This is a genomic window from Ignavibacteria bacterium (genome assembly GCA_013177855.1).
GTDB lineage: Bacteria > Bacteroidota > Ignavibacteria > Ch128b > Ch128b > Ch128b.
This window is the reverse complement of the sequence record JABLYA010000006.1, coordinates 57,672-115,342: the sequence shown is the minus strand read 5'-3', so window position 1 is coordinate 115,342 and position 57,671 is coordinate 57,672. Positions and strand designations below refer to the sequence as shown.

At 25.9% G+C, this 57,671-nt stretch carries 64 protein-coding genes and 1 pseudogene (2 of these 65 cut by a window edge); 41 read left to right on the top strand and 24 right to left on the bottom strand.

Going from position 1 to position 57,671, the window contains the following annotated elements; all coding sequences use genetic code 11:
* Positions 1–709: the 3' portion of an IS1595 family transposase gene (locus HPY57_14340; GenBank protein NPV12947.1), read on the top strand. Its footprint begins 230 nt before the window's first position; only the last 709 of its 939 coding nucleotides appear in the window; its start codon lies off the left edge, out of view; its stop codon occupies positions 707–709.
* Positions 693–905, top strand: coding sequence for a hypothetical protein (locus HPY57_14335; protein NPV12946.1), 213 nt, complete (start codon positions 693–695; stop codon positions 903–905). Before HPY57_14340 ends, HPY57_14335 begins: the two co-directional genes overlap by 17 nt.
* Before the next feature lie 158 nt (positions 906–1,063).
* Here the strand turns inward: HPY57_14335 and HPY57_14330 are convergent, their stop codons facing one another.
* From HPY57_14330 to HPY57_14310, 5 genes are read right to left on the bottom strand one after another with little or no spacing between them, the layout of a single operon-like run.
* Positions 1,064–1,918 (bottom strand): hypothetical protein, encoded by an 855-nt coding sequence (locus tag HPY57_14330; GenBank protein ID NPV12945.1) that lies wholly within the window; start codon positions 1,916–1,918, stop codon positions 1,064–1,066.
* 11 nt (positions 1,919–1,929) lie between these two features.
* Complete coding sequence (locus HPY57_14325; GenBank protein NPV12944.1) at positions 1,930–2,772, bottom strand: hypothetical protein; 843 nt, start codon at positions 2,770–2,772, stop codon at positions 1,930–1,932.
* Positions 2,773–2,783: 11 nt separating this feature from the next.
* Positions 2,784–3,854, bottom strand: coding sequence for a DUF4209 domain-containing protein (locus HPY57_14320; protein ID NPV12943.1), 1,071 nt, complete (start codon positions 3,852–3,854; stop codon positions 2,784–2,786).
* 16 nt (positions 3,855–3,870) lie between these two features.
* Positions 3,871–4,191, bottom strand: a complete 321-nt coding sequence (locus HPY57_14315) for a hypothetical protein (GenBank protein ID NPV12942.1) — start codon at positions 4,189–4,191, stop codon at positions 3,871–3,873.
* 20 nt (positions 4,192–4,211) lie between these two features.
* Entirely contained in the window at positions 4,212–7,796 is a 3,585-nt protein-coding gene (locus HPY57_14310; GenBank protein NPV12941.1) for a DEAD/DEAH box helicase family protein, read from the bottom strand.
* A 193-nt stretch (positions 7,797–7,989) separates the two neighbouring features.
* Here HPY57_14310 and HPY57_14305 point away from each other — a divergent pair, with 193 nt between their 5' ends.
* From HPY57_14305 to HPY57_14285, 5 genes are all read left to right on the top strand, one after another.
* Complete coding sequence (locus HPY57_14305) at positions 7,990–8,694, top strand: hypothetical protein (GenBank protein NPV12940.1); 705 nt, start codon at positions 7,990–7,992, stop codon at positions 8,692–8,694.
* Between the two features lie 90 nt (positions 8,695–8,784).
* Positions 8,785–9,348, top strand: coding sequence for a hypothetical protein (locus HPY57_14300; GenBank protein NPV12939.1), 564 nt, complete (start codon positions 8,785–8,787; stop codon positions 9,346–9,348).
* Positions 9,349–9,426: 78 nt separating this feature from the next.
* On the top strand, positions 9,427–9,606 hold the full coding sequence (locus HPY57_14295) for a hypothetical protein (protein NPV12938.1): 180 nt from the start codon (positions 9,427–9,429) through the stop codon (positions 9,604–9,606).
* Between the two features lie 191 nt (positions 9,607–9,797).
* Positions 9,798–10,232 carry a hypothetical protein gene (locus HPY57_14290; GenBank protein NPV12937.1) on the top strand — a complete coding sequence of 145 codons (435 nt, stop codon included), beginning with the start codon at positions 9,798–9,800 and terminating at the stop codon, positions 10,230–10,232.
* A 3-nt stretch (positions 10,233–10,235) separates the two neighbouring features.
* The gene (locus HPY57_14285; protein NPV12936.1) at positions 10,236–10,574 is read left to right on the top strand and encodes a hypothetical protein; all 339 of its coding nucleotides are present in this window, start codon (positions 10,236–10,238) and stop codon (positions 10,572–10,574) included.
* Between the two features lie 60 nt (positions 10,575–10,634).
* Here the strand turns inward: HPY57_14285 and dnaJ are convergent, their stop codons facing one another.
* Positions 10,635–11,795 carry a molecular chaperone DnaJ gene (dnaJ, locus tag HPY57_14280; GenBank protein NPV12935.1) on the bottom strand — a complete coding sequence of 387 codons (1,161 nt, stop codon included), beginning with the start codon at positions 11,793–11,795 and terminating at the stop codon, positions 10,635–10,637.
* Between the two features lie 5 nt (positions 11,796–11,800).
* Positions 11,801–12,436, bottom strand: coding sequence for a nucleotide exchange factor GrpE (locus tag HPY57_14275; protein ID NPV12934.1), 636 nt, complete (start codon positions 12,434–12,436; stop codon positions 11,801–11,803).
* Between the two features lie 798 nt (positions 12,437–13,234).
* Between HPY57_14275 and HPY57_14270 the strand changes: the two genes are divergently transcribed.
* From HPY57_14270 to HPY57_14250, 5 genes are all read left to right on the top strand, one after another.
* Complete coding sequence (locus tag HPY57_14270; GenBank protein ID NPV12933.1) at positions 13,235–13,453, top strand: hypothetical protein; 219 nt, start codon at positions 13,235–13,237, stop codon at positions 13,451–13,453.
* A 37-nt stretch (positions 13,454–13,490) separates the two neighbouring features.
* Positions 13,491–13,715: a hypothetical protein gene (locus HPY57_14265; protein NPV12932.1), complete on the top strand. Its 225-nt coding sequence runs from the start codon at positions 13,491–13,493 to the stop codon at positions 13,713–13,715.
* Between the two features lie 178 nt (positions 13,716–13,893).
* Positions 13,894–14,511 (top strand): hypothetical protein, encoded by a 618-nt coding sequence (locus HPY57_14260; GenBank protein NPV12931.1) that lies wholly within the window; start codon positions 13,894–13,896, stop codon positions 14,509–14,511.
* Between the two features lie 223 nt (positions 14,512–14,734).
* Entirely contained in the window at positions 14,735–15,367 is a 633-nt protein-coding gene (locus tag HPY57_14255) for a hypothetical protein (protein NPV12930.1), read from the top strand.
* A gap of 343 nt (positions 15,368–15,710) precedes the next feature.
* Positions 15,711–16,028 (top strand): hypothetical protein, encoded by a 318-nt coding sequence (locus HPY57_14250; protein NPV12929.1) that lies wholly within the window; start codon positions 15,711–15,713, stop codon positions 16,026–16,028.
* Positions 16,029–16,341: 313 nt separating this feature from the next.
* Here the strand turns inward: HPY57_14250 and HPY57_14245 are convergent, their stop codons facing one another.
* Positions 16,342–16,596, bottom strand: coding sequence for a hypothetical protein (locus HPY57_14245; protein ID NPV12928.1), 255 nt, complete (start codon positions 16,594–16,596; stop codon positions 16,342–16,344).
* Positions 16,577–17,038 (bottom strand): hypothetical protein, encoded by a 462-nt coding sequence (locus HPY57_14240; protein ID NPV12927.1) that lies wholly within the window; start codon positions 17,036–17,038, stop codon positions 16,577–16,579. Before HPY57_14240 ends, HPY57_14245 begins: the two co-directional genes overlap by 20 nt.
* A gap of 384 nt (positions 17,039–17,422) precedes the next feature.
* On the opposite strand from HPY57_14240, the gene HPY57_14235 reads away from it, so the two are divergent.
* The 4 genes from HPY57_14235 (at position 17,423) to HPY57_14220 (ending at position 20,285) form a co-directional block, all read left to right on the top strand.
* Positions 17,423–17,968, top strand: a complete 546-nt coding sequence (locus HPY57_14235; protein ID NPV12926.1) for a bifunctional (p)ppGpp synthetase/guanosine-3',5'-bis(diphosphate) 3'-pyrophosphohydrolase — start codon at positions 17,423–17,425, stop codon at positions 17,966–17,968.
* A 305-nt stretch (positions 17,969–18,273) separates the two neighbouring features.
* A complete protein-coding gene (locus HPY57_14230; protein NPV12925.1) occupies positions 18,274–18,630 on the top strand; it encodes a hypothetical protein in 357 nt (118 codons plus the stop codon).
* A gap of 106 nt (positions 18,631–18,736) precedes the next feature.
* Positions 18,737–19,951 carry a nucleotidyltransferase gene (locus HPY57_14225; GenBank protein NPV12924.1) on the top strand — a complete coding sequence of 405 codons (1,215 nt, stop codon included), beginning with the start codon at positions 18,737–18,739 and terminating at the stop codon, positions 19,949–19,951.
* 97 nt (positions 19,952–20,048) lie between these two features.
* Complete coding sequence (locus HPY57_14220) at positions 20,049–20,285, top strand: hypothetical protein (GenBank protein NPV12923.1); 237 nt, start codon at positions 20,049–20,051, stop codon at positions 20,283–20,285.
* Here HPY57_14220 and HPY57_14215 read toward each other — a convergent pair.
* A complete protein-coding gene (locus tag HPY57_14215) occupies positions 20,270–20,464 on the bottom strand; it encodes a hypothetical protein (protein ID NPV12922.1) in 195 nt (64 codons plus the stop codon). The two genes, HPY57_14220 and HPY57_14215, sit on opposite strands and share 16 nt — an antisense overlap.
* A gap of 178 nt (positions 20,465–20,642) precedes the next feature.
* Here HPY57_14215 and HPY57_14210 point away from each other — a divergent pair, with 178 nt between their 5' ends.
* The 5 genes from HPY57_14210 to HPY57_14190 all read left to right on the top strand — a co-directional run bounded on the left by HPY57_14210 (position 20,643) and on the right by HPY57_14190 (position 23,695).
* Positions 20,643–20,942 (top strand): hypothetical protein, encoded by a 300-nt coding sequence (locus HPY57_14210; GenBank protein ID NPV12921.1) that lies wholly within the window; start codon positions 20,643–20,645, stop codon positions 20,940–20,942.
* A gap of 13 nt (positions 20,943–20,955) precedes the next feature.
* Entirely contained in the window at positions 20,956–21,813 is an 858-nt protein-coding gene (locus HPY57_14205) for a DUF932 domain-containing protein (GenBank protein ID NPV12920.1), read from the top strand.
* Positions 21,814–21,888: 75 nt separating this feature from the next.
* The gene (locus HPY57_14200; protein ID NPV12919.1) at positions 21,889–22,146 is read left to right on the top strand and encodes a hypothetical protein; all 258 of its coding nucleotides are present in this window, start codon (positions 21,889–21,891) and stop codon (positions 22,144–22,146) included.
* A gap of 288 nt (positions 22,147–22,434) precedes the next feature.
* Positions 22,435–23,034 (top strand): RNA polymerase sigma factor, encoded by a 600-nt coding sequence (locus HPY57_14195; GenBank protein ID NPV12918.1) that lies wholly within the window; start codon positions 22,435–22,437, stop codon positions 23,032–23,034.
* Between the two features lie 325 nt (positions 23,035–23,359).
* A complete protein-coding gene (locus tag HPY57_14190; GenBank protein NPV12917.1) occupies positions 23,360–23,695 on the top strand; it encodes a hypothetical protein in 336 nt (111 codons plus the stop codon).
* A gap of 1 nt (position 23,696) precedes the next feature.
* On the opposite strand, the gene HPY57_14185 is transcribed toward HPY57_14190, so the two are convergent.
* From HPY57_14185 to HPY57_14135, 11 genes are all read right to left on the bottom strand, one after another.
* Positions 23,697–24,323: a hypothetical protein gene (locus tag HPY57_14185; GenBank protein NPV12916.1), complete on the bottom strand. Its 627-nt coding sequence runs from the start codon at positions 24,321–24,323 to the stop codon at positions 23,697–23,699.
* Positions 24,324–24,541: 218 nt separating this feature from the next.
* The gene (locus HPY57_14180; GenBank protein NPV12915.1) at positions 24,542–24,925 is read right to left on the bottom strand and encodes a hypothetical protein; all 384 of its coding nucleotides are present in this window, start codon (positions 24,923–24,925) and stop codon (positions 24,542–24,544) included.
* Positions 24,926–25,136: 211 nt separating this feature from the next.
* A complete protein-coding gene (locus tag HPY57_14175) occupies positions 25,137–26,183 on the bottom strand; it encodes a DnaJ domain-containing protein (GenBank protein ID NPV12914.1) in 1,047 nt (348 codons plus the stop codon).
* A 498-nt stretch (positions 26,184–26,681) separates the two neighbouring features.
* The gene (locus HPY57_14170; protein NPV12913.1) at positions 26,682–27,125 is read right to left on the bottom strand and encodes a hypothetical protein; all 444 of its coding nucleotides are present in this window, start codon (positions 27,123–27,125) and stop codon (positions 26,682–26,684) included.
* An 80-nt stretch (positions 27,126–27,205) separates the two neighbouring features.
* Positions 27,206–27,352, bottom strand: a complete 147-nt coding sequence (locus tag HPY57_14165; protein ID NPV12912.1) for a hypothetical protein — start codon at positions 27,350–27,352, stop codon at positions 27,206–27,208.
* 41 nt (positions 27,353–27,393) lie between these two features.
* Positions 27,394–27,540 carry a hypothetical protein gene (locus HPY57_14160; protein NPV12911.1) on the bottom strand — a complete coding sequence of 49 codons (147 nt, stop codon included), beginning with the start codon at positions 27,538–27,540 and terminating at the stop codon, positions 27,394–27,396.
* Between the two features lie 19 nt (positions 27,541–27,559).
* Entirely contained in the window at positions 27,560–28,219 is a 660-nt protein-coding gene (locus HPY57_14155) for a hypothetical protein (protein NPV12910.1), read from the bottom strand.
* A 6-nt stretch (positions 28,220–28,225) separates the two neighbouring features.
* Entirely contained in the window at positions 28,226–28,372 is a 147-nt protein-coding gene (locus HPY57_14150; protein ID NPV12909.1) for a hypothetical protein, read from the bottom strand.
* A gap of 2 nt (positions 28,373–28,374) precedes the next feature.
* The gene (locus tag HPY57_14145; protein NPV12908.1) at positions 28,375–28,899 is read right to left on the bottom strand and encodes a hypothetical protein; all 525 of its coding nucleotides are present in this window, start codon (positions 28,897–28,899) and stop codon (positions 28,375–28,377) included.
* A 4-nt stretch (positions 28,900–28,903) separates the two neighbouring features.
* Positions 28,904–29,704, bottom strand: a complete 801-nt coding sequence (locus tag HPY57_14140; GenBank protein ID NPV12907.1) for a hypothetical protein — start codon at positions 29,702–29,704, stop codon at positions 28,904–28,906.
* A gap of 7 nt (positions 29,705–29,711) precedes the next feature.
* Complete coding sequence (locus HPY57_14135; protein NPV12906.1) at positions 29,712–30,437, bottom strand: hypothetical protein; 726 nt, start codon at positions 30,435–30,437, stop codon at positions 29,712–29,714.
* An 87-nt stretch (positions 30,438–30,524) separates the two neighbouring features.
* Here HPY57_14135 and HPY57_14130 point away from each other — a divergent pair, with 87 nt between their 5' ends.
* From HPY57_14130 to HPY57_14075, 12 genes are all read left to right on the top strand, one after another.
* Entirely contained in the window at positions 30,525–31,169 is a 645-nt protein-coding gene (locus tag HPY57_14130; GenBank protein NPV12905.1) for a hypothetical protein, read from the top strand.
* A gap of 23 nt (positions 31,170–31,192) precedes the next feature.
* Positions 31,193–31,450, top strand: a complete 258-nt coding sequence (locus HPY57_14125) for a hypothetical protein (GenBank protein ID NPV12904.1) — start codon at positions 31,193–31,195, stop codon at positions 31,448–31,450.
* A 28-nt stretch (positions 31,451–31,478) separates the two neighbouring features.
* Entirely contained in the window at positions 31,479–32,147 is a 669-nt protein-coding gene (locus HPY57_14120) for a hypothetical protein (protein NPV12903.1), read from the top strand.
* 1 nt (position 32,148) lies between these two features.
* Positions 32,149–32,664, top strand: a complete 516-nt coding sequence (locus HPY57_14115) for a hypothetical protein (GenBank protein ID NPV12902.1) — start codon at positions 32,149–32,151, stop codon at positions 32,662–32,664.
* Positions 32,664–34,277 (top strand): hypothetical protein, encoded by a 1,614-nt coding sequence (locus tag HPY57_14110; GenBank protein ID NPV12901.1) that lies wholly within the window; start codon positions 32,664–32,666, stop codon positions 34,275–34,277. Before HPY57_14115 ends, HPY57_14110 begins: the two co-directional genes overlap by 1 nt.
* An 18-nt stretch (positions 34,278–34,295) precedes the next feature.
* Positions 34,296–34,607 (top strand): hypothetical protein, encoded by a 312-nt coding sequence (locus HPY57_14105; protein NPV12900.1) that lies wholly within the window; start codon positions 34,296–34,298, stop codon positions 34,605–34,607.
* 16 nt (positions 34,608–34,623) lie between these two features.
* Positions 34,624–35,091 (top strand): peptidase M15, encoded by a 468-nt coding sequence (locus HPY57_14100; protein NPV12899.1) that lies wholly within the window; start codon positions 34,624–34,626, stop codon positions 35,089–35,091.
* A 492-nt stretch (positions 35,092–35,583) separates the two neighbouring features.
* A complete protein-coding gene (locus HPY57_14095; protein NPV12898.1) occupies positions 35,584–39,765 on the top strand; it encodes a T9SS type A sorting domain-containing protein in 4,182 nt (1,393 codons plus the stop codon).
* 226 nt (positions 39,766–39,991) lie between these two features.
* Positions 39,992–40,444 (top strand): hypothetical protein, encoded by a 453-nt coding sequence (locus HPY57_14090; GenBank protein ID NPV12897.1) that lies wholly within the window; start codon positions 39,992–39,994, stop codon positions 40,442–40,444.
* 279 nt (positions 40,445–40,723) lie between these two features.
* A complete protein-coding gene (locus tag HPY57_14085; protein ID NPV12896.1) occupies positions 40,724–41,095 on the top strand; it encodes a hypothetical protein in 372 nt (123 codons plus the stop codon).
* 69 nt (positions 41,096–41,164) lie between these two features.
* The gene (locus tag HPY57_14080; protein NPV12895.1) at positions 41,165–42,019 is read left to right on the top strand and encodes a universal stress protein; all 855 of its coding nucleotides are present in this window, start codon (positions 41,165–41,167) and stop codon (positions 42,017–42,019) included.
* 93 nt (positions 42,020–42,112) lie between these two features.
* Entirely contained in the window at positions 42,113–42,355 is a 243-nt protein-coding gene (locus HPY57_14075) for a hypothetical protein (GenBank protein NPV12894.1), read from the top strand.
* Between the two features lie 82 nt (positions 42,356–42,437).
* Here the strand turns inward: HPY57_14075 and HPY57_14070 are convergent, their stop codons facing one another.
* On the bottom strand, positions 42,438–43,847 hold the full coding sequence (locus tag HPY57_14070) for a hypothetical protein (GenBank protein ID NPV12893.1): 1,410 nt from the start codon (positions 43,845–43,847) through the stop codon (positions 42,438–42,440).
* 81 nt (positions 43,848–43,928) lie between these two features.
* On the opposite strand from HPY57_14070, the gene HPY57_14065 reads away from it, so the two are divergent.
* The 3 genes from HPY57_14065 to HPY57_14055 all read left to right on the top strand — a co-directional run bounded on the left by HPY57_14065 (position 43,929) and on the right by HPY57_14055 (position 45,450).
* Complete coding sequence (locus HPY57_14065) at positions 43,929–44,441, top strand: hypothetical protein (GenBank protein NPV12892.1); 513 nt, start codon at positions 43,929–43,931, stop codon at positions 44,439–44,441.
* An 11-nt stretch (positions 44,442–44,452) separates the two neighbouring features.
* Positions 44,453–45,070: a VWA domain-containing protein gene (locus HPY57_14060; GenBank protein ID NPV12891.1), complete on the top strand. Its 618-nt coding sequence runs from the start codon at positions 44,453–44,455 to the stop codon at positions 45,068–45,070.
* 230 nt (positions 45,071–45,300) lie between these two features.
* On the top strand, positions 45,301–45,450 hold the full coding sequence (locus HPY57_14055) for a hypothetical protein (GenBank protein ID NPV12890.1): 150 nt from the start codon (positions 45,301–45,303) through the stop codon (positions 45,448–45,450).
* A gap of 51 nt (positions 45,451–45,501) precedes the next feature.
* Here HPY57_14055 and HPY57_14050 read toward each other — a convergent pair whose 3' ends face one another.
* Positions 45,502–45,735, bottom strand: coding sequence for a hypothetical protein (locus HPY57_14050; protein ID NPV12889.1), 234 nt, complete (start codon positions 45,733–45,735; stop codon positions 45,502–45,504).
* A 57-nt stretch (positions 45,736–45,792) separates the two neighbouring features.
* Between HPY57_14050 and HPY57_14045 the strand changes: the two are divergent.
* Positions 45,793–47,277 (top strand): annotated as a pseudogene (locus tag HPY57_14045) (N-6 DNA methylase).
* A gap of 151 nt (positions 47,278–47,428) precedes the next feature.
* Here HPY57_14045 and HPY57_14040 read toward each other — a convergent pair.
* The gene (locus tag HPY57_14040; protein ID NPV12888.1) at positions 47,429–49,057 is read right to left on the bottom strand and encodes a DEAD/DEAH box helicase family protein; all 1,629 of its coding nucleotides are present in this window, start codon (positions 49,055–49,057) and stop codon (positions 47,429–47,431) included.
* A 315-nt stretch (positions 49,058–49,372) separates the two neighbouring features.
* On the opposite strand from HPY57_14040, the gene HPY57_14035 reads away from it, so the two are divergent.
* The 4 genes from HPY57_14035 to HPY57_14020 form a co-directional block, all read left to right on the top strand.
* The gene (locus tag HPY57_14035) at positions 49,373–49,870 is read left to right on the top strand and encodes a hypothetical protein (GenBank protein NPV12887.1); all 498 of its coding nucleotides are present in this window, start codon (positions 49,373–49,375) and stop codon (positions 49,868–49,870) included.
* A 36-nt stretch (positions 49,871–49,906) separates the two neighbouring features.
* Entirely contained in the window at positions 49,907–50,587 is a 681-nt protein-coding gene (locus tag HPY57_14030) for a hypothetical protein (GenBank protein ID NPV12886.1), read from the top strand.
* A gap of 116 nt (positions 50,588–50,703) precedes the next feature.
* Positions 50,704–53,829, top strand: a complete 3,126-nt coding sequence (locus HPY57_14025; protein ID NPV12885.1) for a hypothetical protein — start codon at positions 50,704–50,706, stop codon at positions 53,827–53,829.
* Positions 53,830–53,834: 5 nt separating this feature from the next.
* Positions 53,835–57,671, top strand: the 5' portion of a protein-coding gene (locus tag HPY57_14020; GenBank protein NPV12884.1) for a hypothetical protein. 390 nt of this gene lie beyond the right edge of the window; the window shows 3,837 of its 4,227 coding nt (coding positions 1–3,837); it begins with the start codon at positions 53,835–53,837; its stop codon lies off the right edge, out of view.

The window sequence follows — 57,671 nt, the reverse complement described above, 5'->3', positions numbered from 1 at the left end:
ATCTCTACAAAAATGGTTCGCAGCTATTTATCTCATAACTTCTCATAAGAAAGGTATATCATCTTTACAATTACACAAATATTTAGGAATTACTCAAAAAACAGCTTGGTTTATGCTTCATAGAGTTAGACATAGTTTAGGATTAAATAATCAACCAACTGATAAGTTAGAAGGAACTTGTGAAGCGGATGAAACTTATATTGGTGGCCAAGAAAAGAATAAACATCAAAGTAAGAAAACAAAAGGAACACAAGGTAGAAGTTTGAAAACTAAAACTCCTGTTGTTGGTATCATCCAAAGAGGTGGTGAATTGAGAGCTAATGTTGTAGATGGAACATCAGGAGAAATCTTGAAGAAGTTTATACATGAAAACTTGAAATCAGGAAATCCATTAAATACGGATGAATGGTTAGGATATAAAGGATTATCTAAAATCTTTGATCATAATGTTGTAAAACACAATAGTAAAGAATATGTTAAAGGTGATATTCACACTAATACAATTGAAGGATTTTGGGCAATTTTGAAAAGAGGAATAATGGGAATTTATCATTCAATGAGTAGAAAACATCTACAAAGATATGTTGATGAATTTGTATTCAGATATAACACTCGTGGATTTTCTGAGAGTTATAGATTTGATTATGTCCTAAATAATATTAACAATCGTTTAACCTATAAAGAATTAAAAAATGTTGGAAGTAATTAAAAAATGGAAATTGAACCAAACTTTACTGGCTCAAAAAATGGGTATGTCAAAAGTTGTTTTTGGAAATAAATTGAATGATGGTTTGTTTTCAGATGATGAATTGGTTAGGTTAAAAATGATTTTAAGAGAACTTTATAGTGATTTAGATGGTGTGATTGATATTGAGTTTAATGATATGTTAAAATCAATTATATAAATATCTTGGGTATTCAATGACACTGGATTGATTTTTAGTTAAATCTAAACCTACATTTTTTTGAGGCTTCCTTTTATTATTTTACCCAATCAGGATTTGTCTCGCCTTGAACTATAAACTCATTTTTCTTAATTTCCTTTGTTAAATCAAGTCCTATTTTAATTTTCTTCATCTGTAAAATCGTCAAATTTTTTGATGTATGGAGAATAATCTATTATTTTTGGATAACCTGGAATAGATGTAGTGTAATTCTCATATATTTTCCAATCATCTTCAATTTCTTCTAAAATTCTTTCTGAATTTTTCAAAAAAATATCAGCCTTTCTCTTAAATATTTTAAACCAATAATTTAACCAAATCATTATGTTATCTGATGATATTGTCTTAACATCATTTTTAATGAGTAGAGAATTAAAATGATTTACTTCTTCACTTGTAAGTTTATTTTCTAATATTTCCAATTTTATGTTCTTGATACTATCGTATAGTTTGTAGGTCTCCCATTCTTTTAATCTGATTAATGCTTGCTCTTTTGGACATCTACCATCACTTTTAACATAGATGTAAGTTTGAGCAACATTAGCATTCACTTCATTATCTAATGTTTTATAAAATACATCAGTTAAAAACTCCATTGCTTTTGACATTGGATAATCTTTGAACTCTCTTAGACTTAATTTAATCCTGTTATATTTAGGATATTCTTTATCATTTCCTATTCCAAGGATTTCCATAACATGAGTTAATTCATGAGCAATGTTTTCTTTAACTCTCTTCTCTCTGCCGTTAGTAGGTATTCCAATATTTACGGTTATGTTATTGAGTTTATCAATCTGTATATTGGAATAATAGTTGTTTAGATGATTAAACTTTATTTTTAAGTCTCTAAATCCTAATTTTTCTTTACCAAATTTATAAGTATGTGATGAGAATGAATTATCTAAAAATAATTGATATATTTTATCAACATCTTCTTTAATTACATCTGATATTCCTTTTCCTTCGTTAATCATATGTTATATATTTAATTCTTCAATTTCAAATTATCCTTTAAATATTCAGTATAATTTAGAATTATTTTCTCACTTATTGGATATTCTGATGTGTAATTGTTCAATTTATTAATATCTTCAATAACTTCTTTTATTATATTATCTTGTTTTTTAAGTAGTTTTCTAATATTTGCGTTTATTATTTTAAACCAATTATCAATATATCTATCTATATCTTTCTCATAGATAAAATCTAAAAAATCATCAACTCTATTTTTTATCAATATTTCATTAAATTCCACAAAATCAATTTTATTTAACCTTACATCACTTTTAAACTTTGATACATTGAAATTTAGTAAATTTTTATATTCTTTTCTTATTTCATATTCTTCTAATTTTGATTTTAGATAATTTTCATCAGAATAATTAAAACTTCTCAGATAAGTATATGTTTGATTAACGTTAGCATTTACTTCGTTATCTAGTGTTTTATAAATAAGATGTTTAAAAAATTGGAGTTGTTTAGATTCTGGATCAAATTCAATAAGAGATTTTTTTATCTTATTATAATTTGGATATCTATATTTTTTATCTTCTATTTTAGAAACCTCTATAAAGTGATTTAATTCATGAGTTATAATTGTTTTTAACTTTAACTCATCACAGTCTTTTGGGCAAGTTATCAAAAAGTAATATTTACCTGATTTTTTATAAAACTTTGAATCATAATTTCCTTCTGAGAATGTTATCTCTACCATCCTATTTAGAATCTGATGATTAAATGTTTGATATCCAGTTTTCTTGAAAATATTAAATAGATTCTCAGTTTCTTCTTTATTTAATTCAGATATTCCTCTTCCCTCGTTGATCATATCTTATATATTTAATTCTTCAACTTCATAATTTCTTTAAGAAATTCTTCTACTGAGTATTTAGAAAAATCAATATCAAGTTCTTTTTGATTAACACCATTTGGAATACAAATATCTGAGAATACTTTATCTATTCTTGGATCTTTTCTATCTGACATAAATTCCCATTGTATATAGTTTATTGCTTCTAAATGAGAATTTATATCATTTTTTAGTGGTTTATAATCATTTGTTTCAATTTTTGATTTTGAAATCTTATAATACTTCTCAATATTAATATCTTCAAATAAGTCTAAAATTGATGATATACAAATAAATGAAATCTTAGTTATAATTGGATTGGAAGAGTTTTCTGTTAAATTATGAAACTCACTATTTCTAAGGTTAAGTCCTAAATAATCACATAGAATCATTTTCAATCCATTACATATGTTTGGATATTTATCTCTAAAATTGGGTGAGTCCAATAATTCACCAAGTGTCTTATTTTTTAGATTTGACTTCTTATATAACCAGTTATTTTTAATAAACAACTCTCTAACTAATGGTTCAATTAGTTTTAATGACACCATATTAATTGATATCCAATCATTTTCCTTTTTTGATTTATTAAAGGTTTCTAATATAGTTTTCCCAATAGAATCCGAGACAGACTCATTTATTGTTAGATCATCAATATTATCAAATAGAATACTAAATATAGAAGTATAATATTGCTTTATTAACTTCTTTTCAATTATTTTATTGAATGATTCATTTATATTGGACATTGATGAATAGTCAAATACAGAAAAGTGGTCTATAGAAGTCTTTTCATATTTCTTTGAATCAGTATTTTTAAGTAGATTACTATATTCTTCTACTATTTTTCTACAATAAAAATTTGTGATATTGTTATTTTTATAGATGTTTAGTGAATCTATGTATGGCTTAACTGGAATTTCAAATTCATGACTAATTTCAATTAATGATGATTTACCAATTTCTTGTATTTTCAATAACTCTCTTAAAGAGTTTTCATCTGTTTTTGATTTTTCTTTTAATTCATTTATATAATTTAAATCTAAATGTCTTTTATCCACTACATATTACTTATTTTTATCTTACTATTTTGGTATTTTTCCAAAATGTATCATTAATAATACCCATAATAAATTTATCACAACTATCCAAATCTAACATATCATTATGTTTATTCTTATCACCATCAGTTCGTAAATATTTATTAGATATAATTGAAACATTATCATTCTTAGTTGTTCGGATCTTATCTTCTAAATTATTAGATTTTGCTTGTTTTATGAATTCTTCTTTTGAAGTATTTTTATACTCATTTGGATTTTCTACTTCAACATTATCAGACTCTTCATAAGCCCATCCTAAATTAGATATAGCACCATTTTTATCTTTTCTATACAATATATTAACATTCTACTTCTTTATTTTTTATCATAGTTTAAAACTATGTTTCTTTCTTCTTCTGTTAGACCAAAATAATCAAATAGAAGTTCATCTGTCCATTTTTTATTAAAATCTAAAACAGGTATATAACTGAAAATCATACTTGTAAAACTTCTATCATATTGCTTAATCAACCTTAGATATTTAGAAAATTTTGTATTTAGAAAATATATGAAATTTTCAGCCTCTAATTTATTATTAAACTCAAAATATGATATACCCTCGGTTGTTATAAAATTTGGTTCCAAAACATCTAATTGTGAGAAATTGCCATTTATATAACCTCCATATATTTTTTCAAAAGAAACTTTGAATTTATCAAAAGATAATGTTTTGAGTTCAGTATCTTCAATTTGTAGGTTTAGATTTATATCCTTTCCTTTCGATGCCCTTACCTTATATTCTATACCATTTTCTTTTTTAATTTTGTTTGTCTTGGGTAAAAGATTTGTCTTAATTAATTGTGGATTTTTATACAATTCGTTTAGGAATTTATTAGATTTTGATTTGATCTTATTTATTATAGATAATGATAAATCATCAAAGAGAAAACCATCAATTAATAATTCTCTATTTGACACTAAATCAATTTCAAAATCACAATTAACAATCATTTTATTTACACCTTTTGCGAGTTTTAAAATGGAAACCTCACCAACGCCTGTTGTAGAGAATATATCATCACCTTTCTCTATTATATTAATATTTGATATACCATAATCAATTATTTCCTTTCTAAATTCTTTAAATGAATTATTTGACCATTTTTTTGGAACGATGAATATTGAATTATCAGATTCCTTCAATGATTTAGATATAAAGTCTTGGTAAATTGATCCACTATTTGTTCCTTGTCCTGTATTTGACTTATTATAAGGGGGATTTGTGCAGATTAAATCAAACTTATCAACACCAAAAGTCTCCTTAATATCCAATTTCAAATAATCACCTCTATTAAAATTCATCTTGTATTTATTCTCAGGATCAAATAATTGAAGATAAATAAACAAGTTTTTACTTTGATACTCATTGATATAGATAATTTCTTCTAAAATCCATTTTAGTCTTTCTTCACTATCAGGAAATTCATCAACTAACCCTTTCATAAATTTATCAACAAGAACAACAGAGTAGTTTCCAATTCCCGCACATGGATCCAATACTTTAACATCCTTTCTTCTCCAAAAAGATTCATCCATTAAATTCAATTGGTCTTCCACACAACCAGGTTTCCCATAAAGTGGTGTAAAAACCTCTCCCAAAAGTCTTTTTTCCGTATTACTTGGTTTCAAATAACTATCCACCAATTCCATTAAATTTGCTAACATATCAATAATAATACCAGGATTTTCCCTGATACTATTATATATTAAATTTACGTTTTGGTTGAATAAATAAAGCTTCTTATTGATAATCTCCTTATCATAAATATTATCATAGATGAACTTGATAACTGATAAATTAACCTTATCAACATCATTCATTCCTAACAATAAAGTTTCCAAATACATCTTCTTTTCCAACTCACCAATACCCGAAACAATCGTATTATCTTCTTCTAATGCCTTAAAACAATCATCTACATTATCATACTTAAAGTAAGTGAATATACTTAATAACATAGTCTTATCAACTAATGCCTTAGCAATCTCCATTAACTTAGCCTGACTTATAACTTCTTCTACTTTTCCTTTACCACTACTTTTCTTCTCAGATTTTCTACTTTTACCCTTATCAATACCATCACTATTCAAATCTTCATCAGAAGATGATGAACCACCTTTGATACCAATTGCCATTAGAGCCTTACTGATATTATCATGTCCTAATTTATCTTGTAAAATAACAGATTGATAGTTAAATCTAGGTCTTTCTAAAACAGCTTTATTATATTCGTTGTTAAAACCATCAAAATCAACCTTAATCATTTCGCCTTCAATTCTATTGAAGATATTTACACACTCAACCCACTCACTTATATTTTCGGTTAGTGATTTACCATTGTTTTTAGAAATGATGTTCTGGTATTCCCACATCAATTCAAAACTTCTAGCAGCATTAAAATCCAATACCCAACAATTTGTCTTACCTTCTCTTGGGGATTGACATCTAAATGACGCTTGAACGTATTTATCAACTGATCTCCAATCATTCATTAGTGCAACCATATCACAATCATCTAGTGTGATTCCGGTTGTTAATTGGTCGACTGCTAAAATTAAACTCCTTTTATCACCAGATTTGAAATCTCTTTTAATCTTCTTCATAAGATTTTTAGAAGAATATTCACCGCTATTAGTGATATGTATATTAAAATCATCATATGATTCTAACTCCTCTAATAATTCTTTCAATTTATATTGAGCGGTGATATTTGGAAGGAACAATAAGATAGATTTTACAGCAGAGAATTCACGATTATTTTTAAATGGATAAGAAGTTCCTAATTTATCTCTACGACAAATAGAATTATCACCAATTAACTTCTTAAATAGATAAACAATATCAGATTTGTAATAAAATTCATCACCTTCTATTCTAAAAAATTTATCAAATTTAAATTGTTCCTCATCAGAAAAATATTTCAACTCTGATTTTTCACCATTAGATAAATTCCAAATAAGAAAGTTAATATCAGCATAAGGATACAAATCGGGATATTGTTTCTTTAATTGAATCTCTTCAACCAAAGTATAATTATGAATTTGTTCTTTTGAAAATCTACCACATAGAAGATTTCTTGTTGGTGTTGCTGATAAACCCAACATTCTTGTATATTTAATCTTATTTAAGAAATCTTGTGTTTTTTCAGTCTCAACTCCATAATGAACTTCATCTATCACAAGTAAATCAAACTCTATATCCTTAATTAAGTCAAACTTTTCTTTTTCAAATACTTCTTCTCCGCCTTTAACATCTTGTAGAGATAGAAGAACGATTGAATTTTTATCAGGATTTAGTTCAATTTTATCTAAACCAGAACCAATAATAACTTCAGTATTTGAAAATCCTTTGAATCCTAATATAACTTCTTCCCATTGAAAGTTCAATATGGGGTATGATGTTAAAATGACAACATTCTTATAGTTGTTTTCTTTTATGTTATAGATTGTGGTAAATGTCTTACCAGATCTTGGTTTGTGAGCTAATAAACATCTTTTATCATCAGAACTGAAACACTCATTGATTTTATTGTTTGCTTGGACTTGATGTGGTTTCAGTTTAATTTCTGATTTGTGTAGGTCAGAGTTATCCAAGATAGATTCAATAACCTTTTTGATTTCTTCTACACCACCATCAACTTCAAACCATTCTCGGTTATCTCTAACTCTTTTCCCAAGTCTTTCATAAAATCTGTGGATTTTCTGCTCAACTTCATAAGCAGTAAGTTCAGTTTCTCCAAAAAGATTAACTTCGTATTGTTTTTCTAATTTTTCAGGATTAGATGTTCCATCTTGCTGTGAAATACGGACAGAACCAGATTCCTGGTTAGTCATTCCAATTTTATACCAATTTTTGGATTTGTATGTTTCGGTTGTATAAACGTATATGATTTCTTTCATTGAATATTTATTAAAAAGATTAATTCCTCAAAGATAAGGAAAAGAACAAAAATTAAAAATAATATATAAATAATAGGAATTAGTTTAGGTTAAACAAGTATATAGTTCCCTAATTTTTTTAATTTACTTATACTATATATATAAAAATTCAAAAATAAAGTTTTATATATACTAAAAAATAAATGTTGATTTGATGATGCTTAATATTTTATTACAAATTACAACTACTGAGTATTTTCTTGAAATGTTTGATAGATATGGTGTAACATTAGTTTCACTTGTTGTTTTAGGATTTTTCACTTGGTTCTTAATAAAATTTATATTAAGAATGATGAAAAGACAAGAGAAAAAAATTGATGAACTTATTATAAAATTAGTTTCAAAAGATGATGAATATGAAATTGAAGAAAAACTAAGAAATGGTGCAGTAAATGCTAATAGAGTTAGACAATTAATATATCAATTATTAAATGAATTTGAAGCAGATAGGGTTTCTGTTTATGAATATCATAATGGTGGTAAATCTGTAGCTGGTGTTGATTTTAGAAAATGTTCTAATACATACGAAGCAACAGCTAAAGGTATAGATGAAATATATAATGAACAACAAAATTTACCAATATCTGTTAATTTTTTATGGAATAAACTTTTAATCGATAAAAAACCTATATTAATATCTAATATACACACTCTCGAACAAACAGATAATACTATATTTCAGATATTGAATAATCAAGGTATTAAGTCTTATTATTCAAGATTGATTTTAAATTATAACAACAAACCAATCGGTTTTATTGTCATTACGTTTTATAACAAAAATGTTTCATTGGATAATGAACAATTAAAAATATTTAATGATACATCCATAAGTATAGGAGGATTAATAAATAAATAAATAATAACTATGTTTATAACATTTTTTTGTCCGTTATTTATTGTAATAGTACTTATTTCATCAGTCATATTTTATATTAAATTTAATAGGATGAATGAAGAATACTCCAAAAAAATTGAACTATTAAATAAACAAATAGAAAATAAAAAGAAAAAGCAAAGTATAATAAAGATTAAATCATACTATGAATTTTTTAGAATAGTAAGGCGTGTATATGAAAATACAAAACCATTTACATTATCTGTTTTTACATTTGTTAAGAATAATAATTTAAAGTCTATCAATATAGACTTTGTTTATCAGATAAAGTCTGATGGTGGTGATGGAACTATAATATTCACAGGTGAATATGGGCAAGTACCAATAACTAATATAGATGTAATATCACAATTATATCAAACTAAAATAAATCTTTTGATAGATGATATATCAGACTTAGATGAATATGACAATGGTTTATATGAATTTTTGGATAAAAAAGGAATAAAATCAATGGTATTAATAAATATCTTTAATAAAAATGTTAAAAATTCCAAACCAATTGGTTTTTTTGTACTAACATATAAAGACAAATTTATAACAAAAGATGAAGAAAAATTTGTTTTAGAAGAATCTAAAAAAATTTCAGAACATTTAGTAAATATACTTAAATAATTATGAATGATTTAATAATTTAAAAAGAGTGAAGTTAAATTACTTCACTTTTTTTGTAAAAAATAAATAGATACCAATATGACAGTAGTTGATTATTTAATCGAAAAAAAGATTGTAAACGATCTTAAAGAATTCCAAGATTTATATGCTATAAGAGCATTCAAAATCAATGACAAACTTGTGTTAGATCCTAGCTTAGAAATCGAAGAAGAAAAAATTTATAAAATTCAAGTTGGATATAGGATAATTAATGTATAAAATACAAAATTCAATAAACTAAATAATTAATCATAAAAAGTATAATTTTCATTATATTTTTATCAAATATTTTGCTCTAATATGTAGAAACTTATATAAATAATTTTTTTATTCAAAATTTTGATATATATTTGTATAAAATTTTGACAATTATGCTTAAGAAAATAAAATATATGAAATGTGAGGATATTATGCTCCTTACTATATTTGCAAATATTAATATTAATCCTACTAAAGATGAAGATTATAAGTATAAAGATTTGTTTTTAATTTCATCTCAGAAGGAGAATCTTAAGAATAAACTTAATGTCGAAAAAGTTATCGATAAACTTATGTTCGATAATTATGATATTTATGTGAAAATCAAACAAATAATGAAAAAATATGATAATATAAATATTAAAGAGATGTTTGATGAGCAGACAGATAAAATATTTCTTGAATATAAGGAATATATTGAAAACTACATTCGTCTCTATGAAAAAATTATGTTTGAAACAAAGTTTGAATATGCTGATATTCGTTCTGTCCAGAAGTTTTTACTGATGGAAAAAATGGAGTCAGAAATCAGAAAAGAAAACTATGAAGTTTGTGCAAAAATTAAAAAACTCATTAATGAGGTGTAATAAATGAAAAATACAAAAGAATATATAATCTGTGCAGCTATATGGTATAAAGAGTTGCAATTAAAAAACCCAGATGTTTTAAAAATTAGAGGGTTTGCGCCTTATAATGTAGACAAAGGAATTGTTTTTTGTGGTTGGAGACATCAAAACTGTCTTTATCAAATGGTAGCCATTACAGGTTTTACTAATCATGAAGCTGGTCATAGTATTGAAGGATTTCTTACATCTAAAAACAGATTTGTTGATAGAGAAGAAGCAATGAAAATTGCAATAGAAGCAGGACAAGTAAAAGAAAAAGAAACTTGCAATAAATGTAAATTATTTTCAGAAGATTTATACTAATATAATTAAATTTGTGTTAGGAACATAAAAAACCTCACAACCAGTGAGGTTTTTGCTATTTTATGAAAAATACTTCTTAAAATGTTCTAAAAAGTTTTTATCTTTTTTAGCATTTTCGGGTTTAAATCTTTCCGAATTTTCAAGTTTTTCTAATATTCTACATTCATCTTTTGAAATATTGGTTGGTATATAAACTATAACACGAACAATCAAATCGCCGTATCCATAACCTTGAAATTCTGGTAATCCTTTACCTTTAATTCGCAATAACTTGCCTGAATTAGTTCCAGGGTCAATTTTTACTTTTACCTTTCCTCCTTCAATCAATGGAATTTCTATCGTATTTCCAAAAATTGCCTGAGGAATTGAAATGATTAAATTATAAATTAAATTATTATTTTCTCTTATATAATCGGGGTGTTTTTCTTCTTCTATTAAAATTATTAAATCACCTGGTATTCCACCATGATGTGCAGCATTTCCTTTTCCTGATAACGAAAGCTGCATCCCTTTTGATACACCTGCTGGTATGTTGATATTTATTATTTCTTCATCGTGAACTACACCTTCACCCGCACATTTATTACATTTGGAAGTTATAATTCTGCCTTCTCCATTACATGTAGGACAAGGAGAAGTAGATTGCATTTGTCCCAATATGGTTCGAGTAATCCTTGTTATATAACCTTGACCATTGCATGTTGAACATTCTCTATATGAATGATTATCTTTAGCTCCTGTACCATTACAGGTTGTACATTGAACAAGTTTTTTGACCTTTATTTTTTTCTCTACTCCAGTAGCAATCTCTTGTAAGGTAAGTTTAACCTTAATTCGCAGATTGGTACCCTTATTAACCTTTTGACGTGAAGTTCTATGTCCAAAACCGCTAAATCCGCCAAATCCACCAAAACCAAAATCACCAAAAATATCGCCAAATCTGCTAAAAATATCTTCTATGTCAAAACCACCAAATCCACTGCTTGCTGCACTGCTTCCTACTCCAGCATGGCCAAATTGATCGTAACGACGGCGTTTTTCGTCATCACTCAACACATCGTAAGCTTCTGCTGCCTCTTTAAATTTCTCTTCAGCATCTTTATCTCCCGGATTTCTATCTGGATGGTATTGCAGTGCTTTTTTACGATATGCTTTTTTTATTTCTTCTTTAGTAGCATTTTTAGATATATCTAATACATCATAATAATCTCGTTTTGTCATATTGTTTATTCTCCTATTATTACTTTAGCAAATCGAATAACTTTATCATGAAGCATATAACCTTTTTGAATCACATCAATAACTTTACCTTTCATTTCTTCGCTTGGAGCTGGCAAACGAGTTATTGCTTCATGAAAATCAGTATTAAATTCGATATTTTTTGATTCAATTTCTTTAATTCCTTGTTGTTTCATAAATTCATGAAATTTGGTGTTTATTAAATCAATACCTTGTTTAATTCCTTCTATATCATTGCTATTTTTTATAAAATTTTGAGCTCTTTCAAAATCGTCAAGAATAGAAATCAAGTTTGTTAAAACCATTTCACCTCCATATTTTAGCAGATCTGATTTTTCTTTTAATATACGTTTTTTATAATTATCGAAATCAGCAGATAAACGTAAATATTTATCATTAGATTCTTTATACTTTTCTATCAAATTTTCAATTTCTTGCTGTAGCTTTAATATTTCATTATTTAATTTTTCGTATTTTTTCTTTTTCTTAGATAACAAAGTACTTGCTTCCTTTTTTTTATTTTCTTTCGACAAATCAACATTTTCTTCTTTATCCTCTTTTACATTTTCTTTCGACAAATCAACATTTTCTTCTTTATTCTCTTTTATTTCGTTTACTTCCATATTTATTATTTTTTTTTTTTGCATGTTTATTAACAAACATTTTACCATTGTTAAAATAAGACAGTTTGTCAGTTATCGTTAAATCTGTTCCATATTAAGTTTTTCTTTAAATGATTTCTTTTTTTTACAAATATTTTGCCATTATTAAAAAAAGACAGTTTGTCAGTATTCATAAAAACTTGTTCTCAATAAATTATAATTATGTAAAAAAAATTAAAAAGTTTATAATTTTTTTATTTAGATATTTTACTGTATATTTGTATTATTTAAATTGAATTATTAACCTTTTAAAAAATCAAAATCAATATTAAGCATTGCAAGATGGTGGTGTTTGCGTATGAAGAAGAAGTCAATGCTACTGCCAAACTCCGATAATCAGACAGTAGTAGAAATCAGGTTCGGTAACGACACTTTGGCTTTCGCAACAACAAACGGTATTGCTTTTCTGGCAAACAAAAACTGTCAAGAAATACTTAACAGTTTAAACCAAAGGAAAAAGAAAAGTATCCCGTAACATTTAATGTTTTTTATGCGTTGTTAATAGCAAATTTTAAAAACTTAGGAAAAGGAAATTTACAACAATACATTCAAAATTTATACTTTTTTGATATAAATTATATATATGAATTTATTTTTTAAACAAAACCGATTTTATTATATAAAATAAAATATGACAATAGTAAAATCAGTCGAAGATGTAGTTTGGGTAACCAAAGAAGGGAAAGAAATTCCAATTAAAAATTTGGAAGACAATCACCTATATAATTGTATAAAAATGCTTGAAAACAATGCTAAAAAATGGCATTGGAAATAAAATTATCTTCATTAAAAAAAGAAAAAAGAGTAAGATATGAAAGGAATAAAAAACTAAGAAGGATTCTGAAAAAAGATGTAGAACCATATTTTACTGATTATGATATTATTTGGGAAAAATATGTTAACCAAATATATTGGGACTTAGTATATAAAAAGAAAAAAGAGAAAATATTTTATTTATATGAAAGAAAATACAATTGATTATATTTCTAAATAATAACCTTTTAAAAAATTATATATGATTACAATAGTAAAATACTCTGAAAAATCAATCGCTTTATTTGGTGAAACAAAAAAAATTAAAGAAGAATTGAAATCTATTGGTGCAAAATTTAATAGGTTTCTGAAAGATCCTGAAAATGAAGATTCTAAACTTGCAGGTTGGATTCTTTCTGCTAAAAAATTAGATATAGTTATTGAAACTCTTACTAGTCTTGGTGTAGAATTTGAAAATAAAATTTAAAATTATTTTTTATAGGTAAATATTCGTATATTTGTATTATTAATGAATAAAAATATTCTCAAAAATACTAGAAAATAAAAATCGGAAAAAAGTTTGAAAAAAATTTTTTTATCAAATTAAATTCCGTATTTTTGTATTATCAAATTAAAATTGTTAAACAATTAAAAATACAGAATATATGGCTAAGAACCTATTTGAAAAAGCAAAAAAAGAATCAAAAACTAAGTCAGTAAAGAAAGACGAAAAAATAATAGTAAATGTTCCTGGTGCCGAATTCGCTGAAAAACTTGAAAAATTCGCTACTTTGAAAGCTCAGATGGACGAGCTGAAAGCTGAACTAGCTATGTCACAAGAATTTGTGAAAAATGTTGGAATTGAGGAATTTGCAAAACTTGTTGAAACCAATAAAATTAATGTTGGTTCGTTCATTCTTGTTTCTGAAAAAGGTGGTTCTGTGATGGTTCTTCCTACCAAAAAGTATATCACCATTGACGAATCTGCTGCTGAAAACTTGAAGGAAACCTATGGTGAAGATATTGTTGATGAAGAAACTAGCTATGGCTTTAACACCGAAATTCTTATGAAGAATATGGATATTATCAGCGACTTAATTCAAAACTCAGACGCTATCTCTCAGGAAGATAAGGATGCTCTGATTGAAGCCACTACCAAGTACGCTATTAATAAAGACGCTCTGGATAAAGTTTATAACCTCGCTAAAAAAAGTGGAAAATCTGTTGCTGAAGTTATTGCTGATATTCAACCTGTGTTCCAGAACAAAAATGCTAAGGCATAGTCTGACAACCAGATATAAAAGCCACTCAAAAGAGTGGCTTTTTTATTTATATATTTTCGTATAAGAGGTTATTGAATGTATGTTTGAATACACAGTCATTTAAAACTGTTACTCAAATGGATAGAGGAATATTCCAACGAACCATTAGAATATATTTTTTTAGTATTTTCAGTTTTTTATAATTAGAATTTTTTGTATATTTGCATAATTAAAATAAAATTTTATGACACCATATCGAAATCAATATATCTACCCGCCTCGTCCAGAACACAAAATTAGTTCTACTAGTTTGAATAAATATGATACTGGTGAATATATTGCAGAACCTAAATTTAACGGTTCTAATATGGAATTGTACTTTAATGAGACCACAATTCATAAAGTAATGAACCGTCATAAAGACATTTTATCCAACAAGTTAAATGATTCTGAAATTTTATCTTTACACAGAGGTAAAGGTGAAATGGTATTGAATGGTGAATATATGAACAAATCAAAGAAAGACGAAAATGGTAAGTTTTTCAACCATAAACTCGTTATCTTTGATATTCTTGTATTAAATGGTGAACATCTCGTTGGCACAACTTGTTTAGAAAGATATAATATGTTACTTGATTTATATCCTGATAAAAAAGATTACAATGAGTATCTGTATCAGATAAGTGAAAATGTATTCCTTGTTAAATCTTTTGATAAAGATTTTTTAACTCTTTATCATAAAATTGTAGAGATTGATATGCTTGAAGGTTTGGTTTTAAAGAAAAAGAATGGTAAACTTGAACAAGGTACAAGAGAAAAGAATAATGTAATGTGGCAGTTAAAATGTCGTAAAGAAACAAAAAACTATCAATTTTAATATGAGGCGGCTTTACTCATGTTACTGTTTGCCAAGATTGTGGTTCAACTGGTCTAAGAGAGGATCAACATCCAGTAGATCCTTGTCATTATTGTGGTGGTAAAGTTAGCGAATATATTTCTGGTAGTAAGAGATTTGTTGCAAAGTGGTGTGAATATAATGGTGAACTACAATGGCTTAGTCGAATTGATTACGAAAATATGTCTGAAAAAGAAATAAAACAGAAAGTTAGAGAAATAAAATTAAATAGAATTTTGAATAGTTTATAATTTTTTTATCTCAATATTTTGCTGTATCTTTGTATTATTGAAAACGGAATTATTAACCTTTTAAAAGACACAACATGAATCTGGATTATAAAAAATTAGCTGAAATACAAACAGAATTTGATAAAAATTTTGATAAATCAGTTCTGATTGATGCTTTTGAAACATTGACAGAAGATGAAAAAGTTATACTTTTAGCTAGTATCACTAATAGTGATTATGATTACGAAGAATGTAAAGAACTTGATGAAAATAAAAATGAAAAACTATTAAAAATTTTACGTGATAAAACATTTAGGGTATACCTTGAAAAAGCGTTAGATATGGTTAAGAAAAGACAAATTTTTGACCACATTCATAAAGTTGAAAAATTTATGTTAACCTTTAAAAAATAAGCAATATGACTTGGTACGAAGATTTTGAACTTGAATCACGCAGAATGCAGTTTGGGATGACTGAAGACATTGATATATCTGAATTTATGGACGAAATTGAAAACACTGAACACTGAACTTGGTTAACAGCTTCTAAGCTGTAGGTTTGAATACATTCTGGATCAAATACGGTCACATATTTAAAATCCGTTTTTGTCTTTTATATAAAGATAAAAAAAAACGGATTTTTTATTAGTTTATTCATAGTTTAACATATTAATTAGCCTTATAAACTATTAATCCAATTAAATATCCTAATTAAATATGTTTTAAATTATTTGTAAAACAGATCATTTACTGTATCAAAATACATTTCATTTATTAGATAATAATTATCACAATAAAAAGATACTTCAACATCTTTTGAATTTTTTAAATTAGTGTCTTTATATTGTTCGACAATATAACGCAAATATTCACTTAATTTTATCATATATTCTTGTTCATAAAGTGATTTTTCAACAGGATTCAAATTGTTTAAATAAGTTTTTGCAAAACCACCATGTAAATCACTTTTTTTGTTTTTCAAACCAATTATAAAAAGTATCAAAACCATCATCTGTTAATTTTCTATATAAATCATAAACACTAGGATTATATAAATATTTATAATCACCAATTGGCATGAATACATAAACATCACCATATTCATTATATAATGTGGCATCTTCATAACATGAAGTGGCAAAAACACCTTTATTTCTTGGATTCCAACCAAATTTTTCAACAAATAGATCACCAATCATTTTGTGTATATGTTGTGGTGTATCTTTTGGTGGTCTGGTAACATTTATATTACCATCAAATTTTTTTATTATTTCAATTGGTTCTCTTAAATTCATACCACGAAACATAGGATAACCTTCTTTTAAAAATTTTTCACAATCTCTTTTAATGAGAAATGAGATCATTTCTTTTTGTTCTTCTATATTACCAAAATATTCAAATATAAAATTGTTATAATTCTTCATTCTTTAATTAATATACATTTTGAATTTATCCATACTAGCATATTCTTTTGTTTTATATTCGGTTTTTAATGAACTCTGTATTCAAAAAATATTATATGTTAATAAGTATTTCATATTATATTATATATATTAATTTTTCAACTATTGTATTTTTCATGACAAAAATCTAGTAAATTTGATTCTTATTATCAAGTAAAATATATATATATATATATATTATCTAAATTTTATACTTTATTACACACAATTTATTAGATTTATACGAAAAGAAACATTAATATTAGAAAATTAGAAGGTCTAATAATTACATCAAAAAAATATTGTAAAAAAATATTTTTTTTCAAAATTCAATCGTATATTTGTAAAAAATAAAAAATAAATAAAATGCGAGAAAATTTAATACAAAAAGCAAAGGAATATGCTTTTAAAAAACATAATCAACCTTCTGATTGTCAAAGATATGGTACAAAACCATATTCTGTTCATTTAGAAGATGTTGTTAGTATTATAAATAAGTACAAATATTTGCTTGATGATGAAGTACATGATGATGTAATAAGTTCTGGTTATTTACATGATTCTGTAGAAGATACAGATACAACACCTGATATGTTAAAAAAAATGTTTAACGAAAGAATTGCTGAAATAGTTTTACGTGTTTCAAATGAAAGAGGTTGGGATAAGAAAGAAATACTTTTTAAAACATTACCGAAAATTTGGTCTTGTCCGTTAGCTAAATTTGTAAAATTGTGTGATAGAATAGCTAATGGTACAAATTCAAAAAATGGTGAATCTGATAAAAGTAAAAGAATGTATAAAAGATATTTAGAAGAATATCCTATTTTCAGATATGCTCTTAAAGTAGAAGGTGAGTATGATGAAATATGGAAAGAACTTGACCTAATTTTTGAATATAAAACGTATTTTTAATGGAAAGATATTACATAGTTTGGATAAATGGTTTTACTTACATATTCAATACAACAGAGTGATGGATATTTGTGTTGTAAAAGATGAATGTTGTGATAAACTAAAAAAAAAAGAAAATACCAAAAATGATAGGAGAGCCATTGAAAAATGTAAATAAGGCAAACATTAATGATAATTTTTAGAATTAAAAAGTGGTAAATTTAGAAAATATTTTAATGAATTATACATGATAAGTTTAATAATTACGATAATCAAATATTTGTTATATGAAAAGATATATAATGACACTACTAATGATGTTATTAATGTTAAACACATTCTCACAAACCATTGAAAAACTCTATGTTAGTTATGAGTATGCAGATTTATATGTTGATACTACATTATTAGCTACAATAAAAACTCATACAAATTTTGATTTTGTAAACTCTACATATTATATGTTTTGGAGTACAACTTCAGAAAGATTGTATCATTTTATATACCCAGAAAGTGCTTGTTATGATTTGAATAGAATTTCATTTACATATGATTTGGCAACAGAAACATATAAGAACGATTTTCCTATATTTAAAGAAAGTGTGAAAATAAAATTCACACAAAATTTTAAAGAATTGAAACTAATTAAAGATAAATTCTATATAATATTTTACAATGAATGAATTTAAAACTTATCTTTGTATTCATGTTCTTATAGCACATTAAACTTGTAGGTGTCCTTTAAAGTGTATTAACATCAAAATTTTCTTACAAAATAATTTAATTTTTATGACTATTCAAGATTTAAAAAACAAAGGTATGCTTATTTTCGAGGGTATTGTCGGTTCACAAGCCTATGGAACTTCAACTCCTACCTCAGACATTGATAAAAAAGGTGTTTATATCCAACCTCTTGAAGATATTATGGGGTTTGGATATATCGAACAAATTTCCGATGAAAAAAACGACCAGGTTTACTACGAAGTTCGTAGATTTCTAGAGTTGATTTCAACTAACAACCCAAATATTATTGAGTTATTAAATCTACCAGAAGAAATGATTACCTACAAACATCCTATATATGACCTTATCTTAGAAAATAAGGATAAGTTTATTTCTAAAATTTGTAGACATTCATTTGCAGGTTACGCTATTGCACAAATTAAAAAAGCAAGAGGTCTTAACAAAAAAATTGTTAATCCTATTGAAAAAGAACGTAAGAATCCATTAGATTTTGCTTATGTTCATTTTGGTTATAATTCTATTCCTTTAATTAAATATTTAGAAGATAATAGTTTAAATCAAAAATTCTGTGGTATTGCTAATATACCTCATGCACGGGATCTTTACGGTTTGTTTTATGATTTTAATGCACATAATAGATTCATAGGTAATGCTTTTTCTAATATGTTATTTTTACAAGATGGTAAGATTAAGAAAAGACCTTTTAAACCTGGTGAATGGAATGAGTTAAAAAACAAATGCTTACAAGGTGGTCAATTTCTTAACTATAAAGGTATTGTAAAAGAATCAGAAAATGGTTCATTTCCATCAAATGAGTTGAGAATGTCACATATTGAAAAATCTGAAAGAAATAATATGTTATGTTATTTCACTTACAATAAAGATGGTTATACTCAATATTGCAAAGATTATAAAGAATACTGGGAATGGGTTGAAAAAAGAAACCAATCAAGGTATAATGATAATGCAAAACATGGTAAAGGTTATGATTCTAAAAATATGATGCATTGTCATCGTTTGCTTGATATGGCTATTGAGATTGGTGAAGGTAAAGGCATCATTGTTCGCAGACCAAACATAGAATATTTATTGAGTATCAGAAATGGTGAAATGGATTATGATTTTTTGGTTTCTGATGCTGAAAGAAAGATTGAATTGATTGATAATTTGTTTGATCAATCTAACTTACCTGAGTATGTAGACAAACAATTTGTAAATGAACTTCTAATAAAGATTAGAAAAGAATTTTACAAATTATAAAACTAAAATTGAAAAGTGTGGTAAAAACATTACACTTTTCTTTTTTAGAAAAATCACAAATTTATAAGATAATATATACAAAAAAAAATCAATTTAAATGAAGGTTTGGGAAGTTGTTTATGTCACTTTTGCCTTTAAAAATGACAAAGGTTTAGAAATCGAAAAAACTAAAAAATATTTAGTTACAGGCGAAAGTGAAAAAGAAGCTGAGAATAATTTTTTATCTAAAAACATTAAGTTTAAGAAAATAAAATCAATAACTGAAAATATGAGTAATACGTTAGGGAATATTTGTCCAGAGCTTATAAAACTTAGAAATCAAATGTTGAAGTAGTTTTCGTAAACTTTAATTACATTTTCGAAAGATTGAACTACTGGATTTGGTAAACTTGGTACTTTTTTATATTTTAATAATCTATTTATTTTCTTAACCAAGAAACTTATTATGTATTTTAATAATATTGTTAAAACACCTATAACAGTACTTATTAAAGCACCTTTTGGTGTACTCATTATATTATCAAAAGAAGTAAAATCAATTTTATACAAATTTATAATATCTATTAAATTTCATACTTACATATATTAAATTTAATAAACAATAATTTATTTTACCGGTATAAATTCATGATATATTTTTTATTTCTAAAAATTATTATTACTTTTGTATAAATTTTAAAATACAAATATTATGGAATTCTTAAAAACAAAAACAGAAAAAGAAAAAAGTGCTGAAATTGAAGCAAAAAAAATTTTCGAACAAATTAAAAACAAACTTGCGACAGAAGATAAAGTTAAAATCAAATTGGACAGAAACGATTTTAAAAAAGAACTCTCTACCAATATTGGCTTTGGTTTTCAAGATTTGAAAAAGAAATATAAATTGCTTGTAACAGATTTAGTTGCAAACTATAATGTAAAATTTAAATTGGATGAAATGAAATCTTTTGATGAATTTTCAGTAATAATAACAGTCAGCAAAAAAGTTTAATTTCATTAAAAATATGGCACGTGCAAAAAGAATACAAAGAGATTATGATAAGAATGCTATTTTTGACACACTTGATAAACTAGTTTTATCAAGAAACCAAAATAACATTCTTACACATTACGACAATCGTTTAATTTCAAACACAGTTGTTACTGAAAAATACGAATTGTTTGACTTTCCTAAATTCGCAAAAGAAGTCGTAAACGAAGTTGAAAATTATTTCTTACCTGAGAAATACGAACTTCGTATTACACAAGGTCAACAGGAACTTCGTCTTATTGGTGAACAAGTTCTAATCAACGGTGACCGTTATTCAAAAATGTTCAACATACTAAATTCTACTGATAAATCAAGGGCTCTACAACTAAATGTAGGACTCATTCGTTTTATTTGTTCAAATGGTATGGTTGTTGCAGTAAACGATGAACATTCTAGTCTTAGAACTAAACATTTTAAATCAACTATGCCAGATAAGGTAAAAGAATTTATAGAATCACTTGAAAATTTTGATATGTCTATCAGTAAACAAAGTGAAACTATTGAAAACCTTATTGGTAAGTTTGTATCATTCAAAGAACTTGCAAGTAAATTTGCTCTTGATGAACATGGAGTTATAAATGATAATAAAAGTCTTAAACTTCGTGCATTTAGTAAAAAACTTCTTACTTCACAAACAGATAAACTCACAGATTTGAATGATGAACAGGTTGCACTTCTTAAAAATCCTCATATGTTTTTGAGTCCTGAATTTAATCTTGTTGATATTGAAATGCCTGCTTATAAAGCACTCAATTGTTGGACAGAAGTTTATCGTTCATATGATTCTTCAGTTCTTAAAAGAGAAACTAATAGAATTCTTGAACTTATTTAATTATTAATGGTGGTGTTGAATCTTATATAAGAATGACACCACCTATTTTTTTTAACTTTTTAAAATTAATAATATATGAAAAATATTACTTCAAAAGAAGCAAAAGACATTGCCACAACTATTAATAAAAAACATGAGGCAGAACAAGACGAAGAACAACTTGAAAAGGTTTTAGAACTTATTCAAGATTGTGCAAATAAAGGTGAATTTGTATTACGTTTATATAACGAAATACTAAGACCTAATGTAAAATTAGAAATTCTAAATCGTGGCTTCTTTATACAAGAAACATACGATGGAATAAATGAAACACACACTATAATTAAATTCTAATATGACAGAAAAACAAAATTTACGATTGAAGAAATTATATAAAGTCACAAGACAGTCTTAATGACGTTATATATTTTCTTTCATAAAAATCTGATATTGAAAAAGATGTCAAGGTGGATAAAAAAGTTTACATTTCGATGCAACTTTTTTAATATTATATAGTACAATATAGGTTACATGAAAAATATTCAATTATTTTTCTAAAGTCTTGGTCTTTAACCAATTTATAAATGATAGAAAAAATCTATTGTAACTCTTGTTGTATTTAAAATAAAAAATAATATTAATATGAATCATTTTGAAAAAAAATTTGAACAAAAGACTGGAATAAACTTTCAAAAATTCTACAAAGACCAAAAGCCAAAGTTAACTTGGTATTTATCAAAATGGACTAAAGACTTAGAAATTGCAGAAGATTTTGCTGACGATGCATTTGTTAAAGCGCTAATGGCTATTGATAGCTATAATGGTGAAAAATCACAAGTTCATACTTGGATTTACACTATTGCAGTTAATTTTGTTAAAAAAGATTATCATGATAAACAAAAACTTCCATTAATTTCTATAGATAGAGAATTATCAAACTCTGCATCAATCAATATATTCTTACCTTATAATGATACAAGTAATGATATAATGAGACATAAAGAAATTTCTAAGAAAGCAGAAATCGTAAGAGATGCTATTTTCAATATGCCTGAAAAACAGCATAAGTATAGACAAGTTCTCATTATGAGAGAAATTGAAAATATGTCTTACAATGAAATCTCTGAATACTTGAAACTGAACCTTTCAACTGTTAAATCACAAATCAAAAAAGGTCGTGAATTGATATGTAAAAAAGTTGAAAAGAAACTCGCCTACATAGACGAACACGGTCTTGAATAGAATTTACTAAGCCACTTTTAATAAGTGGCTTTTTTATTTAAACATTTTTTAATTTTTATAACTATAAATAGCATGAAAGAATGGATAAATATAGAAAATTTATCATATGAATCTTTGAAATCTGTTAAAACAGATAATATAAATATGCGAAATAAATTTATTTCAAGACTTACCAAAACATTCAATTGGTTTATTACCATGTTTATAATTATTATTTTAATTATAATAACATATAGTGCTTGGATGTTAATAATAGTTGCTATGTTATCAGGTCTATTATGTATTAGTGGTCTTGGTTTATTTTATAAAATAAAAAATAGAATTAATGGAAAAGTATAGAGTGTTTACAAATGTTTTAGGTTGGTCTGATGTTATTTATATTTTTGATATAAATACAACATTTGCCGAAATAAGGAACAATCCTAAAACAAAATACTTAGATAAAAGAAATTTCTTAGGAGTATATGAATTTGATAAAAATTTTCTTAGTTTGTTCAACATAGGAAATATATTTGGTAAAAATTATTACTATAAATTTATGTTTATGAAGGATGATATTCCACAAGAAGAAAAACAATGGCGATCAATACCAGACTTCACAATAATTAATAAAAAACAAGACACAGATGATTCTTTAGATGTATCACAATCATTATTTTAAGTTATTTCCATATAATTCTTCCTTTTATTTTACAATTTTGTTTTAACCATTCTATATCTTTTTCGGTTAAATTATTATTATTACAATAAAAATCACCTTCAACCATTTCTGGTGCACCTTCTAATGAAGTTAATTTATTATAAGAACAATCAAAATTGCCTTCAACCTTTTCTGGTGCACCTTCTAATAAAATTAATTGATTATAAGAACAAATAAAATCACCTTCAACTATTTTTGGAGCACTTTCTAATAAAATTAATTGATTATAAGAACAAATAAAATCACCTTCAACTATTTTTGGAGCACCTTCCAATGAAGTTAATTGATTATCAGAACAATCAAAATAACCTTCAACCTTTTCTGGAGCACCTTCTAATGAAGTTAATTGATTAAAAGAACAATCAAAATTACCTTCAACTATTTTTGGTGTACCTTCCAATGAAATTAATTTATTATTATAACAATAAAAACCACCTTCAACTATTTCTGGAGCACCTTCCAATGAAATTAATTGATTATTATTACAATAAAAATCACCTTCAACCTTTTCTGGAGCACCTTCCAATGAAGTTAATTGATTATTAGAACAATTAAAATCACCTTCAACTTTTTCTGGAGCACCTTCCAATGAAGTTAATTGATTATAAGAACAATCAAAATCGCCTTCAACTATTTTTGGTGAGTCTATTAGTGTGTTTTTTCCCCATGTGATAGAATTTTCATTAAAATATTTTCCATATTCTTTATTATAATTATTTAACAACCAATCTTTTATATCTTCATTTTTATTTAAAAATGTTTTTAAATTTACTTCATTGTCAAATTTATCCATGAATTGTTTTGATCTTAAATGAAGTTGGTATTTTTCTTTTGAATCTGTTTTAGAAATGAATATAAGTAATTCTCTTCCAGGTTTATGATATTTTTTATACCATTTAGAGGTTTTTCTGTGGCTGTACACCATTCAGTTCCTTTACCAAGAATGCATGAATCTTCATATGTTCTAGGAATATATAAATTAAAATTTTTAAACTCCTTTACAAAATTTTTATCTTTTATCTCACTTCTGCTTAAAATTTCTTCACTTTCTTTAAAAGGTTCTATGGTTTTTGCTAATTCACCTAGTGAATCATATAAATTTATATCTCTTTTATTAACTGGCAATTTATTTCTAACAGATTGTTTATTAAATAGTTCTATGTAATCTTTTACTTTATAAAGGTCTTCCAATTTTAATTTATTTGATTTATAAAGGTTTAAAAGCCACTTACAATATTTACCAAAATAAAGATTTCCATCTATCCAAGATGTTGGATCTGATGAAATAATTTCTTTAAATATATCATAATCAATGTTTTTATAATATTTATTATAAATTACATCTATGTTTTCTTTTCGAATGATTTTTTCTAAATGAAATTGTTATAATTTTTCATATTAATTATATATTAAATTTTACTTCAAGATTTTTTTGAAGTCTTTTGTAATCTATTATAATATTTATCTTAATATATAGGTCGTCTCTATTGCCTTTTATGTCTAAAATAAGACCTTTTCCTTTCAATCTTATAATATCACCATCTTTTGTTTTTTCTGGTATAGAAACTTTGATTTTGCTATCATCTAATAATTTATATTCATATTTAAATCCTTTGATAGCATCTTCGTAATGAAGGTCTAAATTATAATATAGTTTATTATCAATAATTTTATATTTATTAACTTCTTGGTATATAATTTTTAATTTTAAATCACCTTTCTTTTCTCTAAAATATTTGGATTGATGTCCAAAACTTCTTAAATATTTATCTTCTGACGCCCTTATATTTTCTACATTAGTTATATTAAATTCTGCATCTCTCAATACAATTTTTTCACCATTACAAAAACCACAAGGCATAGAATAAATTTTTCCAACTCCTTGGCAATATTCACATTTTCTACCTAAATTATCTTTCCCTATACCACCACATATTTCACATTCATAAGATTCGCTTTTTGGGTCAAAACCAGTTCCTTTACAAGTTTCACAATGAACAAATCTCTTGTATGATACTTTGATTGGTTTACCTTTATAAACATCATTCAATGTAACAATTAAATTTATTGTAATATCAAGATTTTCATGGAATTCTTTATATTCATTTTTTCCACCGTGAAAAAAAGAACCAAATGGATTTCTACTTTGTGAAAATAGATCATTACCAAAGAAAACATTAAAAATCTCATAAATACCACCAACATGTTCAAATGGATTTGGATTGTATGATTTTCCGTAAGGACTTTGTGTATCATATTGTTTTTTTGTTGTTTCATCACTAAGAACAGAATATGCGATATTTATTTCTTTTATTTTATCATCAGAATTATTTTTATTCAAATCTGGGTGATACATTTTTACTAATTTTTTATAAGCATTTTTTATGTCATTAGATGAAGAAGTTTTGGTAACACCTAGTATTTTATAATAATCTTTATTCAAATCCATTAGTATTAATTTTAAATTTTCATAAGTAATAAATTACTATCTAATCAAATCTCATGTTGATAATCCGAATTGTTATATATATATTTATTATAATAAACCAATTTAAAATACAAAATTCAATAAACAATTATCGAATTGATTAATTGCACCGATTACAATCGCTAATCGAGTTCCATATCGTTTAAATTTCCTAAATCTTCTGTCTGATATTTTTTATCTATATGATTTTATAATACATTTAATTTTTTTAATTTACAAAAAAATATTGATTCAAGAGTCGGTAAAATATATTTAACGATTCAAAAGTCAGTAAAATGTATTGTATTTATTGATTCTAAAATAGATAAAAACATGCCGCTAATATTCATTAATTCAATAATTTTACTTATTTACTCAATTTTAAAAATTGTATTGTAAAAAGGTGATTGATAAAAAACCAATCAAAATAGATTTACTTTTTCATTTTATAATTTTATAAATTACAGTATAAAAATATAATTATTTAGGATTATCTATTTTTTTCTCAATCATACTACTTAAAAAATTTCTTATTTTTTTGAAAAGTGTTGTAAAAATATCGCTTTCATTAATAATATCCATGTTTTCTGAGATTGATTTTAGTTCTATAATTGATATAAAAGATGTCATTAATTCAGCCAAGTAAAAAGTGTTATTAAAGCATATTTTTGGTATCGAGTAAGTTGCTATAATAAACATAATATATAAAAATAATTTAACAAGTGTTCTTCTTAATTTTTTACTTTTAACTCTTCTAATTTTTTGCTTAATTGTTCTTGCTTTTTTAATCTTCCAATCACGAATTAATGCTGTAATTAAGTCTAAAAAAACTAAAAATAACATTAAATGAAACAAACCACTAATAGGTGCTAAATATGATATAATTGGAACTAATATATATGTATAAGCTTTTGATAAAATCATTTTTATCATATCTTTTTTTGATTATTTTTTATAAATTGATCACAAATTTTAAATACTAACCATTATGAGTTGTTGATATTTCATAATTCTACCCAATTTTTTGGATCATAAGGTTCTACCCAATAATCTAACCAACTTTCTCTTTCATCGTTATAAATTATTTCAGCATCTTCATAATCAAGATTGTCTTCTTCCATAATTTCATCAATGGTTCTAAGTCCGTGCATACCTTCATAAGATTCATATTCTTGTATAGCTAATTGATATGCTAGTTGTTCTGCTTCTTCTCTGGTACAATTTTTACAACTTCTTGAAAATTTGCACCACCGAAACTACCACCAAGACCAGCAAATATAACCCAATCACCTACTTCTTGAGCATTTTCATTTATAAATTCATTAAATTTTGTTTTCATATTTATTTATTATTTTTTTTTAATGATGTGATTTTCTGAATTCTTTTAAATCACCAAATATACCACCATGTTCCATTATTGAAAAAAATGTTCCATCTTCATCTGAAAATGAAAATGAATAAAATACTTCTGGTGCATTTAAAGCATCATCTATATCATCTATCAATTCTTTCAATCTTTCTAAATTTTGATATTCTTGCAATTCTTCATATTGTTCATATGCATCTGGTTGTGACCAATCAACTTCTTCATCTATCTTTTTAAACGCTTCTCTCAATTCAGCAATATTATGAAATTCTAAACCATCATAAGTATGTAATACACCATTCTCATCGACATGATAATTCCAACCAAACCAAAGTGTTATGGCTTCAAAATAGTTATTTGGTCCTTGTTCTTGTATATCTTTAAACACATAATCAATAACCTTTTCTCTAAATTGTTCATATGTCATACCAATATCTTTTGATTCGTTTAAGAAACTTTGATATGTTTTTTTAATTCTTTCTTCTATCTTAGTATCAGTAAAAGCATAACTATAATCTAAAATAATTCTTTTACGATCTTCATCGGTTAGAATTAATTTATCAAGTTCTTCTTTACTTTTAATTTCATGTGGGAAAAACACTATAAAACTACTACTTGAACTATTACTTACAAAACCTTTTCTTATTTTCATTTTATTTTAATTTATTTTTTGAATATTCCCAAAATCTATTAATAAAATCTCCAAAAAATCACTTTCAACAAAATAATCTTTAAACCAATCTTCTGTGTGATGTGAAGGTTCCATAATAGAATTCCAATCTTCATATGTTCTTAAATATTTCATAATTATTTGTTTTCAAAATTGTCAAAATAAACTAATTTATCCAATCTTTGTAATTTTTTCAAAGCGTTTTTGCGCTTTCTACTTTCTTTTGTTTGTATATTTATAATTGTTTGTTTAAATTTATCTGGATAAGGTGTTGAAGGTTGATATTTTTTAGGAAATTCACCACCTAACACACCTGTTTGACCATATAGATTACCACTACCTCCAATACTACCATCAGAAGCACCAGCAGTTAAAAAATTAGATGCTGTATTAACAACCTGTGGTCCAGGATATGCATCAAATGGATAATGACCTGTGATGTTAGCGCTTTCTGAAAGTTTTTCTTTTTCTTTTATTGCTTCTTCAACTGCATCCAAATCTTCTAATAAATCTTGATAACCTTGGTCTCCAGTATATTTATGTCCATCACTAAAGTAATCATCGATCTTATTTTCTAACTTTCTTTTATAAGCCAATAATTCATCTAATTCCCATTGTGAATAATCTTCAAAGTACGATTCAAAGTGTTTTAAATGTTTCATAAAATTATTTATTCCAATGTTTTTTGGCTCTTTTTGCAAATAAAAGTTGTGACATTTTGCTTTTATCAGCATCAGATACTTTATAGTTTTTATCTTTTTCTCTTGCCTTAGCATGTTTATCTTTCAATGCAGTTATCTCTTTATTTATTTCAGTAATAGTTTTTCCTGCATGTTCACCAGTTTGTTTTACTTTAACATCAACAGCCCATTTTTCATTCACAAATGAATTAAAATTCATAATTGTTTTCATATCATTAGATTCTTTAACAATTGACCAATAACCTTTTTCAGTTTTTGATAATTTTATACCTAATGATTTAGCTCTTTTATAAATATGTGCCAAAACTTCTTTCTTTCTTTTATCATCAGCATTTCTTAAACCTCTACCTTGCGATTTGATAGCATTAATTAAATCTTGTTTTGATTTAATTGGAAATGAGCCATCAGATAATGCTTCACCTTTTTCTGCCATTTCTGCTCTTTCCTTTGATGAAAATTTTTTTTCATTCAATACACTCTCGTTTATTTCAATTCCACTACTATCAGGTAATTCTATTATAGCATCAGCCAATTCTTTTTTCATTTCTTCTGTTAATTTAAAATCTGGTGCACCTTCTAATTTCTCAATCCATACATCTTTAACAATATAATCACCAGTTCCAATATATTTTACTGCTTCTACACCTATTTGAACACTATATTCTTCATTATCTATTATGAATGGAACCCAAGCTCTTGTGACAAATGTTATTTTAAAAGTATCTCTGTCTTGTGGGAATATATCCCAATTAATTTCAATATTCATATTCATTTTATTTAGTTTTTAAATTATTTAATTTGATAATATTATCTAATTTATCATTTACAAAAGATATGTTTTTATTTAATGTTTTAATATTTTCTTTTATATTATCTATTGATGATCTTTGCATAATTAATTCATTTGCCATTTTTTCAATAGTTAATTTATTTTCATTAATTATAGAATCTATTTCATCTTCGCTCATATTTTTTATTTCGTTTATGAAATTTTTATCAACACCATCAGAAGTTAACCAATCCGTATATGAAGTTACATACATTTTCTCTTTTGGTTGTTCTGTTCCAAAATGTTCTTTTTTTATATTTCTTTTCTTTCTTTTTTTATATTGTCCTTTTACAAAAGTACTAGCCTTTGCAGCAATATCACCAGAACCTCTACCAACGGTTTCGGTTGGATATCCTGTTCCACTATAAGTATTTATAGAACCATCTGTAGATACAGGTGGGGTTGAAACATTTCCCATACCAGAAGTATTACCATCAGACGCAAATGCAACACCGCCATCTTCATTTAATTGAAAATTTGAAAAAGATTTAATACATTCATTTTTTGGTTGTTCTTCTTCTTTTGGTTTTTCGGGTTCAGGATGAGGAATTCTTTTTGATTCTTCCTCATTAGGTTTTTTTGGTTGTGGTGCACCAATATTACCCATCCCATATGTATTACCATTCGTTTGATTAGCATTTTCAAACAATGTGAAACTTTTAATTTTCATAATTGTAGATTTATATTTTTATTATATATTAATTTTATATTTTTATTATATATTAATAATTAAAACTAAAAATTAAATATATAGATTATGAAATATTTAAAATATATTGAGGACTGGAATATATATGTGACTAAAAAATTTCAATCTATATCAGAAGAATTGTCTGAAGAACAATTGATTAATTATATAAAAGAAAATTGTAAGGAGTTTCTTAAAAAACCTAAAGTTATAACAAGAAGTATAAGACCAGATAATTTGGGTAAAGATTGGATAGATTTTGACTATTTCTATTCAGATCCAAAAACATTAAATAGAAAATCATCCGATTGTTATAATTATTATACTTTAATTATAGATAATGCACCAGAATGGAAAGATTATCCTAAAAGAAGCAAATCTTTTATATGTACATTAGGAACAAGTCATATTGAAGGTAATAGATATTATGTTATTCCAAAAGATGATTCTAAATGGGGTGTTTGTAAAAAACATGATATTTTTGTTTCCTTTGATGATTTGAAATATGATGCTGGTCAATTTACTAGAGATTTATATAATTTTTATTATGTAATAATGGGAAATAAAAATGATGTACTAAACGATGATGATTATAATGAATTTATGACAAAATTAAATAACCTCAACACTAAGTTAAAGAAAATGAAATGGGAAAAAGTTAAGGAATTAATAAAAAAAAACAATATTTATCACGACAATTTATTAAAATATTGAAAGATAATTTTTATGAATTTTATATGATACCTAGTGTAAAGAAAGAAGGTTGGTGTGGTGATATGAAATCAATAGTAAAAAAATATTTTACAAACAGAAATTTTTCAATAAATTCATACAACGAATTACGAGAAACAACAAATTTAATATATAAAAAAGAAAATATTATACAATTTAAAACCGAAATAAGTGATTTTAAAGAACAAGAAATATGGACAGAATCACCTTGTGTATTTATACATAAAAGAAAAATAAATGAGGTATTAAACAAACTTTTTTAATATATAATAAAAACATAATAAAGAAACAATGAAAATATTAAAACTTTATGAAGAATATGTAAATTCTGCATCTAATAGAATTTCTACTCTTTTGAATAATATGGTCAAGATGTTTAAAGAAACATTTGAAGGAAAAAATGATGTTCTTGGTGAAAAAGAATTAGAAGTTGTAACACTTGTAGATGTTGAAAGATCCACATCATATGATGAATTTGAAAAAAATATAATTTTAAACTTTACTGATAATGAATTTTATTATCAAGTTATTTTCATTGTCAAATTGGATGATGTTAAAAATAATGATCCAATAACTAAAGCTTATATGAAAATAAAATTATATGATAATGAAACATCAGAAATGTTAAGAGAATGGCAAGGTAACTTAGATATTAAACAATCAACAGAAGATGAAATAAACGAAGAAGGAAGATTTTTTGTAAAAGTTAAATTATCATCTGAAAATGAAACACTTAGTCAAGGTCAAGAAATACAATCACAAGCCACATCACCAGCTCAAAAACAAGCACAAGGACAAGGTGGTCAAAAACCAATGGAAAGTGCTAATTTTAAAAAAGGTGAGAAACTATTTGAAGGTATACCATCACAAAATCAAGGACAAAATGATGCAGGTTTTGATTTTATTGAAATATTCATTATTTCTAAAATAGGTGAATTAAAAACACAATTTGAAAAATAATATGGAAATAGTAACAAACAATACAATGTTAAGATACTTTAAAACAATTAAATATTTTAAAGTTGATTTAGGTACAAATATAAAAGGTCCAGTTCAAAAAAAGAAAGATCCTGATTTTACAATTAAAATCAGAGATGAATTTATTAAAAAATATCAATCTTTAACAAATCATATTATCTTTAAATATGGAGATATAGGTACTTTAAAATTTTATGAAGATAATTCAATACCAGCAAATGAATTTCATATTTACGATAACGAAAAAATATATGAAATAGTTGCAAAAAAAGATGATTTAGATAAAGAAGCAATTACATATTTAACTGAAGTTTTACAGATGATTGAAAGTGGTGAAAAAGAGAAAGAAAAAGTAGAAGAAATAAAAGAGTATAAAATGGTTAAAAATATAACTTATACTAATATGCCAGAAGAAATAGCAAGACCAGATATGAGTTTGCCAAGAGACCAATATATTGAAGCATTGGTCACAAGAAGAAAATTAATGAATAGATTATAATGGAAAATCCTTTAGAAAAACCTTTCGAAATGGCATCGGAACTTGTACAAGAAATTGTTTCAAGACCACCAAAACATCCAGACGGAACAACAGGTCAATTACCACCAGGTTTATTAACTAATAATATTGCTAACCCATCTCTCGCTGAAAGAAATATTAATCAAACTAATGCTGGTGTATTAACAAATAATATTGGTACAAATTTAGGAACAATTGTAACACAAACATCACCAGGTATTTTATCAAGTAATGTTGGTAATTCTATAATAAATGATTATAATATTCCTCAAGATAATGCTGGTGTTATTACACCAAACATTGGAACGAATTTAGGTAATGTAATAATACAAGATGCTGTAGGTATTTTAACTAATAATGTAGGAAACAACGATTTGGATGCACCAATTTTTTTACAAGACAATCCAGGCACTACAACACCAAATATAAATAACCCTATTTTAACAATACCAACATTTACACAAGATGTTCCAGGTATAACAACAGATAATATTTCTAATGTTGCATTAACATCTGTTTTTACACAAGATGTACCAGGTATTATATCCAATAATATCAATAATACCATATTAAATACACCCGTATTTTCTCAAACAACACCAGGTTCATTAACAAATAATATAGGTAATAATGATTTGGACGATCCAACATTTATACAAAACAATCCAGGCACAATAACAAATAATATAAGTAATATAACATTAAACTCACCTGTATTTTCACAAGATAATGCTGGTATGACAACAGGTAATATAGGTAATACAAATTTAGTAAATCCAGTATTTACACAAGATAGCGCTGGTATAACAACAGGAAATGTTGGAAATATAAATTTGAATAATCCTATGTTTTCTCAAGATAATGCTGGTATAACAACAGGAAATGTTGGAAATACAAATTTGAATAATACTATATTTTCTCAAGATAATGTTGGTATAATAACAAATAACGTTGGTAATAATGATTTAGATGATCCTTTGTTTACACAAACAATGCCAGGTTCATTAACAAGTAATATATCTAACAATAACATACAAAATCCTTTATTTGTACAAGATGATGCTGGTACATTAACACCAAATATAAATAATAATTTAAACACTGTATTTTCACAATTAAATGCTGGTGATTTAACTAACAATGTAGGTAATAATGATTTGAATGATCCAACATTTACTCAATTAAATCCTGGTCAACTTACAGATAATATTAATACTCCTTTAGAAACTTTATTTAATAATGAAATTAATAACACAAACATTGGTAATAAATTAGAACCAATTTATATAAATCCAAACACAGTTCGTAAAGTAGATTTAGGAATGATTCAAGACCAATTACCAATAGGGAATTTAACAGGTAATATTAAAAATAAATCATTAAAAGAAACATTATATAATAATGAACCAAAGAACAAAAACATTGGTGAAAAATTAGAAAATGTTTCTGAAAATCCAGAAAAGATTGAAAAAGTTCCGACATTAGAACAATTATTTGAAAACAAAAGTAAAGAAAGAAAAGTTGAATCAATAGATATTACTACAAAAATGAAAAAACGTAAAAATATAGGAACCGATTTAGGTTCTCTTTATTAAAAAATAAATTTGATAAAAATGAAACACATGAAAAAATTTAATGAAGGATATGGTGATGAACCAAGAATATCAAGTGTATCTATTTTGTACACATACTATTTTGATCAAAACCCAGATGGTATTGATCGTATAGAATGTTATAATCAACCAGAATCATCTCAAACAACTGAGTGGAAATTAATAGATATAGATAATGATGTATTATGGACATATGAAGGTTACATAGATGAAAACAATATTGATGAATTAATCGCTGACGGTGAACTTGATGAAGAATTTATTGATTATATTAAAGCTTGTGTAACCAATTTTCCATTAGAATTTATGTAAAAAATAATTAACAAATATGCCAGAAAATATTTCAAAGCATTTAACTTATAAAGAAGTAACTTATAGCCAAACTGCTATTAAAAACAATATTGACAATACACCAAACGAAAAACAATTGTCTAATATTAAATTAGCAGCTGATAAAATTTTTGAACCATTAAGAGAATGGGTAGGTGGACCTATTTACATTTCATCTTGTTTTAGATCAGATAAATTAAATAAGAAGATTGGTGGAGCCAATTCATCACAACATTTAGCCAATAATGGTGCCGCATTTGATATTGATGACACTTATGGTTATAAAACCAATAAAGAAATGTTTCATTATATATTGGATAATTTAGAATTTGACCAACTTATATGGGAGTTTGGAAATGATAATAATCCTGATTGGGTTCATTTTTCATATAATGAAGGAAAAAATAGAAAAGAAACATTAAGATCAAAGATGGTTGATGGTAAAACTGTATATGTGAAATTTTAAAACATTTTTAATAAATTAAAAAAGTCCAATAAAAATTATTGGACTTTTTTAATTTATAACTATAAAAAACAAAATTATTTTTGATTGCAATAAAACTTTATATTTAAATTAATATATAAAATGGAGATTAATAGCCAATTAATGTTAAAGGCTATAAAGTTAGCAGAATTATATGGATACTTTAATTATATATCAGTTAAAATATGTGGTGAATATAATGTAATTTATATTACACACGAAGATATTTTAAATACGATAGAGAAAGATAATATACAAAAGTGTAACTAATTATAACAAATCATACGCAAAATAAAAGAATTTTTAAAAACGACTTAAACCGATTGTCAGTATGACAACATTGATGTAAAATTAAACTTTTTGGTTGTTTTAAACGTTTAAATATATATGATGAAAATTTTAAAATATTGTTTTGTTTTGATATTTATTTTTAATAAATCAGTATGTCAAATTAGCGAGGGATTTGAAACTGGTTTGCCAACATCATATTCATCTGTTACTTCCTATATTTTAGCTTCAGGAACATGGACAGGACAGGCAAATGGAGTAATTAGAGGAACAACAGGCGTTAATTCGGGAACATATTCTTGCCAATTAAGAAGTCAAACTGGTGCACAAATAACTTCACCTAATATTCCATCGGGAGGTGTTTCAACAGTTACTTTTTACGCTTCAAGCAGCACAACATCAGGTAGCGTTCAGGTTAATTATTCAACTGATGGAGGAAGTACTTGGAATCCAGCGACAGGCTCACCTTTTTCATTAACGACAGGCTCACCTGTATTAAAAACTGCAATAATTAATACAAGTGCTTCAAATGTTCTTGTTCAATTTTATAGAACGGCTGCAACAGTTTATATAGATGATATTTTGATCTCACCATATTCTCCTGTTCCTACTATTACTATTTCTCCAACCTCTTTAACCTCTTTAAATTATAATTTTGGTGCAGGTCCTTCAGCAGAACAAACATTTACAATTTCAGGTTCCAATTTAACAAATGACATAGTTTTGACACCTCCAACAGACTATGAAATATCTACAACTTCAGGTAGTGGTTTTATTTCAAATCCGAGTTCAATAACACTAAACCAATCTGGAGGAAATGTTCCAAATACCACAATTTATGTACGTTTAAAATCTGGACTTTCAGCAGGAAATTACAATAGTGAGAATATTAGTTGTACAAGCACTGGAGCAACGACAAAAAATGTAAGTTGTAGTGGGACAGTTTTTACCCCAACATTAACTGTTTCGCCAACAACATTAACAAGTTTTTCATATATTGTAACGACAGGACCATCATCAAATCAAACGTTTACTATATCAGGAACAAATTTAATTTCAAATGTCAGTTTAACGGCTCCAACTGATTATGAAATATCAACTTCAAGTGGCTCAGGTTTTGGAAGTTCGTTAACACTTACTCCTACTTCAGGCACATTATCATCCACCACTATCTATGTTAGATTAAAAGCCGGTCTGCCTATAGGTACATATAATTCAGAAGTAATAAACTGTACGGCAACAAATGCTACTACAAAAACAATTACTTGCAATGGAACTGTAACAGCATCTAATTCTTCGGATGTAATTTCTGTTTCTGGTTCAGAATCGACTTCTGTTTCTTCTATTATTAATACACCTGGTCCATTAACTTCTGTACAAGGAACTCAGGTATGGCAATTTACTATTCGTGATGGCGGGGATTCGGGTGATGTAGATAATTTACCTACAATAGTTACTGGAATCATTATTTCTAACCTTAATTCTTCAGGTTTAGACTGGTCAACTGCTATTGAATCGATTGATTTATTTGATGGATCTACTAATGTGGGGTCGTTACAATACGGAAATGCCAACCTTACAAACTCACAAGCCAATTTTAGCAGTTTAAATATTATAGTACCAGATAATAACAGTAAAACCATAACTGTTCGACTGACGGTTCGTTGTCCTTTAGGTTCTGGAAATGACGATGGTGATTATTTTAGATTTAGTATATCAAATACAAATTTTACAACCGCTAGTTCTACAACCAGTTCTCAGAAATCCAGCTTTACTGCAGCTTCTTCTTCAAGTACTGCACCAAGAAATGAAATAGATATTGTGGCAAGTCAATTAGTTTTTACACAGCAACCCATATCTACTCCGCTAGGTTCAACCATGACACCAAATGTTACTGTATCTGCTACTGATATATGTGGAAATATTGATAAAGGTTTTTCAGGTACAGTTTCATTAACAAGTACAGGAACGATGACAGGTAGTCCTTTGACTGCAATTGCTTCATCAGGTGTTGCAACTTTTTCAGGAATTGTTCATACAGTTATAGGAACAGGTTTAACAATGACAGCAAGTAGTACTGGTTTAACTTCTGCAATAAGCTTAACATATGATATTTATTTAGCAACGGCTTTTCAACCAGGTGATTTTGCAGTAATTTCTATTTGTTCAAATACAAATTGTCAGGGTGATGGATCTGGTGATGATCAAATAAGTTTTATGATATTTAAGGATATTCAACCGGGAGATGTGTTTATAATTACTGATAATGGATATGAAAGAACAATTGCAAATAAATGGGGTAATTCTGAAGGCACATATCAAATAACAAGAACAACTAGTACAATAAACGCAGGAACAGTTATTACTATAAAATTACATAACAGTTCTCCGTATTTTGAAGGAATATATCCGGATAATAATTGGACATTTACAAATATTGGTTGGGCAGGAACAACTTGTGTATTAAATAGTGGAGGTGATCAATTATATTTTATGCAAGGAGGAACTTGGAATAAAGGAACAAGTAATGGAAGTCATGATGCAATTTATACACCAGGAGTTTATTTATATGCGTTTAATACAAATTCAAGTTGGACTTCATTTGCAAGCTCAACTCAGCATTCAGGATTAATTGAATTTATGGAATGTTTTAATATGATGCCTGGTGTGGCTACCGATTTCATTGAATATACTGGACCTACTACACCAGCCACTAAAAGAGAATGGATATTGCGATTAAATACTTCAACCAATTGGTCTTCAAGAATAGATTGTAATACATATTTTGCAAATAACATTCATCAAGGACAAACATATACTATACTTCCTTCTTCATATTCAGATGGTGTCTGGGTTGGTAATAAAAATATAAATTGGTTTGATTGTGCAAATTGGCAAAATTTAGAAATTCCAGATAAATACATTAATGTTCAGATACCTTCAACAGGTGTTACAAATGAACCTACTATAGGTGCACCACCATCAGGTTTATCAGGTGCAGAATGTAATAATATAGAAATACAAAATGGTAGAATACTTACAATGAATAATGCAGCGAGCCGATTGGATGTTTATGGTAATATTATTCAAAATGGAACTTTAACGGCAACGAATGGTGTTGTTAATATTTTAGATGATAACAGTAGTTTAACAAGTTCTTCGGATATTACTTTTTATAATTTAACCTTAAATAAAATTTCAAATACAAATACATTTACAATTAATGCAAATATTAATGTTGATAATTTATTGAATTTATTAAGTGGAATACTTGTTACAGGTTTTAATCGTATAACTATTAATAATACCTCAACTACTGCTATAAGTGGTTTTGGAACAAATAGCTATATTAATGGTAATCTAAGACGATATGTTACTTCTACAGGGACATATAATTTCCCTGTTGGAACAGAAAATTATTACGAATTATCATCAATTAAACTTAATTCTTCTGTAGGTTTAAATTATATTGATGCTAAATTTACTAATCCTCATGTAAGTTCTATAGATATTACTCCTTTAAATATATTAGTAAATGGTAGTGTATTAAATGAGTTGCTTGATTATGGTTTTTGGACCATCACTCCAAATGGAGGAACTTACAATTATGATGTTAGTTTAACTTCTAGAGGACATACGAATGCTGGTGCAATTGCTACATCTCATGCAATTATAAAACGTCAAAATAATACAGTTGATTGGGTTTCAGAAGGAACACATAATAATGCTGATCAATCAATGGGAAGTGATTGGATAACCGCACAAAGAAAAAGTCTAACTAATTTTTCTGATTTTGCTATTGCTAAATCTATTGTTGGACCTCTACCAGTTGAGTTAATTGATTTTAAAGCTGAAAAAAAAGATAATAACACTTATCTGACTTGGCATACAGCATCGGAGATAAATTGCAACTATTATTTAATTCAACGTTCCACATATGACATGGATCATTTTACTACAATAGGAAAAGTTTTATCTAAAGGATTTTCAAACGAATTAACAACTTATAATTTTGTTGATTATGATACACCAAATGAAATAAATTATTATAAGTTGATAGAATATGATTTTGATGGATATCTGAAAGAATTGGGTATTGTTTCAGTAAATTCTTCAAATAAAGAAGGAATGCTTTCTGTATCAGTTCTTCAAAGTTATGATTCAAAAGTTTACTTTGATATTTATAATATTTCTGGTAATCGTTTATGGTTAGAATTAACCGATATAAATGGAAATATTATTACAAAACAACAATTTGAAATAAATGATTCTATAGTTTATCGTTTAACAATTGATATAAATAAAGGTTTTTATTTAATTAAATTTAGTGACAATAAAAGTGTAGTAGTTAAAAAAATAATACATTAAAAAATTATATAAAACAATCTACCAATATAATATCGAATATAGATAACCTCAAATAAATTGAATAAATTAAAAAACTTGAATAATGTAAAAGGTTACATTATTTTATATTTTTTTAATTAATATGATAATATTTACCTTGTAATAATATAGTTATAATTTTATAAGGAATGATTTTTTTATTTAATAATTTTTTGTAATTTTGTAGTAAATTAAAAAAATAAAGAGAATGAAAAATAGAAAAGAAAAATTAGAAGCAATAATGGAAAATCCGATTTGGAGATATTTTAAAGGTTATATTAAGAAAATATTTATATTTATTTGGAAATGGAAATTACCTATATTATTTATTATTTTTATAATATCAATCTTTTTTGCCATACACACAATAAATGCAAAAAAGAATCAGATAACTAAATGTGGTATTGTGGAAGATATGAAACAAATCACAGATACAAATGACAAAAAAATTCAAAATATTATTTATGTGAGATATGGTATGGATATTGAACAACATTTCGTTGATGATAATTTATACTACAATAGCAAAAAAGGCGAGGAAATATGTTTTGATGTAATGAATCCTATTCATAAAAATAAATTAGCATTTTGGCTAATCACAGCATTTGTGTCTATTATATTATTTATAGCAATCGGTGCAAAAACTTATTTTTATTCATGAATTGAGTTCAACAAAAATTAGAAACATTTTCAAAGTACTTTAGAAAGAAAATTTTAGAAAAAAAGTGAGATAAAAATTAAACTTTAAAAAAAATTTTTTATAAAATTAGATTTATGTAATATTGGTTTTTATACTGAAAAATCATATTGTTTATTAAAAATTAAATAAATATGTGTTGGCTTTTTTTTATTAAAAAAAAATTATTGTACATTTGTATTATGAAATAAAATCACTGATTATTAACTAAAAACAAAAAATTATGATTACCTAGTTGCAACTATTAACAACAAAATTGCAAAACAAAAACAAACAAGAAATCCTTTTCTATTACCAGCACCTAAGATTATAGGGATTTCAGCAATTGCTTCTGCATTTACACAACGCAAGGTTGCTTCACATATAGCTATGACTGGTGAAATTACTTTAAGAGGCAAAGTACTCCCTGTTGGTGGTATAAAAGAAAAAATTCTTGCAGCTAAAAGAGCTAATATTAAGGAAATTATACTTTCAGCTGAAAATAAAAAACACATCGAAGAAATACCAGAAATGTACCTCGAAGGATTGAATTTCCACTATGTTAAAACCATTCAAGAAGTACTTAATATCGCTCTATTAAACGAAAAAGTATCGAATCCAAAGAAAATAGAATAATTTTTATGGCATTTGATTTTTTTTCAAAATAAAGTTATACTTTTGTATTTAGCAAAAAAGTAAATGGTTATGGAAAATCGTGAAAATAAAATTTTAGTTCCTGTTGATTTTGGCGAACAATCGTTGATTGCATTAGACCAATCGTACAATATCGCTCGAATGGTAAATGCTGAAATTTATATATTGCACGTTATTACTGAAAATAATGCTTTATGGGGATTGTTTAGCAAAAAGGAACAAAGCGATTTTGAAGAAAAACTAAAAATTAAACTCACTGAATTTGCTGGTTTTATAGAACAAAAATCGGAAGTTAAAGTAATTCTATTAGTAGAAAAAGGTAAATTAGTCGAAACTATTATCAATACAGCCGAACGCTTAAAGGTAAAATTTTTAATTGTCGGAACTTCAAGCTCTACCGATATTAAACAAAAAGTAATTGGTAGTAATGCACTTAGAATTGTTCGCGAAGCTACTTTCCCTGTTATAACTATTAAGGGAAAACATCATCGTGCCGGATGTAAAAATATAGTTTTACCGCTCGATTTAACCAAAGAAACTCGCGAAAAAGTATCCTATGCTATATACTTTGCTAAATATTTTAATTCTGTGGTTCATGCTGTTACCCTTAATACAACCTCGGATACATATATTATGAATCATCTTAAAATGCAGCTTGAACAGGTTAGTAACTATATTAAGAGTCAAGGTGTGGAATGTACTCAAAACTTTATTAATAGTGATTCGGGTAACGAAAACATGTGCAATGCTTTACTCGATTTTTCGCACAAAGTTGAAGCCGACCTTATTATGATTGTGACGCAACAAGAAACAGAAGTTATTAAATATTTTGTGGGTTCGTTGGCTAAGGAAATTATTCATAACTCCGATATACCTGTTATGAGTATCGTTCCAAAGAATCGATAATATGAGAATTCTTGTATTATTTTTAATTTTTTTATTCGTTATTTCAGCATGTAACCAGACTGAAAAGAAGAATTAAATGCTAAAAAAAATCTTTTGCTCGATGAGGAAGTAGTTGTAACGAGTATTTTTGCTGATTCTGTACTTCAGGCATCGCCGTGGAAATCGCCATTTAAAATCAATAATTTTATATCAAAACTAGGAACTCCAGTATGGTTTTATCGTTCTAAAAAAATAGTAAATCATTCTTGGAATTATGCAGATGAAGTTGAAATGGAACAAAAATATCAAATGGAAAAGAGAAAACAAAAATTAAAAAGGATTTTAAATGGAAAATAAATTTAGATATATTCAATCTATATTATAATTTACATTGCTAGGCTACACTCTATGAAAAAAGACCTCATTGAGGTCTTTTTTTTTATTTTTTATATTTTACATTTTCTTGGTATTTTGCTTGTCGCCATGCCAATGGATTCTTTGAATCCCATGATGTCAAATCAGATCCCCAGCCATGCCCCCAACCTTTGGCTTTTAGTGCTTGTTTTTCTGCCCAAGAAAGTAAGTGAATTACTCTTTCTTCTTCTGGTACATCTTTTGAGCCAACATATTCTTCAACAGGTATAAGTTTATATTCACCTTCACCTTTATAAGCATCGTCAAACATATATTTATCATCTGCTTCAATATCAATACCAGCAATACCATCATTCATTTCATATATTTCAACAAACCAATTATTATTAAATATTTTAATTTTTAATATATTTTCCAATTGATTTATAATATCTTTGAATTCGTCTTGTGATGGGTAAACCCAAAAAGCAATACATTTCTCTTTTATCCATATTCTACCAGGATATTTAATATCCGAATAATTACCACTTAATCCAGCATATTCATGGAAATCACCACGATTACCAACTTCTACTATACCATCTTTTACAGCGAATGGTCTGCCTTGATGTGTTCCTAAATCTAATTCACTAACATAATCAGGATTTTCAAATAATTTAAATTTTGTTATCATATTGTTATTTATATTTTCTTGATACTTAACTTGTCTCCACCAAAGGGGATTTTTACCATCCCATGCGGTTAAATCAGAACCCCAACCACGACCCCAACCTTTCTTTTTCAATTCTTGTTTTTCTTTATAATTTAGTAAGTGTATGGTTCTTAATTTTTCTGAACCAATAGTATCAATATTTTTTAAAGCCACTTTTATAAATTTATTTAATGGTAAAAGTGAATATTTAATATCATATACTTCATAATTTTCACCTTCATCACCGAACCATTTTACAGGTACATCAATAAACCAACTATTATCTATATGTATTTTCTTATCTAATTTTTCTTTATGAGAATTATCTTTGTGATATAACCATTCACCTCTTAAATTGGGGTTATCTTCTTTTTCTTCATCTGTCAATTTTCTATTATTATCTACCAATTCATTGAATGAATCTTCAATAATCTTAATTGTTTCCATGAATGTTAGAGTATTACTTTCAGTTATATTTTCGAATTTTAATTTCTTTTCTTCAATATCTATAAGGTCTGCAAAATCGTAATTCCAAAATGATATAATTTTTTCATTTATCCATATTCTACCCTTTAAAAAAGGTTGACATTCTCGAATTTTTAGTATTTCATTATATTCTTTTGGATATCTGATAAAACCAATTTTACCGTGTGTATCTGCACAATCACCAAAAATTACAATTTTTTTAGGAATTGAAAAAAAGAAAGGATAAGCACCATCACTTGTGAATGATACATATTGTTTTCTACCATCTATAATTTTTTCAATATTATCTGCTGACATATACATTATATATTAAAAATTGATTATAAATTAAAATAAAACTTTTTTTAACATTTGAAACTAAATATCGAAAAGAAAAAGATGAAGTTTGAAACTTATACAATTGATGGTAACAACTCAGCCGCTGTTCAAGCCGCTGCAGTTAATGGACTTGTAGAATTTAAATTTTACAAAGAGAAAATTAATCTTTTTATGTTTTATAATACTTCTAACATACATTATAACAATATTGGTACTTTTTATGGTGGCTATGTTAGTGGTACATACACAGGTGATTTTGATTTTCAATATTCAACTAATACAGCACCATTAAAAAGTTCGGTTTCAACTAGTTCTTTAATTGAAACTGGTAGAGTAGAAATGGGACCTGAATCAAATCAAAACCTAACACAGATTGATATGAATTTTGAAACCTACCCATTTCATACTATTATTTATCAATTAAAACCTAATTCACAAAGAACAACTGATATAAAAGAAATTAGAAATTATTGTACTGGTTGTGGTTATAGAATTAGAAAATCAAATTGGAAATTCTGTCCAAAATGTGGTTTACCCATTAAGAAAGATATTATGGAATTTTCAAAAAAATAACAAATTTTAAAATGAAAACAAAAATTATATGTATATTAGACAGATCTGGCTCAATGAGTTCAATCATCGAAGATGCTATTGGAGGTTTCAACACATTTCTAAAAGAACAACAAGAATTAGATGATGTAGCCAATATGGATATCTTTCTTTTTGATACAGAATTTTCAAAAGTTGTTAATAATGTTGATATAAAAAATGTAAAACCTATGACAAATAAAACCTATGTACCAAGAGGTGGAACCGCTCTCTATGATGCAATAGGCAAAACGATTGATTCTGAATTGGATTTCCTTGCACAAAACCCAAACAATCGTCCAGATAAAACATTATGTGTTATCTTAACAGACGGTGAAGAAAACTCTTCAAGAGAATACAGCCGTGAAAAAATCAAGATGATGATTGAAGAAATGGAAAAAGAATTCAAATGGAATTTTATTTTTCTTGCCGCAAATCAAGATGCTATAATGACAGCGGGTAGTATAGGTATTGCTGCAGGCAAATCAATGAACTTTGCTGCAAATGGTGAAGGTATTACTGTTGCTTATCAAAAAATAAGTAAAGCTGCCAGCTATTATAGAACAACTAATCAATCCAATTATAATAATATTTTCGTAGAAATCGATAAATAAGATAAACAATAATTAAAAAATTATGAACATTAAACAATAAAAAAACCCTCTTCGGAGGGTTTTTTGTTAATGGAATGCTAATAAACAAATAAAATATTAAATTTATCAACTTTTGACATTTTTAAATCTATATATATGATGTTTTTATTACCCTCAAAGTAATAAAAAAACAAAAAATAATTAAGTATTATAATATGAAAAAATTCTTTTTATTATTAGGATTGGCATTTATGATGGCTTGTTCTCCTGTTTCAGAAGTAGTTGATGAAGATACTGCTGATACTTGCAAAATCGATTCTACTAAAGTTGTTGCTCTTGACACAGTTGCAAATGACACAGTTGCAAAAATTGACACTATTAAAATAGAAGTAAAGAAGTAATCCTAATAGTATAGAAAAAATTAAACCCTTTTCTTAATTGAAAAGGGTTTTTTATTTGTCTTTTATTTGTTCAAGTTTTAGTTTCTTTTTTAAATATTCAAATCTCTTTTTAAATATCTTTGACCAATAGTTAATAATATAATACATATCTTTATCTTCAAGTTTAAGAACTTTTGGATCTGGTTTAATTTTTTCCCTTTTACAAGCAATTTTATAGACTTTTATAAAGTTTTTGCCAAAATTTTTATTAACTGCTTCAACATCATAAGAAAATAAAACTCTCAATAGTGAATTTATTTTCAGAAATTGAAAATTATAAGAAATTTTTAAAACGAGAAAATAATGGCATCACTTTCAAAAGTTTACGATAATAAAAAATTAAATGGTAAAGTTTATACACCAGTATTTATTGTCAATAAAATTCTTGATGACATAAATTATAATTCTGTTGAAATTCTTGGAAAATCTATTTTAGACCCCGCTTGCGGTGATGGTAGATTTTTAACTATTGTAGCACAAAGAATTATAAATATTTCGCCAAAAGAAAATTTAAAAGAAAATTTAGAAAAAATTTACGGTTGGGATATTGATAAACAGGCAATTAAAGAATGTAAAGAAAACCTAAACGAACTAATCAAAAATTTTGATATAAACGTCAATTGGAATTTAGAAATTTGTAATTCAATAGAGAAACTAACAAAAACTGATATTTTTCAACAATCACAAAACCAGAAATTTGATTTTATAGTTGGAAATCCGCCGTATATTCGTATTCAACATTTAGATGAAAATCAACGTAAATTTATACAACAAAATTATACTTTTTGTAACAATGGTTCAACCGATATTTTTATTGCTTTTTTTGAATTGTGTTATAATTTACTCAACGAAAATGGAATTTGCGGACTAATTACACCAAATACCTATTTTTACACTGAAACAGCAAAAAAATGAGAGATAGTTTTGCATCAAAAAAATGTATTTCACAAATTACTAATTATGCTCAAATTCAATTATTTGATAATGCTACAACCTACAATGCAATTACTATTTTTAACAAACAAAAACACGAAACAGTAAATTATCAGCACGCAACAAGCAAAACAAATTTTAAAGAGAAAATTATTGAAATAAAAGAACTTACAAATAAAAAATTTTGGCAACTTACAACAGAAAATTTACAAAACAAAAAGGGAAAAAATTAAAAGATATTTGTAATATTCATGTAGGTATTACAACACTTTGCGACAAAGCATATATCTTTTCAATCACAGAAATTGACGAAAAATATGTTTTTGCAAATACAAAACTGAAAGGAAAAATAAAAATTGAAAAAGAAATTTTGAAGCCAATTGTAAAAGGTTCAACATTAAAAAGTTCTGACGATGAAATTAAAGAATATATTATTTTTCCATATCAAAAAATCAATGGAAAAAATCAAATAATTTCAGAAAATATTTTACAAGAAAAATTTCCATTATGTTACGATTATTTGATTTCTGTAAAAAACGAATTAGCAAAAAGAGACAATGGAAAACCAATAAAACCTTGGTATGCTTTTGGCAGGTCGCAGGTTTGAATACAAGTTTTGGTAAGAAAATTATATTTTCACCAATGAATAAAACGCCAAAATTTATATTTTATGAAAACGAAGAAAGCACTATATATTCAGGTTATTACATAAAATACAACGGTGATTATAATTTTTTATTAAATAAATTAAATTCGGCAGAAATGCAACAATTTATAGAACGTTCAAGTCGTGATTTTCGAGGAGGTTGGAAAGCGTATAACAAAAAAGTAATTGAGGAATTTGTAATAAATTGATAGATAAAAATGCGTATAACACATAGAGTGATAGACAAAAAGTCCACACACGAAAAAATCCGATGACCTTGCAGTTACCAGGCTTTATGGTCTAAAGATTCATTAGATGATTCAACGAAAATAAAATAAAAAGCCACTGAAAAGTGGTTTTTTATATCTTCAATTCTCTTATAGAATCTGAATACCATCGTGGTATCAATTTGCTATTATATTTTAATAAATCACTCAAACTACTATCTAATATAAATGTTTCAGCCCAATCTTCATGACTTCTTATTGAACGTCCTGACATTTGTATTAAATTGCAAACAGTTTTCCAAGAATACCATTCTGGTTTAGTTTTCTGACGCTGTTTAATCTTTTCAGAACCTAAAAATGGAAAAGGAATTTTCAATATAATCTGAAATCTACTTAAATCATCTTTTAAATCCACTCCTGAAATCATAGATGGTGAGACTATTACGGTAGGTTTATCCGAATTAATATGCTTATCCAACATTTCATCACGATTATCTGGTGTATGAAATATAAGTCGTTTATTAATATATTGTTCTTGTAACCATTGTGTAAATTCATATGAACCAGAATGAATTATACCTTTTCTATCTTTGTTCTTTTTGAGTATTTTATCAATATATTTTAATTGTTCTTTAAATGTTTTTTCCTTTTGTTCCCAAGTCATTTTTCCAAGTTTCAAATAATAGATAGGTCTACGATTTAATGGAAATGTTGAAGGTACTTCAAAATAAGTTGTTAGTTCTGTTTCCAAACCATTTATGTATGAAAACATTGTTTTATCTAAGATAGAACCTGACATAAAAATAACATGGTCGTACTTATTAAAAATTTTTTCTTTTATATAATCATTACCCCATACTGGTTTGGCTTCAAGTAAAAGACCAGAATACATTTTATCATTTGTTTTTGTTATATCTAAAATCCAATTATCAGGTTTCTTTTCAAACTCTTTTATAAGATAATCAAATTTAAATAATTGGTTCTCACAATGAGATTTATATCCAGAATATTCTAGTCTTAATTTTGGTGTAGCATTTTTTATCTTTTCTTCTAACCAATTGTACTTATTAGTTACATCCTGTACAAATTGATGTTTTATAAAACCTATAAAATCAGAAATCTTTTTTATTCTACTTATCCTATTATCATAGTCTTCTATTTCCTTCAAATCAAAACCATATTTTTTTAATGATTTTGCAGACATCGAAATTGTAATAAAATCACAAAATACAGATTCAAAATCATGAGCTTCATCTATTACAAGAACATGTGAATCACGACCTTCTAATATTTTCTTAGCATAAATTGCTATAGTATTGAATAAATGGAAATTTGTTAGTCCTATATCTGAATCTTGCCATATTTTTTTAGCATTTTCATACGGACATTCTATACCACAATAAGGACCAAGTACAGAACAAATGCTTTTCCCATTATTAACTGTTGTGTCATGTGGATCACAATAAAAATTACTTTTTCCTCTATAATCTTTTATAAAAGGAAATTCGTTTATATATTGATTTTGAAGAATTTTTGAGTTTGTAAGAATATCAAATTTAGCATATTTATTTACAAAATTTCTATACCAATTGGCAAACATCATTATTAAATAACTTTTTCCACTACCTGTTGGTAAATTTAATAAACAATATCTTTTACCATTATTTATACTTTGTTTTAGGAAATTTAATGCTTCTAATTGTTGTTCTCTTGGTTTTAATTTTAAAGGAAAATAAATATTTATATTATTAATTTTGACCATTAATTTTTTTTTTGTTTTAATATATATGATTTTTTATTTTTGGTTTTATATGTTTTTATATTTCATCTAACCATTTATTTTTTAATAATTTTTAATCCATTAATTTAATTTCAATCTTTCTTTAGTAATAGAAATGGAAGAAAAAAGCATGAAGTTATATAAAATAAAAATTTTTTTGATAAATAACAATATACATATACAATAAAATAGGGAGTTGATTAGATTTGAGCCAATAAATTTGAAATATTTAAAAGTCATATTTTTTATAAATTACTTTTAGATTTTAATATATACTTAAAATATTATCTGTAAAATATGAATATAAATGAATATTTTGAAGAAGTACAAGAATATATAAAGAAAACTGTACAAAATCCTGAAGAAATTGATGAATTAATAAAAGAATTACAAAAAGATAATTTACAAGCTGTTGTAAATAAAAATTTTAATAACGGATTATCTATTGAAGAATGTGGTGAAATGATATTAAAATCGTCCAATATTAAAGGTAGTGATAATTCACAAGAACCAAATCAAATAAATGGTGATAGAGCATTAAACAAAATGGAAAGAAAAATTATGAAATATTCTGAATTTGTTAATGAAAATTTAAAGTATATAATTGAGGATGAATTATCTACAGCTATTGAACCTTATATAAGTGAAATTGGAAAATTTAAAAACGCAAAAGAATATAGACAATTATTGACAAAGATAAAAAAAGAATTATCTGATGTGTCTTATAACAAACTTAAAAGTTTGGATGATAAAAAATTAGTTAAAGCATTTTCTGATGCTGTAAATTATATTTAAAATAAATATAAAATTTGAATACATAGACGATCCAATATGCTAGAAAATAAAATAGAATTATCAGGTAAACACGGTTTTGATATTTTTTTAGATATTATAACTGATTTTGATTTATTATTTATAAAGCAAGATTATTATAATACATCTGATTATTGGTATTTTTTTACCACTGAAAGAATAACAAAAAAACAAGAAATACTTGATTCTCTGAAAAGGAAAAAATCACTAAAAACAGCATACATGACTTTGGTTACATTAAAAGATAAAAGATTATCATTTTTCTTTGCTGTTAAAGATTATTCAGTGTTTTACGGTTTTTACGATGAAACTAATAGATATATTTATAAAGTTGGAAAATTTAAAACAACTAACGAAGATTTCAAAAAACTTTACAGTAAAAAATGTATGAAAACTATAAGAAATGTTATTGAAAATAGTAATTTAAAAAATCTGAAACAATTACAACTTATAAAAACAGATTTTCACACTCTTTTTGATGTAAAAGAAAAAGATATAGAAATACTTGATGAAAGAAGAATAAAAAGTACTTATCCTATTGATATATTCAAACAAGAAGATAGAAATGAAGATAAACTTAGGATTTATACGACTCAATGGTCCAGAAACTTTAACTGGACGGATAAATGTTATTATTATGTTAGGCTAACTGATAAATATGCACATTTTTATATCAAGTTAAAAGCCCAAATACAATAGTGATAATTAATTCCTTATCAAGGAAAGTGCAAGATCATGATTCCTTCTTATTTTATTATTTTTTTTCTTTTAGTTTGACTTATTTTATATATAGAATAAAATATAATTTTATCTTTATGACACAAAAAAATAGTTTCATTTCTATTTTAGAAAAAATTGCTCAGTTAAATAAAAACAATGTTGAAGTATTAACAAAATTAAATGATATTGTTGCTTCAAATAAAAATAGTGTAACAGTAAATTACCAAGAAGATGATGGTAGAGTTATTAAATTTGAATTACCAACAGTTGGTTGGTTAAAAAAAGAGATTGATATTGCTAATTCAAATATTAAAAAATTAACAACAATAGAAGGTGATAATTCTGTTATAATTATAGATGAGAACACTAGTAGAAAGATTAAATCAGTCGATTTAAATAGAGAACCAACACAAATAGGAAATTTAAATATACCTTCAATTTTTTCTCAAAATAATAATTGGTTTTTTGAAGGTTTAATAAATCCTACATTAAGTATTGAATTAGATTTGACAGGTCAAATTACTGATAATGTGAATAAAGTATTATCAAGAAGATATATTTTAAAATTTGAAAAGAATGAAGATGGTACATTAACTACGAATGGACAAAACTCTTTAACAAGTTTTGAAAATAATTTTTTAAATAGAAATGATTTTACAATCGAAACATTTTTAAATTGGTTAAACAATCCTACAAATTTAGGTATTCTTGATAAGGAAAATGAAAATTTATATAGAGACGATCAATATTTTGATTTAAATTACAAAGTAATAAATTATAAAGGTTATTTTAATGTATTAAAAATAGAAAGAGATAGTATCAATAATAAATTATGGTATCATCTAAATACATTGACATACTATGATAGAAATTCAAATACAAGAACATTAGCTGTTGGTGATATATTATCAGTAAATGTAGCAAATTCTTATACAAAATATAGAGTTTTGGAAATTAATACATCTTCATCTTTATTTAGAATTTCAGTTGAAAGAATAGAAGGATATGATCCTATTCCTATTGGTACAGGTGTATTAGAATTTTATTCAACATTAGAATCCAATTCAAAAGTAAAAGTAACAATTGGTTTTGATGAATATAATGTAATTTTCCTAAAACCTATTAACACAGATAACAATATTATTTGTGCAAGTTGGTCAAAAGGTATGGCTTTTTATACTAATGATTTAGTACTAGATACAGATAATAGTTTAGGTATGACTGATTTCTATTTAAATTATGTATATGATTATGGTGCAATATTAAAAGATATGGTTTCTAAAAGAATACCAACTCAATATGCATCTAAACCAAATAAACCAATATTAATTTCTGATAATTTTAAAGTTGTTCAGATTAATAAACATTTAACTGATACAAAAGATTTTAAGACTTTAAAAAAATTACATGCACAAAAGAATTCAACAAAATCTAAACTATCAGAAATAGACCAAGCTATTATTCAGAAAAAAGTAGAATTGAATACAAAATCATTCAAATCTGCAGCTGAGAAATCAAAAGCTCAGAATGAATTAAATAAGTTAATTCAACAACAAGAAAGTGAAACAAAATTATATTCATCATATGTTTCACAAATTACAAATTCAAGAGCAGAACAAACTTCTGATCCAAAATTTAGAGTAAGAGGTTTTTGGGATATTCCAGATCCTATTTTAAAATCAGGATATAGACCACAAGAAGTTATTGGATTTGAAATACAATATCGTTATGGTTCAAAATTAGGAACAGATAATACCACAGATGGTTTTGAAATGAAGAAAAGCACAGTAAGTACTACATCATTACCTAACAATCAACAGTTTACTGTAAAAACAGCATATTTTTCTCAATGGGTTTCGATAAAAAGTGATATTAGAAAGAGAACATATGATAATACAACAGGAAATTGGTATTGGGAAATAGAAGATGTTTCTGATGCTGATACACCTAATATCAATCAATTAGATATTCCAATTCAAAGAAATGAAAAGGTGGATATTAGAATTAGAAGTATTTCTGAAGTTGGATACCCAGAATCACCTATTTATTCTGATTGGAGTGAAATTATAACAATAGAATTTCCTGACAATTTGAATGAAGTTCTTGGTGAAAATGCTTTCATTTTACAAGATGCAACAAGAGAGGAAATGAGAGTTTCTTTTGAAAATGAATTGTCTTCAAAAGGTGTATTAAAACATGTAGGAGATTCTTTTTATGTAAATGAACAATATTTTGCACACACTGACAAAACATTGGCAACTTCTTTCAAAGATGCTTTCGGAAATACTATGACATTGTTTGATTATTTAAAACAAATGAGTGATAAAATCACAGCACTTGAAGAAACAATTAAGAGAGCTAAAGGTGAAGTTAAAGTTACATTATTTAAAGGTACAGAAGAAACAGAAATAATTAATGGTTCCGTAATAAATGTTGTTGTTAATTGTGAAGATTATATGGTTCTTAATTCATCAATTGGTGTTGGTGGTTACACATCAAAAGTATTCCAAAACAATGTTTATATGATTCAAGACTATTATTTACAACTTGAAAATGTTTCAAAAGAAAATGACTTAGGTTTATTTACAATAACCAATGCTTTAACAGGTCCTATTATCAATACTGGACCAACAGCACCTTCGTTTATTAGTAGTGATGGTTTTCTTTATCCACAACTTGCAAATCAATATATTTATATTTATAATACTGCAAACATCGATGGTTCGCAAATAACATTATATGGTGGAAGTGATTTAACAAGTTATAATGATGCATTGGCAACCGATTATAAAAATGTAAGTGGCTCACTATCAAGTGCTTTACTAAGTGTTGCACCAACAGAAAATATATGGTCAACTACAACAAACACAAAAAGATTTGGTGCTACAATACATCCATATATTGAATATAATAATGCTGGACAGAGTTCAACTATTGTTGATAAAAATACTCAAAATATTCACATAATAAGTCCACAAGAAACTGAAAAAATACCTATTCAGATTTATTTTAAACCTGATATGTATGATTCAGGTGCAACATGGACAGCGAATGCTTCTGATACACCATTAATTTTGAAAAAAGCATTAAGATTTCATTTTGAAGAAGAGTCAAAGTCAAGACCATTTGAATTTACAATTATTTTTAAATTAATTAGACATAGACAATTTGCTATACCATCAACAAGTGAGGTGATATCATCTACAACACAAAATAATTAAAAGTAATGAGTACATATATAGTAGATAAAACTTTTCAACTTATTAGAACAAACCCTTTATTAACATCCAACTATCAAATAGTTGTTGATTCAAAATATAATTTATATTTAGAAAGTATTAATTCGCATAAGTTTTTAAGCGATGATAAGTATAAGCATTTTCATATGACTAAATATACTTTTCTTGAAGATAAGTTAGCTGAATTTTATAAAGGGTTGCCGATAAATATTGCATTTAGTGTTAAATTTGACGCAGATGATGATATAGTTTATAACACTTATGATCAACAATTTGATACTATATATTGGGCTGGTGCTTCAAAAATAAAAGAAAATGAATTTTATGCAGAAGAATATGAATATTTTGCACCATTATATATTACAAAAAACGAATTACCAAGCAATTTTGTTATATTAAGAGTTGATGAACCAGCTGTATATGCTTTATCAGAAAATGATTATATTATTTCAAATACATCAAAATTTAATTTCAGAGATGAAATAGTTAATAAATGGAAATGTATTAGTGTTTTTGATATGACACTAAATAGTGATTTTGGTTATTGGTTAGACCAAAATTATATTTCTAATCCTCGTTTTCCAAAAGCGCCTTTAGAATTTGATATTAAAAAATATAATCTAACAAAATGGTACGGTATAGATTATTTTACAGGTGTTTATACTAATAAGAGTATGTATCTTGAAGATAAATTAAGATATGAAAATCCTCATTTTAGATTAGAACAATTCATCACCGAAGGATTTAAAAATAGTGAACTTATTTTTCCAAATATAGCCAATTTTAAATTCTTATTTAATGATACACCAGCTTCACCTTTTGAATTAAAACCATATTCTATAAACAGATATTATGGTTTTTATGTTGATTTACAATTGGTTAAAAATATAACACCATATAGAGCAACTTCGATAAAATCTGGTTTAAAGATTAAAAATAATATTTTTATGAGTGTTGATCAAATAAGTGGTAGTACAATGCCATTTGAAAGTTGGGATGATAATAAAAATTATTATATTTATGCAATAGATAATTTATATAAAGTTATTAAGACATATGAAAATGGTGAATGGTATTACAAAATTATATCTGATAAAATAATAAAAATTGATGATATAACAAGAGATAATGAAGTTGATATTATATTTAATGATTTAGGAAATAAACAATATAATAATTATATAAGACCAAGAACATCAATATCTTTATATATCGATAGATTAATAGAAGAGACTGGTGTTCGGGATTTATATGCTGATTTATATTTAATTAAGATAGATGATAAATTTCATGTTTTAGAGTCAAAAATAAATCAATATACAGGATTAATAGAACATTATATCAGAACAGATTATGGTATTGAGTGTGATTATAAAACTTTAACATATTGGTTAGTTCATAAAGAACATAGTGATTATACAAAAACAGTTTTAGTAGAAGATGTGATAAATAATGAACTACCAATAACATTTCCTATTTATAGAGCAAAATTCAGGGAAATAAAAGATTTTGATTTTAATAGGATAGAGTCTGATTTTGCAAATTTTGATTGTTATAAACCAACAGAGTATAATGACACAACAGAACACAAACTTTATGCAGTAGAATATAGAGATGCATCTGAAACGACAATTTTTAAAACATACGATAAAAATAGTGTAAATTCAGATAAAATTATAAATGTTTCTTCTGAATATATATCTACAGATGAATTATTTGAAATAAATAAAAATGGATTAACTGACATATGGAGAAAAAATCAAAGTATATGTAAATGGGGATATGTTAATTCTATATCACATTCTGATTATCCATATAAATTAAATAATAGTAACAAAGTTGGTTCAACATTTAATCGTACAACTGATGTATTTAATAGACAACCTAATGTAATAGGTAAAACACATGATTATTTTTATAGAATTGGTGATTTCTATAAATCAAAAGAAATAAATAATCAGGTTTCTTTTGATATTGAATATTATACAAATCAATCACTTTCAATTCAAACATCTTCATTAGAAACAAATTATTTCGATCTTGATAAATATATTGCAAGTGATTTTGATTATTTTGATTACTTTTTTAAAAATGTAAGATATATAGATGCAGATAAAAATTACGAACAAACAGCTCATTATTCTATTATTAATAATGGTGATGACTATATACAATCATCAACACTATTCAAAGGTATTAAATATAATTTTTATAAAGTATCAAATATAATCAGAGATGATGATACGGGTTTTATAACTAAAATAATAACTAGTAAAAAAACAAATTACAATGGATATAAATTCTCAATCATATTGAATGATAGATATAGTGGTTTCACAAATAAGTTATTACCAGATTATTATAATATGTTACCATTAGAAAAAGTTTATTCATCAACAAATATATTAGGTAACGATACTGGTATTCATATTTTTGTTAATGATAAGTATAAAAACATATTAATTATAGTTTGTGTTAATTTTGCAGCTTCAAATAATGAAGTATTAACTTTGAATAACATTACAGCATTTGACCAAAGAGAAGGATTATATTTGAATAAAACAAAATCAGGTACAACAGCATTTATTAATTATAATAATAATTTATTAGTGGCATATAATTTTATTGAAAGTATGAATAATTTGAATGATAAAAATTCTTTTGAAAGATATATTTCATTCTATTATATCAATGATAATGCTGAATTTGGCGCTTGTGTTATAAATCCAGGAGTGCAAGATAATTTATACCCTATTAGAAATATTTCAAATTGGCAAAATGATTTCCCACCTATACAAATAGTGTGTGAAACTCCTGATATCATGAATACTAAGAAACAATCATATAAAACTGCTGCTCTTAAAGGTCCAAAGTTTAATATTTATGATAAATATAAAACAGATTATACAGAAGTAGTTTATGATAAATCTTTCATAAAAGAGCCATTATCACGAATTATTGAAATTAATGAAGCAGAGTTAAAACCAAAACCAGAATTTACATCTACACCAGAATATGAAAATACAATATATAGATACAGTGGTCCTTATGAACCTATATTTAAAAATATAGAATTGTTTGCACCTATAAAATATAATATTATAAATGATGGTTATTTTTCACAAAGTAGATGTGGTGGGCATTTATCTGAAGTAAATAATATGGGTTTATATGAAATAGCTGCATATAATGTAGAATTAGAAATTAATAAATTAAATGAAACACTTAAATATATTAATAATAAAGCAATTGAAATAGGAGAATTATTGACAGAGTCATATATTCTTAATGATTCTGAAGTTACATCAAATCTTTTAAATCAATTAACATTTTATGATGAATTAAAAAATTATATTGAAAATCAAATAGTTATTTTAAATAATACATTAATATCATATACTGGTGGTACTTTTGTTTCAAGTGAAACTGGAAGCACATGGATTTTTAAAGATAAAGCTTTAGGATTGTGTGATGGTAATTTTGCCAGTTGTGAGATGTTGTTAAATATGGGTGAAACATATAAGACTTCTAATAGATTAGAGATTAATACATTTAATTTTAATATTCCTCTTGATTCAACAATAAAAGGCATATCACTTTCTATTAGAAAAAGAGCAAATTTAGGTTTTCCTTATAGTGCGATTGCTGATAATGTGGTATCTCTAATAAAACCGGATGGTAATTTATCGGACAATTATGCTAAAATACCAATAAATGATAATATAAGTGATACTGCTAATATACCATATTATTGGAATATACAATCTTCATCTTCAACTTATGGTGGTTCTAAAGATTTATGGGGTAATAATTGGACAGCACAA

Excerpts from the sequence above, each read along its gene's own strand:
- HPY57_14100 (NPV12899.1), top strand. The coding sequence starts at position 34,624 with ATGCCAGAAAATATTTCAAAGCATTTAACTTATAAAGAAGTAACTTAT.
- HPY57_14170 (NPV12913.1), bottom strand. The coding sequence starts at position 27,125 with ATGATTTTATCAAAAGCTTATACATATATATTAGTTCCAATTATATCA.
- HPY57_14255 (NPV12930.1), top strand. The coding sequence starts at position 14,735 with ATGACACCATATCGAAATCAATATATCTACCCGCCTCGTCCAGAACAC.
- HPY57_14080 (NPV12895.1), top strand. The coding sequence starts at position 41,165 with ATGGAAAATCGTGAAAATAAAATTTTAGTTCCTGTTGATTTTGGCGAA.
- HPY57_14125 (NPV12904.1), top strand. The coding sequence starts at position 31,193 with ATGATACCTAGTGTAAAGAAAGAAGGTTGGTGTGGTGATATGAAATCA.
- HPY57_14235 (NPV12926.1), top strand. The coding sequence starts at position 17,423 with ATGCGAGAAAATTTAATACAAAAAGCAAAGGAATATGCTTTTAAAAAA.
- HPY57_14105 (NPV12900.1), top strand. The coding sequence starts at position 34,296 with ATGAAACACATGAAAAAATTTAATGAAGGATATGGTGATGAACCAAGA.
- HPY57_14175 (NPV12914.1), bottom strand. The coding sequence starts at position 26,183 with ATGGATTTGAATAAAGATTATTATAAAATACTAGGTGTTACCAAAACT.
- HPY57_14090 (NPV12897.1), top strand. The coding sequence starts at position 39,992 with ATGAAAAATAGAAAAGAAAAATTAGAAGCAATAATGGAAAATCCGATT.
- HPY57_14310 (NPV12941.1), bottom strand. The coding sequence starts at position 7,796 with ATGAAAGAAATCATATACGTTTATACAACCGAAACATACAAATCCAAA.
- HPY57_14230 (NPV12925.1), top strand. The coding sequence starts at position 18,274 with ATGTTAAACACATTCTCACAAACCATTGAAAAACTCTATGTTAGTTAT.
- HPY57_14140 (NPV12907.1), bottom strand. The coding sequence starts at position 29,704 with ATGAATATTGAAATTAATTGGGATATATTCCCACAAGACAGAGATACT.
- HPY57_14270 (NPV12933.1), top strand. The coding sequence starts at position 13,235 with ATGGCATTGGAAATAAAATTATCTTCATTAAAAAAAGAAAAAAGAGTA.
- HPY57_14330 (NPV12945.1), bottom strand. The coding sequence starts at position 1,918 with ATGATTAACGAAGGAAAAGGAATATCAGATGTAATTAAAGAAGATGTT.
- HPY57_14205 (NPV12920.1), top strand. The coding sequence starts at position 20,956 with ATGGCACGTGCAAAAAGAATACAAAGAGATTATGATAAGAATGCTATT.
- HPY57_14275 (NPV12934.1), bottom strand. The coding sequence starts at position 12,436 with ATGGAAGTAAACGAAATAAAAGAGAATAAAGAAGAAAATGTTGATTTG.
- HPY57_14110 (NPV12901.1), top strand. The coding sequence starts at position 32,664 with ATGGAAAATCCTTTAGAAAAACCTTTCGAAATGGCATCGGAACTTGTA.
- HPY57_14060 (NPV12891.1), top strand. The coding sequence starts at position 44,453 with ATGAAAACAAAAATTATATGTATATTAGACAGATCTGGCTCAATGAGT.
- HPY57_14250 (NPV12929.1), top strand. The coding sequence starts at position 15,711 with ATGAATCTGGATTATAAAAAATTAGCTGAAATACAAACAGAATTTGAT.
- HPY57_14220 (NPV12923.1), top strand. The coding sequence starts at position 20,049 with ATGAAGGTTTGGGAAGTTGTTTATGTCACTTTTGCCTTTAAAAATGAC.
- HPY57_14210 (NPV12921.1), top strand. The coding sequence starts at position 20,643 with ATGGAATTCTTAAAAACAAAAACAGAAAAAGAAAAAAGTGCTGAAATT.
- HPY57_14160 (NPV12911.1), bottom strand. The coding sequence starts at position 27,540 with ATGAAAACAAAATTTAATGAATTTATAAATGAAAATGCTCAAGAAGTA.
- HPY57_14040 (NPV12888.1), bottom strand. The coding sequence starts at position 49,057 with ATGGTCAAAATTAATAATATAAATATTTATTTTCCTTTAAAATTAAAA.
- HPY57_14290 (NPV12937.1), top strand. The coding sequence starts at position 9,798 with ATGCTCCTTACTATATTTGCAAATATTAATATTAATCCTACTAAAGAT.
- HPY57_14285 (NPV12936.1), top strand. The coding sequence starts at position 10,236 with ATGAAAAATACAAAAGAATATATAATCTGTGCAGCTATATGGTATAAA.
- HPY57_14225 (NPV12924.1), top strand. The coding sequence starts at position 18,737 with ATGACTATTCAAGATTTAAAAAACAAAGGTATGCTTATTTTCGAGGGT.
- HPY57_14155 (NPV12910.1), bottom strand. The coding sequence starts at position 28,219 with ATGAAAATAAGAAAAGGTTTTGTAAGTAATAGTTCAAGTAGTAGTTTT.
- HPY57_14240 (NPV12927.1), bottom strand. The coding sequence starts at position 17,038 with ATGAAGAATTATAACAATTTTATATTTGAATATTTTGGTAATATAGAA.
- HPY57_14300 (NPV12939.1), top strand. The coding sequence starts at position 8,785 with ATGAATGAAGAATACTCCAAAAAAATTGAACTATTAAATAAACAAATA.
- HPY57_14165 (NPV12912.1), bottom strand. The coding sequence starts at position 27,352 with ATGCACGGACTTAGAACCATTGATGAAATTATGGAAGAAGACAATCTT.
- HPY57_14145 (NPV12908.1), bottom strand. The coding sequence starts at position 28,899 with ATGAAACATTTAAAACACTTTGAATCGTACTTTGAAGATTATTCACAA.
- HPY57_14120 (NPV12903.1), top strand. The coding sequence starts at position 31,479 with ATGAAAATATTAAAACTTTATGAAGAATATGTAAATTCTGCATCTAAT.
- HPY57_14115 (NPV12902.1), top strand. The coding sequence starts at position 32,149 with ATGGAAATAGTAACAAACAATACAATGTTAAGATACTTTAAAACAATT.
- HPY57_14190 (NPV12917.1), top strand. The coding sequence starts at position 23,360 with ATGGAAAAGTATAGAGTGTTTACAAATGTTTTAGGTTGGTCTGATGTT.
- HPY57_14130 (NPV12905.1), top strand. The coding sequence starts at position 30,525 with ATGAAATATTTAAAATATATTGAGGACTGGAATATATATGTGACTAAA.
- HPY57_14325 (NPV12944.1), bottom strand. The coding sequence starts at position 2,772 with ATGATCAACGAGGGAAGAGGAATATCTGAATTAAATAAAGAAGAAACT.
- HPY57_14065 (NPV12892.1), top strand. The coding sequence starts at position 43,929 with ATGAAGTTTGAAACTTATACAATTGATGGTAACAACTCAGCCGCTGTT.
- dnaJ (NPV12935.1), bottom strand. The coding sequence starts at position 11,795 with ATGACAAAACGAGATTATTATGATGTATTAGATATATCTAAAAATGCT.
- HPY57_14260 (NPV12931.1), top strand. The coding sequence starts at position 13,894 with ATGGCTAAGAACCTATTTGAAAAAGCAAAAAAAGAATCAAAAACTAAG.
- HPY57_14150 (NPV12909.1), bottom strand. The coding sequence starts at position 28,372 with ATGAAATATTTAAGAACATATGAAGATTGGAATTCTATTATGGAACCT.
- HPY57_14025 (NPV12885.1), top strand. The coding sequence starts at position 50,704 with ATGACACAAAAAAATAGTTTCATTTCTATTTTAGAAAAAATTGCTCAG.
- HPY57_14030 (NPV12886.1), top strand. The coding sequence starts at position 49,907 with ATGCTAGAAAATAAAATAGAATTATCAGGTAAACACGGTTTTGATATT.
- HPY57_14035 (NPV12887.1), top strand. The coding sequence starts at position 49,373 with ATGAATATAAATGAATATTTTGAAGAAGTACAAGAATATATAAAGAAA.
- HPY57_14135 (NPV12906.1), bottom strand. The coding sequence starts at position 30,437 with ATGAAAATTAAAAGTTTCACATTGTTTGAAAATGCTAATCAAACGAAT.
- HPY57_14055 (NPV12890.1), top strand. The coding sequence starts at position 45,301 with ATGATGGCTTGTTCTCCTGTTTCAGAAGTAGTTGATGAAGATACTGCT.
- HPY57_14295 (NPV12938.1), top strand. The coding sequence starts at position 9,427 with ATGACAGTAGTTGATTATTTAATCGAAAAAAAGATTGTAAACGATCTT.
- HPY57_14265 (NPV12932.1), top strand. The coding sequence starts at position 13,491 with ATGATTACAATAGTAAAATACTCTGAAAAATCAATCGCTTTATTTGGT.
- HPY57_14305 (NPV12940.1), top strand. The coding sequence starts at position 7,990 with ATGATGCTTAATATTTTATTACAAATTACAACTACTGAGTATTTTCTT.
- HPY57_14195 (NPV12918.1), top strand. The coding sequence starts at position 22,435 with ATGAATCATTTTGAAAAAAAATTTGAACAAAAGACTGGAATAAACTTT.
- HPY57_14335 (NPV12946.1), top strand. The coding sequence starts at position 693 with ATGTTGGAAGTAATTAAAAAATGGAAATTGAACCAAACTTTACTGGCT.
- HPY57_14200 (NPV12919.1), top strand. The coding sequence starts at position 21,889 with ATGAAAAATATTACTTCAAAAGAAGCAAAAGACATTGCCACAACTATT.
- HPY57_14070 (NPV12893.1), bottom strand. The coding sequence starts at position 43,847 with ATGTCAGCAGATAATATTGAAAAAATTATAGATGGTAGAAAACAATAT.
- HPY57_14215 (NPV12922.1), bottom strand. The coding sequence starts at position 20,464 with ATGAGTACACCAAAAGGTGCTTTAATAAGTACTGTTATAGGTGTTTTA.